Below are 56,936 nucleotides of genomic sequence, written 5' to 3' on the forward strand. Positions count from 1 at the left end.
CATAAACTCCCAGCCGCCTATCAGCAGACTCGGTTTAACCGAGGACAACCTCCTGAGGCTCCACAGCTAGCCACCGTTTGTAGGGTGGGCAAAGGCGCTGACGCGCTGTCTCGGCAAACGAGATAGCAATGGCGCCGTGCCCACCGTCTGGCCGCTCATGATGCCGCTCAATGGTGGGCACGCTGCCGCCCTTCGGGCGGCCGCTTTGCCCACCCTACGGGTGCCTCCACGACTCCTACTCCAACCGCTCCACCTTCCGCAGCGTCGGAAACAGCTTCATCCACAGAAGCGCGACCGCGATGGTGCCGACGCCGCCGAGGATGGCGGCGGGCATGGCGCCGAGCAGCGCGGCGGTGATGCCGCTCTCGAACTGGCCGAGCTGGTTGGAGGCGTTGATGAACAGGAAGTTCACCGCGCCGACGCGGCCGCGCATCTCGTTGGGCGTCGCGAGCTGCACCAACGAGAAGCGGATCACGACGCTGATGGTGTCGGCGGCACCGAGAATGGCGAGCGCAGCGACCGAGATCCACATCACATGCGAGACGGCGAACACGACCGTCGCCGCGCCGAACACGATCACCGCCTGGAACATGCGCAGGCCGACGCGCCGCCGGATGGTGTAGCGCGCCAGCACCGCCGTCATCGCCAGCGCGCCGACCGCGGGCGCTGCGCGCAGCACGCCGAGCCCGAACGGCCCGGCCTGAAGGACGTCGCGCGCATAGATCGGCAGCAAGGCCGTGACGCCGCCGAGCAGCACCGCGAACAGATCGAGCGAGATGGTGCCGAGAATCGCAGGATGGGCGCGGATGAAGCGGACGCCAGCGAACAGGTCGGCCTTGCTGCCGTCGATCCGCTCGAGCGGAACGTCCTCCGGTACCTGCATCAGGCCGGTCAGCCCCATGCCGGCAATCCAGAACAGCATCATGATGCCATAGGGTAGACCCGGCGCGACCGCATAGGCGAAGCCGCCGATGGCGGGACCGGCGATGGTCGCGAGTTGCGCGGCCCCGCTCGACAGCGCGCTCGCCCGCTGCAGCGTGCCTGCCGGGGCGATCAGCGGCAGCAGCGCCGCGGTCGCGGGGCTCTCGAACGCCCCGGCAATGCCGAGCACGAAGATCGCAGCAAACAGTTCGAATTCGCCGAGCTGACCGGCGTAGGCGCCCCAGCACAGATAGAGCGCCGTCAGCGCCTCGACGAGCTGACAGAGCTGCACGACGCGCTTGCGCTGGAATCGGTCGGCGGCGCTGCCGGCGACGAACACCAGCAGTGCCGTCGGCAGGAACTGGATCAGCCCGACCATGCCGAGATCGAAGGCGCGCCCGGTGAGATCGTAGATCTGCCAGCCGATCGCCACTGCGGCGATCTGGCTCGCAAAGCGCGACAGGCTGCGGGACGACAGGAAGAACAGGAACGCGCTTTGCTTCAAGAGATCGCGCGCGCCGATCGGGACGGTGGACGACATGATGGCGCCTGCGTGACGCAGCCCCCACTCCTTGTCAATCGCGGGCCCCGCATGGCCGCACGGCATTGCGCGCGGCTGTTCCCTGCGCTCATAATGAAACGGGGTTCGGGGGATCTGATGCTGCAGCTGCAATCGGGGTTCGGGATCGTCGCGCTGCTCGCGATCGCATGGGCGCTCGGCGAGAACCGGCGCGCGGTGTCGCTGAAGCAGGCCGCGCTTGGCCTCGTGGTCACGATCCTGACCGCGCTCGTCCTGCTCAAGGTCCCCGCGGTTGCCCGCGCCTTCGGCGCCATCAACGAGGTCGTCGGCGCCATCTCGTCGGCCTCGCGGGCCGGCACCTCCTTCGTCTTCGGCTATGTCGGCGGCGGCGCCCTGCCCTTCGACCTCAAGGCGCCCGGCGCCGATTTCGTGCTCGCCTTCCAGGCGTTGCCGATCGTGCTGGTCATGAGCGTGCTGACCACGCTGCTGTTCTACTGGCGGGTGCTGCCGCCCTTGGTGCGCGGCATGGCCTGGCTCTTGGAGCGCACGCTCGGCGTCGGCGGCGCCGTCGGCCTGTCGACCGCCGCGAATGTCTTCCTCGGCATGGTGGAAGCGCCGCTGTTCATCCGGCCGTATCTGGCGCAGATGACACGCAGCGAATTGTTTCTCGTCATGACCGGCGGCATGGCCGGAATCGCCGGCACCGTGCTGGTGCTCTACGCCACGCTGCTTGCGCCGCTGATCCCCGATGCCGCCGCGCATTTCGTCATCGCCTCGGTGCTCGGCGCGCCGGCGTCGATCCTGATCAGCCTGATCATGGTGCCGGAGACGTCGAAGCAACTCACCGGCGGCGCGCTCGGCGAGGAGACGCAGGCCACCTCGACGATGGACGCGATCGTCAAGGGCACCAGCGCCGGGCTCGAACTGCTGATGAACATCGTCGCGCTGCTGCTGGTGCTGGTCGCGCTGGTGCATCTCGCCAACGCGATCCTGTCGCTGTTGCCCGCCATCGGCGGCGCCGACATCTCGCTGCAGCGGCTGCTCGGCCTCGTCATGGCGCCGGTGTGCTGGCTGATGGGCCTGCCGTGGTCGGAGGCCGTCACGGCCGGCAGCCTGATGGGCACCAAGACGGTCCTCAACGAGCTGATCGCCTATGTCGAGCTGGCGAAGCTCGATGCGACGGCGCTCGATCCGCGCGCGCGGCTGATCATGCTGTACGCGATGTGCGGCTTCGCCAACTTCGCCAGCCTCGGCATCATGATCGGTGGACTCGGTACGATGGCCCCGACACGGCGCGACGAGATCAACGCGCTCGGCCTCAAATCAATCGTCTCCGGCACCCTCACCACCTGCCTGATGGGTGCGATCGTCGGGCTGCTGACGTGAGCTGAGCTCGGTCGTCATCGGCAGCAGTTGCGGCACGATCCTCGCCATCACGAGCTGGGAGCCCTCCGCCGTGAGATGCGCATGATCGAACGACAGCGGGACGTCGCCGACCGTGAGCGGACAGCGGCCGTTCTCGCAGACCGCCGACAGGATCGAGATGTAGGACAGGCCTTCGCTCGTCGACAGCGCCGCCTGCATCGCCTGATCCAGCGCAAAGATATCGGACCGGACGAACGCAACGGGATCCGGCGACATGCCGCGCAAGGTGGCGCGCGCCAGCATCGAGGGCAGCCGCGCCCGGAATTGCACGGAGGGACCGAGCAGCACCACCGCAATGCCGGCCTCGCTGAGACGCGCCAGCGTCAGCCTGAGATCGCGCACCATACCGGCAAAGCGCGGCGGGCGGGCGTTCTCGAGCCAGTCCGCCGACATCACCACGAGATCGGGCCGCGCCGTCACGAAATAGTCGCGCATCTGGCTTGCCAGGGCGCGGCAGGCCGCGATCCCCTGCGTCTCCGCGCTGAAGGTCGGCATGCAGGTCGGCTGGCTCGCCTGCATGACGTTGACGGCCTGCGGATCGATGCTCGCGGCGAGGCCGTGATAGTAGTGGGCCGCAAAGCTGTCGCCCCACAGCAGCACATTGATCTTGCCGCTCACCGGACGGAGACAATCCCCGGGCACGCGCCCGTCCGGCGTCGTGAAGCAGGTGCCGTAGCGATAGACCGGCTTCATGTCGTAGGCGTTGTAGGCGTCCAGCCGCTGCGCCGCGCGGTCGGCGTCCGACACGGCGCTAGCGCGTAGCAGGCCGACGCCGCTGCCGGCCAGCAGCAGCAGGCTCGCCAGCGCCGCAAGACCGAAGGCCGCGCGCGGGGTCGCTGCGAACTGGCGATTGCGGAACGGTTGCTCGATGAAGCGCCAGGACAGCGTGGCGACCGCGACCGTGAGGGCGAACAACGCCGCCCGCTCCCAGCCGTCGAGCGCCAGGCCGGGCTTGGCGAAGCGCGCGAAGGCGAACAGCGGCCAGTGCCACAGATACAGCGAATAGGAGATGCGGCCGACGAACGCCGCTACGCCGAGCGGTGACAGCCGGCTGCGCGGCACATTGGCCACGCCGACGCCGCTCCACAGGAACAGCGCCGCGCCAAGGCATGGCGCGAGCGCGTCGACGCCGGGGAAACCCGGTCCGGGGCGCAGCGCCAGAATCGGCACCGCCATCAGCAGCAGCGACAGCGCGCGGGCGCCGCGCTGGGCGAAACCCGGCCGCGGTGCGGGAAGTCCGGAAATCGCGACCAGGCCGCCGAGCAGGAATTCCCAGGCGCGCGGCGGGCTGAGGAAGAATGCGCTCGCGGACGCGCCGCCTCGCATCAGCAACAGACCGAGCGCGAACGAACCAACAGCCAGCAGCGCCAGCGTGACCGGCAGCGCCAGCCGTCGCCCGCGCGCTATCAGCAACACGGCCCAGACCACGACGGGGAGTACCAGATAGAACTGCTCCTCGACGGCGAGCGACCAGGTGTGCAGCAGCGGCTTCTCGACCGCGGCGTGGTCGAAATAGCCGGACTGCTGCCAGAAGAAGATGTTCGAGGTGAAGGTGACGACGGCGGTCGCGGAACGGAAGAACTCGGCGCGCTCGGAGCCCAGCATGTCCTGCGACGCCGGGATCGCCGCGAACGCCACCATGGCGTAGAGCGCCGGCAGCAGCCGCCGCACCCGCCGCTCGTAGAATTGCGCGAACGAAAAGCGGCCCGCCGCCATCTCCGCGGCAATGATGCCGGTGATCAGGTAGCCGGAGATGACGAAGAAGATGTCGACGCCGACGAAGCCGCCGAAGATCGCCGGCGCCTCGAAATGGAATGCGACAACGGAGAGCACCGCGATGGCGCGCAGCCAGTCGATGTCCTCGCGATGGGCGGCACCTGAAGCCGAACCGGCGCCCGCGTTGGCGATGCGAGGCTGCACCGATGCGCGCGTGCGAGGCGCGCGCGGGATCGTGGGAGCGAACTGGACGACGAAGCGCGGCAACGGGACGGGTACGCCTTTACGCAAGCCCGCGGCGAACACCTCTTACGGATTCGTCGCCGGCCCATCCGTCCCAGTGACGCGAGACCGGATGTCAACACACACGCGCGATGGGACCGCCGTCCATCGCACGCAAATGTTTCCATCCATTTCTGTCGGCTTTACGTCGACAGTTCGACGGTTTTGAAGTCGGCCGGCAGGATCACTTCCAGCAGCTCGACGTCGTCGGAATAGTCGAGGATCATGTGCCGGATCTTCGGCGGCTGGGTCCAGCAACTGCCCTCCTGCATCAGCGTCTCGCCGACGCCTTCGAGGTAGCTCTTCACCCAGCCCTTGAGCACATAGACCATCTGGAAGTCGACCGCATGGGTGTGCAGCTTGGAGACTTCCTGCGGATTGCACGGCGGCAGCATGCGGATGACATGCGCGCGCGCCAGCCCGTGCGTCGCGTCGGCGATGCCGAGGTCGCGGTAAACAGCATAGGCGCGCAGTCCGTCGGCCTTGAAGTCCTCCTCGCGGTGATGGCTGATGGCGACCTTCTGTTTGCGCCGGCGCGGCGCCGGCGCTGGTCGCCCCTTGCTCGCGAGCGCCTTGCGCGTCGAGGGTTTCGCCACCCTTCCCGGCTTGGCCGGCGCCGCGAAGGCGGTCTTCGCCGTCGGCTTTGTTTTTGCGGTTTTTCGCGGCGCGGCTTTCGCGGCGGCGCGTGATGCTGATTTGGCGGTGCGGCTCTTCTTGGCCATGGCGCTCTCCCTGCGTGTCCTCGCACGCGAGGATAGCACAACCTGCCGCTTTGCGGGTCGACCGATCGACGACCTCAACAGGGCCGAGGCAGCGCTTAACCCGGATGAGCGAAACGACATCCGGGGACTCACGCGCGTCCGCGTTGAACCCGGATATCGCTTCGCTCATCCGGGCTACGCGTCAGCCTCAATGCAGCCGGAAGATGCCGTCGACGGCGCGCAGCTCGGCCGGCTTGATCAGCTTGGAATGCGCCACCGTGACCGAGTACAAGGGGCCCTCGATCTTCTCCTGCCAGAACGCCAGGAAGTCCTGCAGCGCGGGGAATTTCGGAAACAGGTCGTAGTTCTGCCAGACATAGGTCTGCAGCAGCGAGCGGTGATCCGGCATCCGATACAGGATCTGCGCCGTCGTCAGCCCGTAACCCAGCACCTGTTTCCGAAAGTCCTCGGAAACCTCAACCTTCGACACCATGCCAACCTCCGTTTCTGGAGCGCATGTCCGTGTGGCCAACCGGGATGGAGCCACCCGGCAAAGATGCGCTCACTGCCAAGAAATGTGACGCATGTCCTCAACCCATCTCAAGCTTAAATGTTTAACGACATGTTGAAAAATGCTGCATTAGCAGCCACTTAGCCCAGGTGCTAATACGGGGTTTCATGGTTCGTTCCGCTCTTGTTAACGCTATCGGAACGCTTTGGCAGAGCCCGCAGTTGACTGCTAATTTTTCTGCTACAAGCCCTTGTCCGGCTGAATGCTCTCCCCTAAATCCAGCCCACGTGCTGGCACTCGCCGGCACCGACTGCCAAAATTCCAGAAACTGACAATCGCCTCAATAGCTTAGGAGGACTGTATGGCTTTCCGTCCGCTTCACGACCGCGTCGTGGTCAAGCGCATCGACGCCGAAGAGAAGACCGCTGGCGGCATCATCATCCCCGACTCGGCCAAGGAGAAGCCCTCGCAGGGCGAAGTGATCGCGGTGGGCCCGGGCGCCCGCGACGAGAGCGGCAAGCTGGTCCCGCTCGACGTCCAGGTCGGTGATCGCGTGCTGTTCGGCAAGTGGTCGGGCACCGAGGTCAAGATCGACGGCCAGGAGCTGCTGATCATGAAGGAGAGCGACATCATGGGCGTGCTCACCGACACCGCGTCGAAGAAGAAGGCCGCCTAAGCCCAACCCGCTCAACGCTCACCCTGAGGAGCGCCTGCGGGCGCCCTGCCCAGGGTGAGACGACCAATTCAACTCAGGGAAACCCAATATGTCAGCAAAAGACGTTAAGTTCGGCGTCGACGCCCGCGATCGCATGCTGCGCGGCGTGGACATCCTCGCCAATGCCGTCAAGGTCACGCTCGGCCCGAAGGGCCGCAACGTCGTCCTCGACAAGTCGTTCGGCGCTCCCCGCATCACCAAGGACGGCGTCACCGTCGCCAAGGAGATCGAGCTCGACGACAAGTTCGAGAACATGGGCGCACAGATGGTGCGCGAAGTCGCCTCCAAGTCCGCTGATGCGGCCGGCGACGGCACCACCACCGCGACCGTGCTGGCCCAGGCCATCGTGCGCGAAGGCGCCAAGGCGGTTGCCGCCGGCATGAACCCGATGGATCTGAAGCGCGGCATCGACCTCGCGGTCGAGGCGGTCGTCGCCGACCTCGTCAAGAACTCCAAGAAGGTCACGTCGAACGACGAGATCGCCCAGGTCGGCACCATCTCCGCCAACGGCGACGCCGAGATCGGCAAGTTCCTGGCCGACGCCATGAAGAAGGTCGGCAACGAGGGTGTCATCACCGTCGAGGAAGCCAAGTCGCTCGAGACCGAGCTCGACGTGGTCGAGGGCATGCAGTTCGACCGCGGCTACATCTCGCCCTACTTCGTCACCAACGCCGACAAGATGCGCGTCGAGATGGATGACGCCTACATCCTGATCAACGAGAAGAAGCTGTCGTCGCTGAACGAGCTGCTGCCGCTGCTCGAGGCCGTGGTGCAGACCGGCAAGCCGCTGGTGATCGTCGCCGAGGACGTCGAGGGCGAGGCGCTGGCCACCCTGGTCGTCAACCGCCTGCGTGGCGGCCTGAAGGTCGCGGCCGTCAAGGCGCCGGGCTTCGGCGATCGCCGCAAGGCCATGCTGCAGGACATCGCGATCCTGACCGGCGGCCAGGCGATCTCGGAAGACCTCGGCATCAAGCTCGAGAACGTCAACCTCTCCATGCTCGGCCGCGCCAAGAAGGTGATGATCGACAAGGAGAACACCACGATCGTCAACGGCGCCGGCAAGAAGGCCGACATCGAGGCGCGCGTGCAGCAGATCAAGGCGCAGATCGAGGAGACCACCTCGGACTACGACCGTGAGAAGCTGCAGGAGCGTCTGGCCAAGCTCGCGGGCGGCGTCGCGGTGATCCGCGTCGGCGGCGCGACCGAGGTCGAGGTCAAGGAGCGCAAGGATCGCGTGGATGACGCGATGCATGCGACCCGCGCGGCTGTCGAGGAAGGCATCCTGCCGGGCGGCGGCGTCGCCCTGCTGCGGGCTTCCGAGCAGCTCAAGGGCCTGCGCACCAAGAACGACGACCAGAAGACCGGCATCGAGATCGTCCGCAAGGCGCTCTCCGCCCCGGCCCGCCAGATCGCGATCAACGCGGGCGAGGACGGCTCGGTCATCGTCGGCAAGATCCTGGAGAAGGACCAGTACGCCTATGGCTTCGACAGCCAGACCGGCGAGTACGGCAACCTGGTCTCCAAGGGCATCATCGACCCGACCAAGGTGGTTCGCGCCGCGATCCAGAACGCCGCCTCCGTGGCTGCGCTGCTGATCACGACCGAAGCCATGGTCGCCGAGCTGCCGAAGAAGAACGCCGGCGGCCCCGCAATGCCTCCGGGCGGCGGCATGGGCGGCATGGACTTCTAAGGTCCAGCCTCCTCAAGAGATACGAAGGGCGCGGCGAAAGCCGCGCCCTTTTTGTTTCGCCGGGGCCCGAATGTCGCCGGGGCTCATGCGGGCTTCGTCGCTAAACTCCTGTCCGCCGTCATTCCGGGGCGTTCAAGCGCAAGATGGCGAAGCCATTTTGGAGCAGCGCGAATGAGCCCGGAATCCATAGCCCGAGCGGTGGTTGGTCGAAGACAGACGCCACAAGCACCTCGCACCACGCGACGGCCTGTGGCTATGGATTCCGGGCTCGCGCTACGCGCCCCCCGGAGTGACGAACGCAGAGCGCGCGCCTTGTGCGACGCGCCCCCTCACCTGCACCGCCGATACATCACGTCCGTCCGCAGCACGTATTTGCGCCCCTTCGTCACGGGATCGCCGCGATGCATGATCGGGTGATGAAACAGCAGCGCCATGCCTTTCTTCGGAATGATCCGGAACGGACCATCCGGCATCAGGCCGGTGTCATCGCAGAACGACGTCGTGCCACCTTCGAAATCATCGTTCAGATAGATCATGAAGGTGAACTGGCTCCGCTCGCCATCGTCACGCTCGAAATGGCCGTCGCGATGCCATTCGAACTTCTGTCCGACATCATAGCGATACAGCCGCAGCCGCTCGTTCAGCCCGACCGGCTGCCAGCGATGCTGGAACGACGGTGCGAGATGGCCGGCGAGCCGCTGATAGAGCCCTTGCGCGCGCTCGGTATCGTCGACGATGACGCGATCGTTGTTGCGATAGTCCTTGGCGCTGCGCGGCGCGAACAACGTCGCCTCCTCGAAGCCCATCTGCTCGCCCAAGCGGATGTAGTCCTCGCACTCGGCTGTGGAGAAGAAGTTCGCAATCGTCTCGATATTGTCGGCGTGCCAGGTCAGCTCGGTCATGATCGTGTCTCCGTCATCGTTGCGCAATCGCGTAGCCCGGATGAGCAAAGGCCGGCGCCTTGCGGGCGCAGGCCGGAGCGACATCCGGGGTCTCACGAACTGCACGTGCGGACTCGCATGTCGCTTGCGCTCATGCGAGCTACGAGGGCGCGCTCAATCCTTGAACGGATCGAACTCGCCCTCGCCCGCCATCACCACGGCGAACGGCCGCAGCGTATGCACCACCCTCACCGAGCCGGCGTGCTCGGCCAGCACCTCGGGCAAACGGCGATAGGCCATCGGGCTCTCGTCGAGATCGGCGCCGATCAGGGTGACGCCGCGGCCCTGCAGCCAGGCGTCCATCTCGTCGCGCGTGAAGCGCCGCTTGGCCTCCCTGCGCCCGAACAGCCGCCCGGCGCCGTGCACCGTGGAGTACAGCGAGGCCTTGGCCTCCTCCGACTCCACGCCCTCGATGATGACCGCGTCGTCGCCCATCGAGCCGCCGACAAAGCCGCGCTGACCCGGAAAGGCCGGCGTCGCGCCCTTGCGCACCACCCACAGGTCACGCCCGTCATGGGTCTCACGCCAGGCATAGTTGTGGTGGTTGTGCACGCTGTCGGTGACCGCGCCGCCGATGATCCGGCGCACGCGCTCGGTCACCCACTCGCGTCCCGCATAGGCGTAGCGCCCGGCGAGCTGCATCGCGGCGATGTAGCGCTGCCCAACCTCCGAGTCCTCGTCGACCACGGCGGGCGGCACGTTCATGCCGTCCTTGCCGCCGGCGGCCTTGAGGTAGCGCGTCGCCGAAGTATGGCCGAGACCACGGCTGCCGAAATGCACGCCGATCCAGACAAAGCCGGCCTCGTCGCGCATCAGGTCGACATAGTGGTTGCCCGACCCGACCGTGCCGAGCTGTCCAACGGCCTTCTGCCGGTACTCGCCCATGTCGGAGCAGCGCCACGCTTCGGTATCGTCGAACAGTTCATGGTCGACACGCTCTGCGTTCTTGCGGCCGACGCCGAACGAGATCACCCTGGCGACATCCTTGATGATGGTGCCGACCTTGTCCTCGATCGCGCTGAACTGCGTGTCGAGCCGGACCGCCATGTTGCCGCAGCCGATGTCGAAGCCGACGCCGGAGATGCTGATCTGCTTCTCATAGGCGATCACGCCGCCGACCGGCTGGGCATAGCCGAGATGGCCGTCGGCACAGATCACGCCGGCCACGGCATTGCCGACCGCCATGCAGCTCCTCATCTGCGCGATGGTCGCATCCTCGTGACGGCCAAACACTTTCAGCGGGCTGTTCTGATACTGCGCGGCCTGTGGCCGGCTCGCGACCGTGTCGCCCAGCGCCGTGGCCTCGCGCGCCAGCTGCTCCTGGCGCGCGGCGTCGCGGAACGTGCACCACAGCGGCATCGACCGCTGCCCGGGCCGCTCGACCCGCGCATCCGGATCAAGCCCGGCCTCGATCGCCAATTGTCTCGCGCGCTCCTGATAGGGATCGGCTCGCATGTGATCCTCCTCACTCGTTCATGCATGACCCTGCCGCGCCGGCGTGGCGCTGCAATGATCGGGGCTTGCACGGCGTGACGCCGCGCAAGTCCGGTGGTGCAAACAGAGAGACGGATCTGATCGGAGTGTCCCGGATGGGACATCACCCTGGCGGATCGTCTCTCTGGCGTTCAAGACAGAGGGACGATCCCGCTGCCTCGCTACGCTGCTAGTTGATTGTGACGGGACAGCGCACTCCCCGCGGAGACTGCCGGCACGCACAGGACGCAACCACGGCGCCGCAGTTGCGGCAGCGCGCTGTCCTCTATCTGACGTGGGGTCGAAATCGGCATGGCTCTCTCGCTGGCGGATGTCCGCCGGATAAGTTGGCGCGTGCTCTTACAGGATTTTACCCGTTTGTAAAGTAAGCCGTACGTAGCTGAAATAACTTCGTGGCGTTTTAGTACCGCCGACGCACGTCATGAATTGTCATGGTTATGGCTTCGGGCTCGCACTGCGCGCGCCCCGGAATGACGACAAGATCGTTGCAGCTCAGCATGATGAGTAGTCGTAGCCCACATGAGCGCAGCGACATGCGACTTCATACGAGTGGCACGCGAGACCCCGGATGTCGCCTCCGCCGAAGCCCGTTGGGCTTCGGCGTCCGCTCATCCGTGCTACGCGGCGCTCACCGCTCGAGCTCCACATCCCAGTACAAATAATCCTGCCAGGTCACGTGCAGGAATCTCGGCGGAAACAGGCGCTGCGCTGCCATCAGCTCGTGCCGTGCCGGCTCGAACGGCGGCCGCCGCGGCTTGAGATGGCGCCGGTCCTTGCGCGCGTTGCAGGGACTGCAGGCGGCGACGATGTTGGTCCACGACGTCTCGCCGCCGTCGACGCGCGGCACGACGTGATCGAAGGTCAGCTCGCCGTGGAGATAGCGGCCACCGCAGTACTGACATTCGAAGCGATCGCGCAGGAACACGTTGAAGCGCGTGAACGGGACGCGCGTCGCCGGCCTGACGTAATCGCGCAGCGCGATCACCGACGGCAGCCGCATGGTGACGCTCGGGCTGCGCACGACGCGGTCGTACTCTGCGACCACGACGTGCGACTCGCCGACAACGGCCCTGATCGCGTCCTCCCAGCAGACCACCGACAGCGGGAAATAGCTCAGCGGCTGGAAGTCGGCGTTGAGAACCAGCGCCGGGTTTGTTGCTGACATCGTCGACCTCCTCTCTTCGCTTCATCTGCCCGGTCGTGTTGGCGCCCATGACGGGAATCGAACCCGCCTTTCCGGATCGACAATCCGGTCCCTTCACCAGACGGGAACATAGGCCATGTCATCGCGCCCGGACTGCACCGGGCATGATCATCGTCAATCAGTCGAACGCGACCGGAGCGTGCTCCGGCTGAACGCCGTTGATGTAGTCGAGATAGATACGGCGAGCCCGTGCCTCGCTGACGCCGCGGCACGTCATGACGATGCGCACGAAGGCGAGCGCCACCGGCGAGCACAGCGCTCGGGCGTGGTCGACTGTCTCGGAATCTGGGCTCATCATGCGGGTCATCAGACCCTCCGCTATGTCTGCGGAGGGTGAGATCCCGCCGCCGGTTATGCTCTTGCTGGAATTTCGCGTCCCGATGTCGTCAGGGACAGCACGAGATCAAATGGACCCTGACAGGCGACGCCCATGCCCGACCCATCGCGCGACCAGTTAAGCGGTCGTTCGTTGGTGGCGGCGTTCGCGAGATGTGAGCGTAGGCTCAACACGATCGTGGTCCTCAAGAGCGCGCCGGCGAGCGGCGCGTCAATTTCGATGGGGCAGAGCTATGCGCAGAATTTTCCGAAGCCGTCAAGGCCGGAGGGGGAAGCGATGACGGCGCGCCTCCGGCGACGCGACAGATTTGCAACGACCAGACTGGTCGCCGGGCAAATCAGTTGCGCATTATCGCGAGCTACAAGGCCGCAATCGGCCATGCGAGAGGTCGAAAACGCGTGCGCGCGAAAATTCGTTTGTCGAGCCGGGTCAATGGGATCGCCCCGCTCACCGCCAACCCCGAACATTTTCCTATTTCCAAAAATCAGAAACCGTGCATTCTATGCCGGTCCCGTCCTCATGAGAGGGGCGCTTCGCGATCGTCATGAACGTGGAGGGCGGGATGCGGTGGGCGCGTCGGGTTGCAGCGTGATCTGATCACGCGGACGAACGATCCGGTGCGCACGGCGAAGTCGTGATGTCCTGGCACCCCGATGCTGGTGTCAAGGTCGGAGAGACGAATGCTCCGACCGATGGTGGCCAGAAAGCCCGGCGCACCAGGGAGACCACGTATAAGCCGTAAGGCCATCGCGCGGGGAATGCCGGATGATGCGGCTGAACCTGTGGTGACTGCCGCCTGCTTTTTCTTCTGCAGGCGGGCCATGGGTGAGGCCCTCACCCGGCATTCCCCGCGCCCTCTTCCGATTTCGGAGGGCCAGTTTACGAGCAGCACTCGGGCGCCAGGCGCCGCGAGAATGCGCAGTCATGGCCGTGCTTTTTGAAGCGTGAAACGGATCTCATTCCGGCCCCGGCTCAACGCCAGGCGACGGCGTTGTTTGTCGATGCAGGACCTGTGGGGTGGGCAAAGTGGCCGACGAAGGCGGCAGCGTGCCCACCGTCAATCAGCCCTCTCCTCGGCAAAACGGTGGGCACGGCGCCAACTACAAATATTCGTGTGGCACGCGCGGAATGGGCGCCTTTGCCCACCCTACTCCGTAACGGCTGCGCCTCAGTCGATGCGCGAGAGCACGGCGAGCTTGCGGATGCCCTTGTTCTTGTAGGCATCGAGGAACGCGTAGTAGTCGCGGAACGAAACGCAGCCGTTGGAGTCGCCGTTCGGCCCGAGCATGAAGGTGTGGGCCAGGAGGCCGTTGCGGCCGTGGATGGCATCCTCGCCGCCGATCGGGTTGAGCCGCAGCGCCGGCACGCCGTGGAACAGCGCCTCGCGCGGCTTCAGCTCGTAGATGTGCGGCGGCGTCACGCCGCGCATCTTGATCTTCTCCGAGCTCGGCTTGTCGAGGTTGTCGCCGAGGCCGGAATGCGCCTCGAGCTTGGTGCCGTCGGGCAGATACACCGCCTTGGCCGAGATGTCGTAGACTGCGGTGCTCAAATCATACGGCGGCCGGCCGCCGCGGGTCGGATCCTTGGCGATGCTGGCGGTGATGTTGGAATCAGCCGAGGCATAGGCCAGGAGGCCGCCATCCTGGTTCTCCGGCTTGCCCCAGAGCTTTTCCTGGATCGAATGTCGGTCGCCGGCGATCGACAGCACCGCCGCCTTGGCGCGCTCGGTCATCGCGCGCAGCGAGAAGCCACTACTCTTCGGCGGATTGGCCTCGGCGGCCTGCGCCGGCGTCGCGGGCTGCGCGGCCGGCTTGGCATTGGCGAGCGCCAACTGCATCGGCGGCCGGGCATCCTTCTTCGGCGCCTCGGCGACCTTCGCAGTCTCGGCCGGCTTGGCTTCGACCGACTTGGCCTCGATCTGCTTGGCCTCGATCTGCTTGGGCGCGGCTTCGGCGAGCCTGGGCAGCGGCGGCGCGCCGTTCGCGGCGTTGGAGGCGACGCCCTGCGGCACGGCCGCGCCGAAGCGGTCGTTGAACATCTGCGGCGTGATGGCGGCGACCGTGGTGACGGGCGGAGATTCCGGGAATGCCGAGAAGGCCTCACCCACCGCATCGGCGGCGCTGCGCGTCGCAAGCCGCGGCGCCGGGCGCACGACGGGCTCATCCTGCTCGATGCTGCCCAGGGTCGGATAGGCATCGGCCGCGATGATCTTGGTATAGACCGTCACAGCGCAGCCCCCGATCAGGCATGCGATTGCCGCGCCACCGATCAATTTGTGAGAGAACGCGATCAGGGAAGACTTCCTGCGATTTCGTGCGGCCAACGCAGCTCGACTGTTACTCATTCACTCACGCCCGAACGAATACTCGATAACTCTCGCTCGATGCGCCACGGACAACCGCTTTGCATCTCGCAGAAGCACAGAGCTTCATTAGGGCGACTTTTAGTTAAATGCTGATTAAGTTTTGGCAGATTAAGGGCGGGTTAACCATGGACGTCTGTTTTGCCGGCAAACAGGGCAAAAACAGGGCGAAATTCCAGCCAAAAGCAATATTGCCGCCCCAGGCCGTTCCTGAGGAGCAGCATTCGACGGCCGCCGGAATCCGTAAACCATCGCAGGCCGCGTTAACGATTGAGCTCTGCCAGAGGGGCGCTATCGATGACTCACGTTTAGGCGTGCTGACGAGGGAAAGGGCGTAGTTTTCACTTGTTCAAGGCCCCTGCTCGGACATGGTCTTGCCGATCTTCTCGACGCGGCTGAATGCATTGGTCACGTACAATCGCATGTCGCCCGGTCTCCGCGGCAATCGGATCAGGACGGTCGTGGTCCAAGGCGCAATGGCGACGGCAGCCGCAGGTGGACCGCATCCGTAACAAGCCGGGATTTTCCGCGCTGTGGACACCGGCGGCGGTATGGTAGGGAACGATTCTCGGCAACACTCCGCCGGCGAATCGTACCGCGTCCGCTCCCTGCCGAACACGACACGAGAGGACTCCATGCAGATCCCCGACCGGAAGCTGGCCTTCGTCTTGGCCGCGAGCAATCACGGGACGATGATCGTCAACCGGCTCGACTATCGCATGGTCGACGCCAACCGGGGCTACGGCGTCGGCTATCAGATCCTCGACACGGGGGCTTTCGATCCGGGCGAGGTGCAGCTCGCCGTCCGCCTGCTCGGCTTGCGCCGCCGGCACCATGGCGATGGCGCCGTCGCGATCGACTGCGGTGCCAATATCGGCGTCCACACCATCGAATGGGCGAAGGCGATGACCGGCTGGGGATCCGTGCTCTCGATCGAGGCGCAAGAACGAATCTACTACGCGCTCGCCGGCAACATCGCGATCAACAACTGCTTCAATGCGATCGCCATCCATGCCGCAGTCTCGTCGGAGCGCGGCGTGCTCAACATCCCAAGCCCGAACTACCTGACCCCATCGAGCTTCGGCAGCCTCGAGCTGCGCCAGCGTCCCAACACCGAGTTCATCGGCCAGGCCATCGACTATGCGGACAACACCGTCGAGGTGCGCAAGCTCCCGCTGGACGATTTCAATCTGCCGCGCTGCGACCTGATCAAGCTCGACGTCGAGGGCATGGAGATCGAGGCGCTCGAAGGCGCGGCGGCGACGATCGAACGCTGCACGCCGATCATGCTGATCGAGAAGATCAAGACCGATGCGGAGCAGCTGCGGCAATGGCTGGATTGCCGCGGCTACAAGACCATCGATGCCGGCATCAACATGGTCGCAATTCATGCGCGGGACAAGGCGCTGGCGGACATCATCCCGCAGCAGCCCTGAAGCGGGCGTCAGCGCTGCAGCTCCGGCGGCGGGGTGCGGTCGAGCACCTCCCGCTTGGGCTCGCTCAGCGCATAGAAGGCATAGGTCTCGATGGTCAAAGGTCCACGCCTGCGTTCGGCCTCGCCGATCTTCTCGACGCGGCCGAATGTATTGCTGACGTAGAACCGCGATGCGATCTGGACCTCGTCCACGAGCAGCTGCGTACCCGCGAGCTTGGCCGGATCCGGCTCCGGAAAATTGACCCAGCGGATGCGCTGGATCGGCTGCAGCACGCAGGTCCCGGGCGGAAGATAGAACGACAGCCAGGCGGTAGTGCCATAATCCATCGCCAGCACGCAGGAGGCGCCGGCGCGCACGCGCGCCGCCTCGATCTCGGCAGCCAGGGGGCGCCAGCCGACGCCGACGCTGCGGACGGTGGCATCGCGCCGATAACCGGACAGCAGGCCCGTGTTGGCTTGCACGATCAGCGCGACGAACATCACGACGCCGGCGGGCACGGCCCAGCGCAGGCAAAAGTCCGCCGTGCGCTGCTCGCGCGGGGACCAGGCGACAAGACGGGCCGCCGCAGCGGCAGCCACCACGAAGGCCGGATAGATCGGCGCGAACCAGTTGGCTTCGACGCGGGCATGCAGCGAATGCCACGCGAAATAGGCGACGATGACCCAGACCATGGCCTCAATCAGGACGCGGGCCGCCGCGTCCGCTGCCCTGCGCCGGGCCAACCCATAGAGGCCCATCACGCCGAGGATGAAGACCAGCGGCGTGGCGAAGGCGAACTGCGTCGGGATGATCTCGGCGATGTAGACGGGGCGGACCTCCTCGATCCTGGCGCGGCCGAGCTGCTTGATGAACGACACCCATTGGTGCTCGGCATTCCACAGGATCACCGGCGAGAACAGCGCGAATGCCACGAGGCCGCCGAGATAGGGCCAGGGCGAGGCCAGCCAATGGCGCAGCTTCGGCACGGCGACGAGCCAGATCAGGATCGCCGCGCCGAAGAACATCGCGGTGTATTTCGACAGCAGCGCCGCGCCGACGGCCGCGCCGACCGCGAGCCACCACATGCCCCTGCCCGTCTCCAGCAGCTTGGCACAGAAGAACAGCACGAAGCTCGAGGCCACCAGCAGCGGCGCGTCGGGCGTCACGATCAGGGTGCCGACCGCAGCCATCAAGGTGACGTTGAGCAGCAGCGCCGCAGTCGCCGCCACGCGCACGCTGCCGAACAGGATCTCGGCGGTGCGATAGACCGCATAGCTCATGGGCAGGCCGAGCAGGATCGAGACCAGGCGCACGCCGAGCACGCTGTCTCCGGCGATCAGCGTGCCCAGCCGGATCACGACCGCGACCATCGGCGGGTGGTCGTAGTAGCCGCCGGCGAGATGCTTCGACCACATCCAGTAATAGGCTTCGTCGAAGGTGATCGGCGTGACCGCAGCGGCGATCAGCCTGAGCACGACGAGGCCTGTGATGGTCAGCCAGACATTGCGGACCAGCCGGGCGTCGTCGGCGACGGCCGCAGTGGTCATCGCTTGCGCCAGACGAACAATCCGGAGATCGCGTAATTCCAGACCACGCCCATCAGCGCGCCGGCCGCGCCCGCCAGCCACCAGATCGGCTCCTGGTCATAGACCGAGAAGGCGACGCCGACATTGGCAAGCAGGCCGACCGAGCAGACCAGATAGAACGCGAGCAAGCCGCGCAGAATGGCAAAGCCCTTCAGCCGCTGGTCGCGATAGGTGAGGAAGTTGTTGAGGATGAAGTTCGAGGTCATCGCGATGAAGGCACCGAGCGCCTGCGCCTCCGCGAACGGCATGTCGAACGCATTGAGACCAAGAAAGAGCGTGGCCAGATGCACGACGAGGCCGGTGCCGCCGACCATGGCGAACAGCAGGAAGCGCAACGACACCACGTCGTTGGTCATCTTGGCCAGCACGAGGCCGAGGAAGTCGAGCGCGACCATCGAGTCGAGCTTGCTCTCGCCATGCAGGCGCGAGCCGAACGTATAGGGCACCTCGACGGTGCGCAGGCCGCCTTCCGCGCTCGCAATGATGTCGAGCAGGATCTTGAAGCCCTGCGTCGACAGCTTCGGCGCGATCTGTTCGAAGCGGTCGCGGCGGATCATGAAGAAGCCGCTCATGGGGTCGTTGACCCCGACCTTGAGCGCGCGGCGCGCGATCTCGGTGGCGAAGGCGCTGGCCCCGGCCCGCTTGCTGTCGAAGCTCGCGGCGCTGCCGCCCTCGATGTAGCGACTGCCGACGACGAGCTCGGCGGCGCCGCTCTGCAAGAGCGCCAGCATCTTCGGCAGCTGGGTCTCGTCGTGCTGCAGATCGGCGTCGATCACGGCGGCATAGGGCGCACTGGCGGCCAGGATGCCCTCGATGCAGGCACCGGACAGGCCGCGGCGGCCGATCCGGCGGATGCAGCGGACGCGTTTGTCGCTGCGCGACAATTCGCGCACCACCTGCCAGGTGCCGTCCGGAGAGTTGTCGTCGACGAATACGACCTCCCACGGCACGTCCCTGAACGCCGCCTCCAGCCGCCGGTACAGCGTGGTGACATTGTCGCGCTCGTTGAAGGTCGGGACGACCACCGAAACGATCGGAATATCAGCGGTTTGCGGCGGCGCGGGCATGGCCGGTCGGAGGACATCGTTCATGGTGCGGATGCGTATATCTGCCGCGTTCCACACTGCCAAGCGCAACGGCTGAAGGAGGGCCCAAAAAGGCCGGACTGTGGTGCCGGCTTGCATCGCTCCCAAGCGAGGGGCCCAAAATGCCAACGACCACAAACAAAGGGTGCGCGTACATCCGGCGCAACCGCTCTGCCGTGGTCGTCTCGGTGCCGGAGCCGTTACAGCTCGACGTCACCGTCCCGACCAAGATGGGGCGCCTCGGCTGGATTGCAAGGGCCCCGGCCGGCCTAGTTCGGAACCTCACGGACCACGGGTCCGCGCACGGCCGGAGCCACCGGAACCGTCTGCACCGGGGTTGGCGGCACCTCGACCTTGGCCGGCTGCATCTGACGGGCCATCGGCCCGACGGGAACATAGTAGAAGGCTGCCGCAAGCACGGCAGCGGCGACGATCGCCCCCAGCAGGCCGCCGACCGATTCCGCTCTCATTGCCATATCTCCCCTTCCCGGCCCGTGCCCTGGATACACGAGGCTCCGGAGCACGGGAAGAGTGACGGCGCAACAGCGCCGAACTGGTCAGAACCGGCCCGGTTGACTATCGTCTCCCTACCGCAACACCCTCACCAATCAGCATCGGAATCGATCCGTGAGCAAAGCCCCTGCACGCGCCTCGCAATCCAAGAGCCACATCTACATCGGCATCGGCGGCTGGACCTTCGCGCCCTGGCGCGGCGTGTTCTATCCGGACAAGCTGCCGCAATCGAAGGAGCTCGAATACGCCGCCTCCAAGCTGACCTCGATCGAGATCAACGGCACCTATTATGGCTCGCAGAAGCCGGAGAGCTTCCGCAAATGGGCGCGCGAGGTGCCGGACGGCTTCATCTTCTCGCTGAAGGGGCCGCGCTTCGCCACCAATCGCCGCGTGCTCGCCGAGGCCGGCGATTCCGTGAAGCGCTTCTACGACACCGGCGTGCTCGAGCTCGGCGACCGGCTCGGCCCGGTGCTGTGGCAGTTCGCGCCAACCAAGAAGTTCGACGAGGCCGATTTCGGCAAGTTCCTCGAGCTGTTGCCGCGCGAGCTCGACGGCCGCAGGCTGCGCCACGTCGTCGAGGTCCGCCATGATAGTTTCTGCGTACCCGGCTTCGTCGCACTGCTGCGCGAGTTTGCAACGCCGGTCGTGTTCGCCGAGCACGGCAAATATCCGGCGATTGCCGATGTCGTGGGTGACTTCGTCTACGCCCGACTGCAGAAGGGCAATGACGAGCTTGCGACCTGCTATCCGCCGAAGCAGCTCGACGCCTGGGCGAAGCGATTGCAACTGTGGGCCGGCGGTGGCGAACCGGACGACCTGCCACGGGTTGACGACAAGCCGGCGAAAAAGATGCCGCGCGACGTGTTCGCCTATGTCATCCACGAGGGCAAGGTGCGCGCGCCGGCTGGCGCGATGGAGCTCATCGAGCGCGTGAGCTGAGGCAGGAGGCGCATGATGGCCACGAGCAAGACCCTGTTCACCATCGGCTATGAGCACACGCCGGCCAAGGCCGTGCTCGATGAACTGCAGGCCGCCGGCGTCAAGCTGCTGGTCGACGTGCGCGCGGTGGCGGCCTCGCGCCGGCCGGGCTTCTCCAAGAGCCAGCTCGCGGCCGGGCTCGACGAGCGCGGCATCGGCTATGTGCATCTGCGCGGGCTCGGCACGCCGAAGGAGGGCCGCGAGGCCGCCCGCAGCGGTCATTACGACACGCTGCACAAGATCTACAGCGCCCATCTGAAGACGCCGCAGGCGAAGGAGCAGATGGACGAGCTGGCCTCACTGGTGAAGAGCGCCGGTCCCGTCTGCCTGCTCTGCTACGAGCGCGACCACGCCCATTGCCACCGGCAATGGATCGCCGAGATCATCGAGGACCGCGATCAGGTCAAGGTGAAGAACCTGGTCGCGCCGCAGGTCTGACGCCTCACTCCGCGGCGCAGGTGAAGGATGACGCCTGCTCGGTGTCGCCGCTGACATATTTGGCGAATTTCGGCCACGGGCACAGCGGCCGCGTTCGCTGCGGGCTCCATGTCGATGGGAGCTCTCTGTTGGCCGCATTGACCGAGGCCGTGATCGCCTCCGGCGTCTTGCCCTTCTCGACCCAGTCCATCAGCGCGCCCAGCGCATCGAACTTCTCCAAGGTGACGCCGCCGCCGCAATGGGTCTCGCCGGGCAGCGCAAACAGCCGCGCGAACGTGTCGGCCTTGCCCTGCACATTGGCATTGAGCTTCTCGTACCAGCGGACGGTGTCGTTGATCGAGAACACCGGATCGGCCTGGCCGTGATAGATCAGCATCTTGCGCGCGCCGCCCTGGAACGCCGGCAGGGTCGGGTTGTCCACCGCGGGCGGGGCCATGAAGTCCATCGCAGACTCGGTGAAGGAACCTTCCTTGGCGTAGATCTTCGGTGCGTCCTTGTCGAAATCATAAGTCTGCAGCTTCTCGACCAGCTTATCGGGCGAGCCTTCGATCTCGACCGGCGGCGTCGAGAAGATGTAGTTGAGCGAGGCGCCGCCCATGGTGGCAATGATCGGAAGGTTGTTCCACGGCGCCACCGGGCTCTCGACCTTCCAGGCGCGCCAGTTGCCGGTGCCGACGCCACCATCCACCGGCCAGTCGGAATACAGCGGCTCGCCCTTCGAATTGTGCGGGCCCGCGAAGACTTTCTTCAAAGCATCGACCTTGGCGGCCGGCAGGCAGGCCTCGGTCGCACCAGCGGCGCAGCGGAGGCTGTCGAAATTGAACGCTTTCTGGCACGCCTTCAGGTTCGCCGTCAGCCCATCCTTGGCGCCGTCGAGCTCGTCGCAGACCTCCGTGATCTTGGAAGCGATCAGCTTGGCATCCTCCCGCGTGATCGACTTGCGGATGTCGACGTCGGCCTTGGTCAGCGCCTGCACGTCCCAGGCGTGCTGCACGGCAGCGCGCGGCAGGTTGAAGCCGGGATTGCCGACCAGGAAGCCGTCATACTGCTCGGGCATGCGCTCGGCGGCCACCATGGTGTGGCGGCCGCCATTGGAACAGCCGGCGATGTAGGAATAGTCCGGCTTCCTGCCGTAATGCGCCGAGATGATCGCCTTCGCGATCGGCGCCAGCGTGATGTCGGCCGAATAGCCGTAGTCGCGGCGCGCCTGCGGATCGAGCCCGAAAGCTGAGCCGGACGCAAGCCCGCGCGGCTTGTTGGCGGGATCGTTACCGGAGTGGCCGCTGTCCGACGACAGCACGGCAAAGCCGCGGGCGAGCGGCGTCATACCGCCACCGACGAGACCGTCGGCCTTGTCGCCGAGCGCCGGCACCACGACGCCATCATTGCCGCCATTGACCTGATGCAGGAGGCGGCCGTTCCACGTCTCCGGCAGCCGCATCTCGAACTGGATCGCATACGCATGGCCGTCGACGCCGGTGCGCTCATTGACCTTGCCGGACAGAATGCAATGCCGCGGCAGCCCGTCGGCGGCCTCCTGCAGCTTCGATCCCGTCAAGGTCAGCCCGGGGACCTTCAGCACCTCGGCCGTCACCTTGCTGCAGGCAACATCCTCAGCCCGCACCGCCTCCAGGCCGGCTGCGCACACGATGCCTGCTGCGGCCAAAAACGACGCCCCGGTTCGGATCATGCGTTCCCCCTGATCATGCTTTTCGTTGAGGGCAGTTAAACGCGAAGACCATCCAATGTAAATCTCAGACGTCGGGCGACGGGTCGCCTGCGTCAGTGCAATTGCCAGATCTCGAACGGCCGGTCGTAGCCGCGCACCGACACCGCGCCGTGGAAGACGGCGTCGCGCGCCCCGTCGCCGGCCGCCTGCCGCACCTCGCTCGAGATCAGGAGCTGCGAATCGAACTCCTTGTTCAGCGCCTCGAGCCGCGAGGCGAAGTTCACGGTGTCACCGATGACGGTGTACTCTTTGCGCCGCGGCGAGCCGATGCTGCCGGCGACCACCTCGCCGAGATGAAGACCGATCCCGATCCGCAGCGGCCAAGACGACATCGCGTTGACACGCTCCATCGCGGCCACCATCTCGCGCGCAGCCACGACCGCCTGCACGGCGGCATCGCGCGACTCGAACGGCGCGCCGAACAGCGCCAGGAAGCCATCGCCGAGGAACTTGTTCACGATGCCGCCATGGCGCTCGAGTATCTCGACCAGCACCGCGAACGCGCCATCGAGGCGATCGACAACCTGCTGCGGCGTCTTCGACCGCGCCGCCGCGGTGAAGCCGCGGAAATCGACAAACATCACCGCGACCTCACGGATGTCGCGCGCCTCCGCCGTCCCCTCCTTCATGAGGCGCTCGACGACCTGGGGCGAGACGTGCTGGCCGAACAGATCGGTGACCCGGTCGCGCGCCGACGCGGCCTCGATGCTCGCCGCGAACTGGCGTCGCAGCTGCACGCTGACGGCACCGGCGAGCATCCCGCACAACAGGATGATGAAACTGCGCTCACCGTGATAGTAGATCTCCGGATTCTGGCTGAGATCGATCGAAGGCCGATCGATCAGTGCCACCGCCAACAACTCCACCGCGGCGACGAGGCCGGTGAAGCTCGACAGCCAGAAATCGAGACGAAGCGTCGAGAGAACGATGAAGATGAAATAGACCAGCGGCGCGCCGAAGCCCAGCGCCTTGTCGTGGCCGATGCCCTCGATCTGCAGGATGAGGACGAACGTTGGCAGCGAGGTCTCGACCAGGGCGCTGACATAGCGCCAGATCACCGGCACGTCCCGGCCGTGGCGGATATCGGCCTTGATCCTGAACAGGATGAGGGTCTCGAAGCTGATGAATGCGACGATGATCGCGTAGACGTAGAGGACCCCGGTCCGGCTCGGCCAGATCCACTCCGAGATCTTCGGCTCGAAGATTTCGACCAGCACCGACATCACGAGAAACAGCGCCGCAGTGGCGATCAGCGCCCTCACGCGCAGCAGCTCGGTGTTCAACGTCTGACGCATCAGCGCCTGATCGAACTCGGCCGGCGCTCCCGCCGGCGCTTCGTTCGCCTGTCCTCCTCCCACGATCTGCATCTTGCCTCAGCCGTTCCTGCTCCCGGCCGCCATTGTGCCTCAATCGAGGGTCCGGCGGAAGCGCAGGACGGCGACCGTCATGGCGAACAACATGAGGCCGAACAGGGCGATCGTATCATGCTGCAGGTTCTGGAGCGTCGAGCCCTTGAGCATGATAGCACGGACGATGCGCAGATAGTGCGTCAGCGGCAGGCATTCACCGAGCACTTGCGCCCATTGCGGCATGCCGAGAAAGGGAAACATGAATCCGGACAACAGGATGCTCGGCAGGAAGAACATCATCGACAGCTGCATCGCCTGCAGCTGATTCTGCGCCAGGGTCGAGAAGGTGTAGCCGATCGAGAGGTTGGTCGCGATGAATAGCGTCGACAGCAGCGCCAACAGCAGCAGGTTGCCCATGATCGGAACGCCGAACAGCAGGACGCCGATGCCGATGATGATCGTCGCCTGCAGGAAGCCGACCATCACATAGGGGATGATCTTGCCGAGCATGACCTCGACCGGCTTGATCGGCATCGACAGCAGGCTCTCCATCGTGCCGCGCTCGATCTCGCGCGTCACCGAGAGCGCGGTGAAGATCAGCATGGTCATGGTCAGGATGGTGCCGACGAGGCCCGGCACGATGTTGAGCCGCGACGAGGCCGCCGGGTTGTAGCGCGCGTGGGCCCTGATCTCGAACGGCGTCGTGACGGGATTGCCGGTGTAGAGATCGTGCGCGAGCGCGGTCTGCACGATCATGCCGAGCGAGGACAGTGCCGAGGATGCTGCGACCGGATCGGTCGCGTCGGCCGCAACGAGCAAGGCCGGCCGGTCGCCGCGGCGGACCGCGCGCTCGAAGCCGCGCGGGATCTCGACGCCGAACAGGACCTTGCCGGACAGCAAGAGATCGTCGAACTCGGCGACGCTCGTGACTTCCCGGGTGAAGCGGAAATAGGCGGTGTTCTCCATCGCCTTTAGGATCGAGCGTCCGAGATCGCTGTCCTCCTGCAGCAGCACCGCCGCCGGCAGATGATGCGGCGTGGTGTTGATGGCGTAGCCGAACAGCATCAGCTGCATCACCGGGATCATCACGATCATCGCGAACGAGACCCGGTCGCGCTTGAGCTGGATGAACTCCTTGACCAGCATCGCGTAGGTGCGCCGCCAGAAGCCGAAGCGGGACTCGGGAGATGCCTGGTGGACGGCCGCGTCGCTCATTGGAAGTTGTCCCGTGAGCGGTTCATCAGGTCGATGAAGACGTCCTCGAGCGAGGGCGCGGCGGGCTGCCAATGCAGATCAGCCTTGTCGCGCCAGGACGCGATCGCGGCGTCCAGCGCGTTGCGGTCGCGGCCGGACACGTGCAGGCTGGTGCCGAACGGGGCCACCATGTCGACACCCGGCTTGCCGGTGAGATCTGCCGCGAGTTCGCGCAGATCATCGCCGCTCACCGTGTATGTGGTGAGCGCCGATTGCGCGATCACCTCGGAGACCGTGCCGTGCGCCAGCAGATGACCATAGGCGATGTAGGCGATCTCGTGGCAGCGCTCGGCCTCGTCCATGTAGTGGGTCGAGACGAGCACGGTCAGCCCTTCGCCGGCGAGCGCGTGGATCTCGTTCCAGAAATCGCGCCGCGCCTTGGGATCGACGCCGGCGGTAGGCTCGTCGAGCAGCAGCAATTGCGGGTTCGGCAGGGTGCAGGCCCCGAGCGCCAGCCGCTGCTTCCAGCCGCCCGACAACTCGCCGGCGAGCTGCCGCTCGCGGCCGGCAAGCCCGAGCCGCTGCACCATGTCGCGCGCGGCCTGGCGCGGATCGGGCATGCCGTAGAGGCGCGCGACGAATTCGAGGTTCTCCCGCACCGACAGGTCCTGATAGAGGCTGAAGCGCTGCGTCATGTAGCCGACCAGGCGCTTGATCTTGTCGGCATCGCGGCGGATGTCGAAGCCGAGGCAGGTGCCCTCGCCTCCGTCGGGTGTCAGCAGGCCGCACAGCATCCGGATGGTCGTGGTCTTGCCCGAGCCGTTCGGGCCGAGAAAGCCGTAGATCGAGCCGCGCTTCACTTGCATCGACAGATCATGCACGACCTCGCGGCCGTCGAAGGATTTGGTCAATCCCTGGACGTCGATCGCGATCTCGGCGGGACCCGTTCCGTTCATTGCTTGTCCGCCACCGGGGTCTTCGGATCAGGCGTTTTGGAACGCGGATAGATGCTGACGGGTTGGCCGACGCGCAGTGCATCCGGCCGCGACGGCCGCGCCTGGATCAAATAGACGAGCTTGTTGCGCTCATCGAGGCTGTAGATCACCGGCGGCGTGTACTCCGCCGAGGTCGCGAGGAAATAGACGCGTGCCGTCAGGTCATCAGCGCAATTGTCGCAGGTGACGCGGACCTCGTCACCGATCGCGAGTTTCGGCAGATCAGGCTCGGGCACGTAGAAGCGCAGCTTCATGTTGCCCGGCGGCATGATCGACAGCACCGGCCGTTGCGCCGCGACCATCTCGCCCTCGCGGAAGTAGATCTGCTGGATGGTGCCCGCGACCGGCGCCACGCCCTTGCGCCGTGCCAGCCGCGTCTGCGAGGTCACGAGATGGGCCTCGGCGACGCGCAGCGCCGAAACGGCGGAGTCGAGCGTCGCCTGCGTCCCCGCGCCCGTCTTGCTCAGGGCCGCGGCGCGGTCATAGGTCTGCTGCGCATTGGCCAGCGTCGCCTTGGTCTGGTTGAGATCGGCCTGCTGCAGATCGTCGTCGACCGAATAGAGCGGATCGCCGACCTTGACCACGTCGCCCTCATGCACGTTCAGCTTCGTGATCCGACCCGCTTCGTCCGGGCTGACGAAGATCATGTCGGCCTCGACCCAGCCTTGATAGCCGGGATCGCGCGTCTCCTTGCAGCCGTTGAACGTGAAGGCCGTGACCAGCACGGCAAGGCAGTGCAGCAGGCTCATGTCGGCCTCCTCGCGCCAAAGATCAGATCGAGATGGGTCTGCAGCATCGCTTCGGCGTCGAGCGGCGCATGTCGTTCGAACAGGCTCTTCCAGAGCACCGCAACCATCATCGGCGCGATCATCAGTTGCGGATGTTGCACCAGCTTGGGCTCGCGGATCTCACCGCTGACGATCCCGATCTGGATCAGGGCGCGCATGGCCGCGAGACCACGGGAAACGACCTCGCGGTAGTAGAAGTCGGCAATCGCGGGAAAACGGGGCCCCTCTGAAATGATGAGCCGCACGAGATCACCGCGCCGCGTGCCGGCGACCTCCTGGAGGAACATCCGCGCCAACCCCTCGACCATGTCGCGCACCGAGCCGCCGGCCGGCGGCGGCGCGGCAAGACGGCCGACGAAGGGCACGATCGCGGTCCGGATCAATTCCTCGAACATCGATTCCTTGTCCTTGAAATGCAGATAGATCGTGCCCTTGGCCACGCCGGCCCGCTTGGCGATGTCGTCCAGACGGGTCGCCGCGAAACCGCGGGCAATGAACTCGTCCATCGCCGCTTGCACGATCGCCGCGCGGCGCTCGGCGGAGCGATCCGCCCGGCGCGACGTGGCAGCTCCCGCGTCCGCTGTCTTGACGGCCTGAACTCTGCGCTCGGACAATTTCGAAGGTTTCGACATCGAACAATTATGACTGACTGGTCAGTCAATGTAAAGAGGCCTCGCAGAGGCCGGTCTCGGCCCGCGTCAGGAGGTCGTACCCGACAGCGCGCGGCCCCCGTCAGACGACGCCGGCCGCGATCACGCGCAGGATCTGATGTAAGGCCGATTGATCTCCCAGAGCTCGTCCACGATCTGGCGCGCAGCGGCGGCCGAGTTGACCACGGGATCGATGAGCAGCGCCTGCAGCGCGAGATCCTTGGAGGCAGTCATGGCCGCCTGCACCGCCAGCTGCTGGACCTGAACCTGGACCGACATCAGCTTGGCGACGGCATCTGGAAGCGGGCCCAGCGACACCGGATGGATACCAACGCGATCCGCGACAACGGGCACTTCGACGGCGGCCTCGGCAGCCAGGTTGGGAATGACGTGACGGTTCAGAACGACGCCGGATTCGATGACCTGCTTCCGATCGTGCAGCACCGAGCCGATCACGGTGACCGCGCGCTCTCCGGACGGCATTCGCCACCAGTCCGGCATGCCGGCCCTGCCCGCCAGGACCTCGTCGATCTGCCGGATCAGCTTGGCCCGCTCCGCCTCGTCCCACGCGAAGTCGTACCCGCTCTCGCCCGCTTCCCAGCCATAGGCGAGATACTCGCCGACATGGCTGTCGCCGCAGCCCAGCCAGAAGCCGAAGTCGCGCAACAGCGCCCGCGTCAGCGGCGCGACCTTGGGGTCGTGGCTCCCAGCCTTTTCGCGGAGCAGTGGATAGAGATCGGCCCCGGTGTCGCGATCCCGGATCTGCATGAGACATTGGAAATGGTTGAGCCCGGCGCCCCACACCTCCACGCGCTCCTCGGCCAGTCCCAGAATGGAAGCCACCTGGCTGCGCGCGATGAAGATGCCGTGGCACAGGCCGATATGCGCGAGGCGGCTGTGAAGCCCCAGCGCGAGGATGATGCGGCTCTCGGGATTGGAGAAGTTGATGAATAGCGCGTCCGGACAGCGCCGCTCCATCTCGCGCACGAAGTCGAATACGACCGGCAAGGTGCGGAGCGTGAAGAACAATGCGCCCGGCCCGCCATTCTCGCCCAGCGTGTGACGGATGCCGTATTTGCGCGGCACCTCGAAATCGAGCTTCCACAGGCGGTTGCGGTCGATCGCGGTGGCATGGATCACGAAGCCGGCGCCGTCGAGCGCCGCGCGCCAATCCGTGGTCGCCTCGATCTTAAGGCCGGCGCCGGAGAGGTCGTTGAGCAGCCGGGCCAGTGCTTCCGACCGGGCCAGCCGGGTCGGGTCGCGGCCGACCAGCACGAGCGTAGAACCCGCGAGATCATGCGTCGAAAACAGGTCCCGGAACACGCTGAGTCCAAAGGACGCGCTGCTCGCGCCGAGGAAGACGATCTTGGTGACGGCTGCCATGAACAATTTGTGCCAGCGCCGCGCGTCCCCATTCCTGATCCAGATCAAACCGCCGCCCCAATGTTCGGCACGGCGGCGCGTCAATCGGTCTTGCTGATCAGCCGAAGTCGAGCACCACGCGACCGTCGATCTTGCCGGCCTTCATGCGGTCGAACACGGAGTTGATCTCCGACAGCGGCGCCGTGGTCACCTCGGCCGTCACCTTGCCGTCCGCGGCGAAGGCGATGGCCTCGTCGAGATCACGCCGGGTGCCGACGATCGAGCCTCGCACGGTGATACGCTTCAGCACGACATCGAAGATCGGCGTCGGGAATTCGCCCGGCGGCAAGCCGACCAGGCTGACCGTCCCCTTGCGGCGGACCATGTGCAGCGCTTGGGCGAAAGCCGACGTCGACACCGCGGTGACCAGCACGCCATGCGCGCCGCCGCCGGTGATTGCGATCACCCGCTCCACGGCATCCTTGTCGAGCGCGTTGACGGCGTGCTCGGCGCCGGCCTCCAGCGCGAGTTTCAGCTTGTCCTCGGCGATGTCGAGACCGATCGCCTTCAGCCCCATCGCCTTCGCATACTGGATTGCGACATGACCGAGGCCGCCGACGCCGGAGACCACCACCCACTCGCCCGGCCGCGTGTCGGTCTCCTTCAACCCCTTGTAGGTCGTGACGCCGGCGCAGAGGATCGGGGCGATCTTGGCGAAGTCCACATTGGCCGGCAGGCGCGCGGCGAACGCCGCGGATGCGATCACGTATTCCGCGAAGCCGCCGTTCACGCTGTAGCCGGTGTTGTGCTGGTGCTCGCACAAGGTCTCCCACCCGGTCTCGCAATATTCGCAGCGCAGGCAGGCATCGTGCAGCCACGCCACGCCGACGGCATCGCCGACCTTGAAGTCGGTGACGCCGGGCCCGAGCGCGGCGACGATGCCGGCCGCCTCGTGACCGGGGATGAACGGCGGCACCGGCTTCACCGGCCAATCGCCGGAGGCGGCATGAAGGTCGGTGTGGCAGACGCCGCACGCCTTCACCCTGACCAGAAGCTCGCCGGGTCCCGGCACAGGAATCGGAACGTCCTCGATGACCAGCGGCTTGCCAAAGGCTTTGACGACGGCGGCTTTCATGGTCTGCATCTGTCTGCTCCTCATGTCGCGGCGCAAACTAACGACGTCGGCGTATTCCGGTCTTGATCGGCATCAAGCCGCGCCGCTGCACGAAGTAACAGTTTGATGACAGCGCAATGTGCCCGTGGCTGTCAGGCGTGAAATTTGAGTCCGTCGACGACCTTGTCGACCAGCTTGCGCTCCGCGCGAAACGCCAATCCCACCAGATTGAGATCGGCGCGCGCCACCGCCTTCACGGCATCACGGTTGGCCTCGTCATGCGTGGTCTTGAACATGTCCTCGGTGTAGAGCGCCGGCTTCACGCTGCGCGACAGCGCGCGATCCAGAGCACGCGCCAACGCTGCACGATCCGGCGCGCCGTAGATCAGGATCGGCTGCCCGATCAACGCGTGATACAGGGTTGCCGAGCCGTCCTCATAAGGCGCGCCGATGCATTCGGGAAATGCCGCGGCGATGCCGCTGGAAAGAAACGCCGCGACGTTCAGCTTCTGCCAGGCTTCGAGATCGTTGCGGATGATCAGCGCGATCTTGGTGTCGAATTGCATGTCACTTCCAGGGTTCGATGTCATCGAACGCTCAGAATAGCCGAGCCGTTCTCGAGGTGAAGCATCGAATTGAAAGCGCGGACGAGCAACCCCGGCAGCCCATCCTCTGAGACATCAGGCTCAGATCAGCCCTTGGCGTCGCACACCCAGGCGCGGATGACGCATTCCTTGCCGCCATATTTGTAGCATTCCCGGGTCGCCTCGTTGAGCGTGGTCGAGATCGTCGGCCGAACAGCATAGCCGTGGGCGCCGCAGGGATTGGTGAGATCGACCGCGAACGCGGCGCAGGCCTTCTTCATCGTCACCGCGGTGCAGTCGCCCTTGCACTGCTTGAGCGCCGCAGCCTTGGCGAGATGCTCCGCCGGATAGTCGAACGCCTGGCCATAGGCGGCGCACCGGCCAATGGCGAACGCGCCGGCGGCATGCGCCGGGCTGATGGCGCCGTCGCTCGCGATGCGCGCAACGCCAACGAGAACGGTCAATCCAAATGCAAACAGCGCGACACGGCGCGCAGCAGTCGAAGCGATCACTTTTTCCTCCCCCGAGGCCCAATGTCGGCAAATCTAGCCGGGGGTCGTTGAAACTTGGTGAATGGGAGGTTGAGGGTTCGTCTCGTGACCATGGGGAGCGTGCATCGTGCGTAGCCGGGATGGGCGGACGCCGGCGCCCGAAAGGGCGCAAGGCGGGAGCGATATCCAGGTCTCACGAGCTGCGCGTGTGAACCCGGATGTCGCTGCGCTCATCCGGGCTACGGTCGTCAGCCGCGCCGCGCGGCTTCCAGCGCCTGCGGCGTGTCGATGTCGAGGAAGGCGCTGTTGCCGTCGACCGGCACCTCGGCGACGGCCTCGGTGTGCTTGGCGATCAGGTGCCGCGCGCCGACGTCACCGTCCAGCGTCATCAGCTCGGCGAAGAAGCGGCGTGACCACAGCACCGGGTTGCCGCGGCGTCCCTCGGACACGGGCACGACGATCAAATTGCCGCGATCGGGCGCGAACGCGCCGATCAGACGGTCGAGCAGATCCGAGGACACCATCGGCATGTCGCCCAGGCACACGACCGCGCCATCGACGCCCTCAGGCACCGCGGCAATGCCTGATTTCACCGAGCTGGCGAGGCCGCCGGCGAAATCCGGGTTGCGGACGAAGCGGACGTTGAGGTCTGACAGCGCCTGCTCGACCAGCTCGGCCTGATGACCGGTGACGACGATGACCTCACCGGCCTTGGAGGCCAGCGCCTGCTCGGTCACGATGCGCACCAGCTTCTTGCCGTCGAGCTCGGCCAGCAGCTTGTTCGGCCCTCCCATGCGGGTCGAGCGTCCCGCAGCCAGCACGACCGCGGCGACCTTGCGTTCGCCCTCGGCCTCCGGCTTGGCGCGCGGCTGCGGCCGTGTCACGATCTCCATGAGGAGTCCGCCCACGCCCATGGCCGTGAGCTCGGCGCGGGTGACCTTGATGCCGGCGAGCAGCCGCATCAGCACCCAGTCGAAACCGTTCTCCGCCGGCGAACGGGCGCAACCGGGGGCGCCGAGCACCGGCACACCGGCGGCGCTACCGATCAAGAGCAGATTGCCGGGATCCACCGGCATGCCGAAATGCTCGATCGCACCGCCGATGCCGGTGATCGCGGCGGGAATGACGTCGCGGCGGTCGGCGATCGCGGACGCGCCGAACACGATGACGAGCTCGGCGCCCAGCGCCAACAGCTCCTTGATCGCAGCGGCCAGCGCGGCCTGCTCGTGCGGCACGCGGCGCTCCGCGATGATGGTGGCGCCGGCCGGCGCGAGCCGCTCTGCGGTGACGCGCAGCGTCTTGTCGATGACTTTGGGTGCGAGCCCAGGAAGAAGCGTCGAGACGACGCCGACGCGCTTGATCACATAGGAGGCGATGCTGAGCGCGCCCCTGCCCGCCGCAGCGACGGCGGCATCGCGCAGACGGCCTTCGACGCCGAACGGGATCAGCTTGACGGTGCCGACCATCTCGCCTTCGACCACCGGCTTGAAGGCCGGCAAGGTCGCAAAGGTGATGGCCTCGTCGACTCCGTTGATGCGCTCGACGGCGGCGCGGTCGATCATCAGCACGCCGGCCTGCGCCGCGAACAGATTGGCGCGTCCGGTGAAGGCGCGATCGACGTGAATGCCTTTGCCTGCGACGACCTTCGCGACGTCGGCAGCCGCCTCGTCCTCGGAGACGTCGCCCGCCTCGAGCCGAACGACGACGATCTCATTGACGCCTTCCCGGACCAGCGCCTCGACTTCGGCGGGACCGATCAGCGTGCCCTTCTTCAGCACCAACGATCCCTTGCGCAGGGTGTGCACGGTCACCCCGCCGATCGCCTCGGCTGGACTGGCAGGACCGAACTTCATGCCGCCTGCTCTTTCTCCTTGGCCGGCAGCCGCAACGTTGCGGTGATCTGCGCCATGATGGAGACCGCGATCTCCGACGGCGACACAGCGCCGATGGCGAGCCCGATCGGCGCATGGATGCGGGCGATGTCGGCGTCGCTGGCGCCTTGGGCGCGCAGGCGGTCGCCGCGCTTGGCATGCGTCTTCCGTGAGCCAAGCGCGCCGATATAGAAGCAGTCGCGCGAGAACGCGTGCAGCAGCGCCGGATCGTCGATCTTCGGATCATGCGTCAGCGCGACAAAGGCCGTGTAGTGATCGACGTTGAGCGGCGGCAGCGCCACGTCGGGCCATTCGGCGATCAGCGGCACATCGGGAAAGCGCTCGGGACTGGCGAAGGCCGTGCGCGGATCGACGACGGTGACGTCGTAGCCGAGCGACTTGGCGATCGGTGCCAGCGCCTGGCTGATATGGACGGCGCCGATGATGACGAGCCGCGCCGTCGGCGCGTAGACGTTGAGGAACAACCGCTTGCCGCCCACCTCGACCATGCCGCTCTTGCCCATCCGCAGTTGCGTTGCGAGCTCGTTGCGCAAGGGATCGGCGGCGATGTCGGCGGCCTTGACCAGACGCTGCTCGCCGGTGGCGACGTCGGTGACGAGAATGGCCGGGCGGCGCGCGGCGCGCTCGGCATTGAGCTCGGCCAGTGTTCCCAATTGCATCGGTCAGCCCACCTTCTCGACGAACACGCGGATGGTGCCGCCGCACGACAGCCCGACGTTCCAGGCGGTCTCGTCGGCGACGCCGAACTCCAGCATCTTGGGCTGGCCGCTGGTGATCACGTCGAGCGCCTCGGTAACGACAGCGCCCTCCACGCAGCCGCCGGACACGGACCCTAAGAACGTGCCCTCGTCGTTGATCACGAGGTTGGACCCGACCGGGCGCGGCGCCGAGCCCCAGGTCTCGACCACGGTGGCGAGCGCCACGCCGTGACCGGATTTGTGCCAATCCTCGGCGGCCTTGAGGATGTCTTCGTCGCGGTTGAGCATGACTATCTCCTTCTCAGGCGGCGGGCCGGATCGCGCTGCGCTGATGCGGCGGCAGCGGCGACGACAGCGCCGAGATCAGCGTCCCGATCGAGGTCAAGTTATGTACCGGGCGGAATTCGTCAACGTGGGGCAGCATGGTTTTGATGCCCTGCGCCTTCGCCTCGAAGCCGGAATAGCGCAGCAGCGGATTGAGCCAGATCAGCCGCCGGCAGGAGCGGTGCAACCGGTCCATCTCGAAGGCGAGCTTGCTGTCGGCCTCGCGCTCCAGCCCGTCGGAGATCAAGAGCACGATCGCGCCCTGCCCGAGCACGCGGCGCGCCCACTGCTTGTTGAAGGTCTGCAGCGAGGTCGCGATCCGCGTGCCGCCGGCCCAGTCCTCGACATTGGCCGAGCAGCTCGCCAGCGCCTCGTCGGGATCGCGCTGGCGCAGCGCCCGTGTCACGTTGGTCAGCCTCGTGCCGAACAGGAACACCGAGACGCGCTTGCGCGCATCGGTGATGGCATGGAGGAAATGCAGGAACAGGCGGGTGTACTCGCTCATCGAGCCGGAGATGTCGAGCAGCGCCACGATCGGCGCCGGCTTCTCGATCCGCCCCAGGCGATGGAAGTTGATGATCTCGCCTTCGGTGCGCAGCGCCTGACGCAGCGTCTTGCGCATGTCGATTCGACGGCCGCGCGGGTCCGCGGTGTGGCGGCGCGTTTTCAGCTCGGCCTGCGGCAGCCGCATCTTGGCGATGGCGCGTGCGACCTCGGCGATCTCCGCCGCGCTCATCTGCGCAAAGTCCTTCTTCTGCAGCACCTCGCGGTCGGACACCGCGAGCCGCAGGTCCTGCTCCTGGTCCTTCGGCTCCTCGTGCATCTGCGGCTGCGACATCGCCTCCTGCACCCGGCGCGAGGCCGGCGGCGGCTTCTTCTTGGCGTGGTCCGGCAACGGCACCGAATCGAGCATCGACTTCCACTCCTCGGCGGGGCGGAAGAACAGGTCGAAGGCCTGGGAAAAGATCAGGGCATGCTCGTGGCGCTTGACGAAGATCGATTCGAGCGTGGTGAAGACGTCCGCGCGCTTGCCGATGTCGATCACTTCGAGCGCGGTCATGGCATCGATGACAGCACCCGGACCGACCGGAAGGCCGGCGGCGCGTAGCGCCCGCGCGAAGCCCGCGATGTTGTCGGCGATGCCGCCGGTCGGCGGCGCGAGGTGATTGATGGGCGTGGGCATCGGTCTATCCCCTCGTCATTCCGGGACGTGCCTCAAACTAAGTTCATCATTCCGGGGCAACCCAAAGGGCCGAGCCCGGAATCCATACTCACGGTCGTGGTTATGGATTCCGGCCTGCGTGCTGCGCACGCATCCCGGAATCACGACCTACGTTGTGACGCGACCGCGGCTCAAGTCTCGCTGGTCGCGTCCTTGATCGCCTTCTGCAACGCATCACCCTGCATACGGGCGATGTCGTCCTGATACTTCAACAGCGCGCCCAGCGTGTCGCCGACGACCTCGGCATTCAGCGAACGCGCATCGAGCTCGGTCAACGCCGTGGCCCAGTCCAAGGTCTCGGCGACCCCTGGCGACTTGTAGAAGTCCTGGTCGCGCAGCGCCTGCACGAAGCGCACGATCTGCTGCGACAGCCGCTGCGAGATGCCGGGCAGCCGGGTCTTGACGATGGCGAGCTCGCGCTCAGCGGAGGGATAATCGACCCAGTGATACAGGCAGCGCCGCTTCAGCGCGTCATGGATCTCGCGAGTCCTGTTCGAGGTGATGATGACGATCGGCGGATGCGGCGCCTTGACGGTGCCGAACTCCGGGATCGTGACCTGGAAGTCGGAGAGTATCTCCAGCAGATAGGCTTCGAACGCCTCGTCCGCGCGGTCGAGCTCGTCAATGAGAAGAACCGGCGCGCCTGCGACATCCGGCTCCAGCGCCTGCAGCAGCGGGCGCTTGATCAGATAGCGGTCGGCGAAGATGTCCGACGTCAACTGATCGCGGTCGACCTCGCCGCCCGCTTCCGCCATCCGGATCGCGATCATCTGCGCCGCTGAATTCCATTCGTAGACGGCGGAGGCGACGTCGAGACCCTCGTAGCACTGCAGCCGGATCAGCTTGCGGCCGAGCGCGGCCGACAAGACCTTGGCGATCTCGGTCTTGCCGACGCCGGCCTCGCCCTCGAGGAACAGCGGCCGGCCCATCCGCAGCGACAGATAGGTCACCGTCGCCAGCGATCGCTCGGCCAGATAGCCGCGCGAGGACAACAATTCGAGCATCGCGTCGACCGATGCTGGCAGGGCCGGAGCACTCATGGGCGAGACCGCTTCCTTCCTCACGCGTCCGTCACGAAGCCGGAGCCTCCGGTTCGGCGGCTCCCTCCGATGCGGTTGAGGCCTTGGCGCCGGCATTGGCCGCATCCACCGCGCGGCGCGCCAGCACACCGATCAGATGGGCGCGATATTCGGCGCTGCCGTGAATGTCGCTGTTGAGGCCTTCGGCCGAGACCGAAATTCCCTCCAGCGCCTTCGGCGAGAAACGCTTCTGCAGCGCTTCCTCGAAAGCAGTGACGCGAAACACGCCATTGCCGCCGGCGCCGGTCACGGCGACGCGCACGTCCGAGGGACGACGGGCGACGAACACGCCGACCAGCGCATAGCGCGAGGCCTGGTTGCGGAACTTCACGTAAGCGGCCTTCTTCGCCAGCGGAAAGCTCACCTTGGTGATGATCTCGTCCGGCTCCAGCGCGGTCGTGAACAGCCCGAGGAAGAACTCCTCGGCCTTCAGCTTGCGCTTGTTGGTGACGATGGTGGCGCCGAGCGCGAGGCATGCTGCCGGATAGTCCGCAGTCGGATCGTTGTTGGCAATCGAGCCGCCGATGGTGCCGCGATGGCGCACCGCGGGGTCGCCGATCAGGCTCGCCAGATGTGCGAGCGCCGGAATGGCTTCGCCGACCGTTGCGGAGTTGGCGACGTCGGCATGACGCGCCATCGCGCCGATCACCAGGTTGCGGCCTTTCACCTCGATCGTATCGAGCCCCTCGACATGGGAGAGATCCACCAGATGCGGCGGGCTCGCGAGCCGCTGCTTCATGACCGGCACCAGCGTGTGGCCGCCGGCGACCAGCTTGGCGTCTTCGTTCTTGGTGAGGAGATTGGCGGCCTGGCGCACGGTCGCCGGCCGATGATATTTGAATTCGTACATGGGGAAATGTCCTGTGCGCAGCGGGCCGACTGGGGCGAGGTCAGACGTTTAGGCGAGGTCCGATTTGGCCATCGCCTTGGCGCCGGCGGCGATCGATTGCACGATGTTCTGATAGCCGGTGCAGCGGCAAAGATTGCCTTCCAGCTCCTCGCGAATGGTCTCTTCGCTGAGCTCATGTCCCTTGCGATGGACGAGATCGACCGCGGTCATGATCATGCCGGGCGTGCAGAAGCCGCATTGCAGGCCATGGTGTTCGCGAAACGCTTCCTGCATCGGATGCAGCGGCGCGCCGTCGGCGGCGAGCCCCTCGATCGTCCTGACCTCATGACCATCGGCCATCACGGCCAATGTCGTGCAGGACTTGACCGCCTTGCCATCGAGATGGACGATGCAGGCGCCGCATTGCGACGTGTCGCAGCCGACATGGGTGCCGGTGAGGCGCAGATTCTCGCGCAGGAACTGCACCAGCAGCGTCCGCGGGTCGACGTTCGCCGTGACGGGATTACCGTTCACAATCATGGAAATCTTGGCCATTCAGGACTCTCTATTATCCGCGCGACAGCGTTGCACTGCAGCGCAGCCCAGCAAAATCAGTCGAAAACCATCATATGGGCGCTCCCGGCGGCGGGCAACCTCGCCCCCGGCCGCGCATGGGTCGGTTGCGGTCAGCCTTGAACGGCCTTGGCGAAGTTGGCGAAGAATTCGTCGGCGAGTTTCTTTGCGGTGCCGTTGATCAGCCGCTGGCCGAGCTGCGCCAGCTTGCCGCCGATCTGTGCCTCGACATTGTAGGTCAACAGCGTGCCGCCGTCCTTGTCCGCCAGCGCAACGATCGCACCGCCCTTGGCGAATCCTGCGACGCCGCCCTCACCTTCGCCGGAGATCTTGTAGCCGTTCGGCGGATCGAGATCACTCAAGGTGACCTTGCCCTTGAAGCGCGCGGAGACCGGTCCGACCTTCATCTTGGCGACGGCACGGAAGCCACCGTCCTCGGTCTTTTCCAGTTCCTCGCAGCCGGGAATGCAGGCCTTGAGCACCTCCGGATCGTTCAGCTTGGCCCAGACCTGCTCTCGCGGAGCGGCCAGCTGGACCTCGCCCGTCATCGTCATTGCCATGTGCATCTCCCCCGATTGGCGCGGTTAGAGGCATTCAAGTAAAGCACCGAACGTCCAAAAGGAAGGGCGAGCAGCGACCGGAAGCGTTGCAGAAAAGCCGGAGCACCGCAGCATTCCGGATCTCGCCGCCGTTGAGTTTTGATTGGCAGACGGCGGTGGGGGTGGTTAGTTCGCCATCGAATCTGCACGATTCCTCCGGCGGCGCGGCCGCCTGCGACAAGGATTCCGCTCATGCCGATGATCGATGCCGACGGCTGTCTGTTGAATGTCACCGTCGAGGGCCGCGACGGCGGACCGACCCTGATGCTCTCGAACTCGCTCGGCTCGACGCTGCAGATGTGGGAGCCGCAGATGCGCGCCTTCACGCAGGTGTTCCGCGTGATCCGCTATGACCGGCGCGGTCATGGCAAGTCGCAAGTGCCGCCCGGGCCCTACTCGATCGAGCGATTCGGCCGCGATGCGCTGGCGATTCTCGATGACCTCAACATCGAGAAGGTGCACTGGTGCGGCGTGTCGATGGGCGGCATGGTCGGGCAGTGGCTCGCGGCCCACGCTCCTGAACGTGTAGGCAAGCTCGTGCTCGCCAACACCACCTGCTACTACCCCGATCCGGCAATCTGGGACGCCCGCATCAAGGCGGTCGAGGACAGCGGACTCGCTGGAATCGCCGACACGGTCATCGCCGGCTGGCTGACTCAGGAGTTTCGTGATCACAATCCCGACGTTGCCGACCGGATGAAGGCAATGCTCGTGGCCACCCCGGTCGAGGGCTATCTCGCTTGCTGCAAAGCACTGCGGGCGCTGGACCTGCGCGAGGACCTGCCGGCCATCAAAAGCCCAACCCTCGTCGTGGCCGGCCGCTACGACAAGTCGACGCCGATCGCGATGGCGGAAGCGATCCGCAGCCGGATCCCCGGCGCCAGCATGACCATCGTCGATGCCGCGCACATCTCGAATGTCGAAGCGGCGGGCCAGTTCAACGATGCCGTGCTGGGCTTTCTGACCCAGCGCTGACGCACCGCGATGGATCAGGGCGTTACGCCTGCTGCGGCGCCGGCGTCGCCGTGGGCCCCATCTTCGGCGGAGCGGATGCGGAGGACGGCGAGGCTTGCGTCGACGGCTTCTCCACCAGCATGACGATGGCCGTGCCGAGCAGCATCAGGAGTTCCGTGGCATGCAAACGCAGTGCCTGGGGCTCCCCGAATTTGGCGGCCATGATCATGCTGAAGAAGGCGAGCATGCTGCCGAAAGCGAGCCCGATCGACAGCGCCTCGACATAGCCGGCCACCTTTCGCACCCGCGGAACCAGGATCAGGACCAGAAACATCGCGAAGAAGCCTGCGACCGTCAGTCGCGCCAGCGCAAGCAGCCAGGCGGCGCGGACGGTCTCGATGCCCGACAACTGCAGGTAGTCGCTGATGAACAAGGCCACCGCAATATTGGGCCGCGCGAACAGCCCCTGGATCGGCGACACCATGATCTGAAACGCGATGATGGTCCAGGCGGGCACGAAGTAGAGCGCCAGCAGCACACCGTTGACGCAACTGAGCCGCCAATTCCTGATCACGCAATCCTTGATCATGTCACGCCCACCTTTCCATCCCACAAACCGCCCGTCCGGCCGACTTCCAGACGAGCTAACGCGCGGCAAACGCGCCCGGCAATTTAAACCATTCGTTTACCTTAACAGGGTGGCGACGGGCGCGAGAGCCATCAACGGTCACCGTCCAAGAGACCCTGCCGGTGACCTCGCCGATCAGGCCTCGACTTCCCGCGTGACAACGGCCTTCCCGGCCATCAACGCCTCCACGAACATCTGCATCGCATCCGACATTGCGCGCCCGCTTCGTCTTCAGCACCGCGATGCGGCTGCTCCGCTGAATGATCGCCGTAACCGACGCCTGCATCGGGGTCACGATCGATGCGCCGGCAGTCCGATCGCGTCGATGGCCGCTGCACCGCAATTATGTGCGCCGCGCCATCATTGCTTTTGACTAGCGTCAAAGTAGCTAGACAATGTGATACTATCTTAAGACGAGCGCTGCTGCGTTTCGCACAGCTCGATCGTGATGCGGCAAGCAGCCGCCGAGCGGGAGTACTGCATGAGACTGGCTCGGATCTTCATCGGCATCCTCCTGCTGGCCGGCGGCCTCTACATCCTGGTCGGCGAGCATTTCGCCGGAACTTCAGGCGACGCGACCGTCAATGCCCGGCTTTACGTCGTGCGCGCGCCGATCGAAGGCCGCGTGACGCTGGGGGTGAGCCATATCGGCGTCAGGGTCAACGCCGGGGAACTCATGGCCGAGATCGTCGACGACCGGTTCGACACCACGCGCCTGCTCAATCTCGAGCGTGACCGTGACGAGCAGAAGATCGCGCTCAAGCGGGTTCCGGCGCAGCGTTCGGCGCTCGAGCAAGCGCGGGCCGCCTTCGCGGCCCAGTCGGCCAACTACAAGACCGGCCGCGTCCGCCAGATCGCGGCACGCATCGCCGAGGCCAAGGCGGCGGAGGATGCCGCGGCCGCCCGGCTGAAGCTCGCTGATCTCACCTTCACGCGGGCCAACGAGCTGAAGGAACGCGGGGTCCAGACGGTCGCCGGCCTCGACCAGGCCAGCGCCTCGCTCGATATCGCCAAGCAGGATTTGGAAAGCGCGAAACAGCGCACCAACTATGTCGAGACCGAGCTCGGCTCCGCGCAATCGGGGGTCTTCATCGGCGACTCCTACAACGACGTGCCGTTCTCGATGCAGCGCATTCACGAGCTCGACCTGCGCCTCGCCGAACTTGCCGTGGACGAGCAGCAGATCCAATCCCGCCTGGTCCAATACGAGCAGCAGATCAACGCCGAACGCGTCCGGATCAACCGACTGACCTCGGCGACGCTGAGGGCCCGCGTCCCGGGCATGGCCTGGGATTTCCTCGTCGACGACGGCGAATATGCCCGTCGCGGTCAGGATCTCGCCAAGCTGGTGGACTGCAACAGTCTCGTGGTGACCGCGAGCGTTCCCGAGAGTCTCTACGCCAGCCTGTCGATCGGCGCCCCGGTGCAGTTCCGTCTGTTCGGAGACGACCGGATATTCGATGGGACGGTGACACGTCTCGGCGGCTCGGGCGCCTCGCAACTCTACGCCAATCTCGCCGTCGGCCCGACGCCGCAGCACTTGCAGCGCTTCGACGTCACCGTTGCGGTGCCAGATCTCGCCAAGCAGCCGGATCTGTCCTGCGCCATCGGGCGCACCGGCCGGGTGATCTTCACCAGCGGACCGATCGCGGCATTGCGCGGCTTCGTCGCCCGGTACGGCTACTGATGCCGACGCTGTCACCATTCCTGTCCGCGTTCGCAGTCGTTGCGATCATCGTAGGGCTGCGCGTCCTGGTGTTGCCCCTCCTGGACCCGAAGATATGGTACTGGCGGACCCTGCTCCTCAGCGGCTCGATCCTGCTGGCCTGGCGCTATGTCGCCTGGCGCTTCACCGAGACCCTTGCTCCGCCTGGCCTCACGCCGGATGGGATCCTCAGCTGGGGCTTCGCCATTCTCGAAGCGCTCACCGTTGTTTCGTCGTCCTTCGCCTTCCTGATCCTGACCAGGACCAAGGAGCGGACGACGGAGGCTGATCGCCATGCCGGCTGGTGGCTTCCGAGGCCGCCGCCTCGGGTCGACATCTTCATCACCACCTACAACGAGCAGCTCGAGGTCCTGGAGCGAACCATTGTCGGCGCCAAGGCGATCACCTATGCGGCATTGCGCGTCTTCGTCCTCGACGACGGCAGCCGGGCCTGGCTCCGGGATTACTGCACCGAGCACGGCATCGGCTATGTCGCCCGTACCGACAAGTCGCACGCCAAGGCCGGCAACATCAACAATGCCTTGCGGCTGCGCGCGGCGGATGCGGACCGGCCGGATTTCGTCGCCGTTCTCGACGCCGACTTCGTGCCTCATCTTGACTTCGTCGAGCGGACGCTCGCGTTGTTCCACGATCCGGCTGTCGGCCTCGTACAGACACCCCAGCACTTCTTCAACCCGGACCCGATCCAGCACAATCTCGGCATCGGCGCGTCCTATCCCGACGAGCAGCGCCACTTCTTCGACAACGTCGAGCCGGCGCGCGACGCCTGGGGCATCGCAATGTGCTGCGGCACCTCCTCGATATTCCGCGTCTACGCCGTAGAGATGATCGGCGGCGTGCCGACCGAGAGCGTCACCGAGGATTTCCTGCTCACGCTGCGCCTGTCCGCGCACGGCTACCAGACCGTCTACCTGAACGAGGCGTTGTCGGAGGGATTGGCGCCGGAAGGCCTTGCGGAATACGTCACGCAGCGCGGCCGCTGGTGCCTCGGCATGATGCAGATCGTGCGCAACGTCTACAATCCATTCGGCTCCCATGGTCTGGGTTTCTTCCACCGGCTCAGCGTGCTCGACTCGCTGCTTTACTGGACGTCGACCTATCCGTTCCGCCTCGCCGCGCTGATCTGTCCACTGCTTTACTGGTGGGGCGGGGTGACCGTGGTGAACGCCTCGATCGCCGACATCATCCGGTATTACGGCCCCTATTATCTCTCGATCATGTACACGCTGAACTGGCTGTCCAAGGGACTGTTCATTCCGATCGTCAACGATGTCTCGCAGATCGTCGCCGCCTGGCCCGTGCTCCGCGCCGCCGCTCTCGGCCTGCTCTCCCCCGGTCCGCACAAATTCTCGGTGACCGCCAAGGGCGGCGATCGCGCCAAGATCATCGTGCAATGGCCGCTGATGCGGCCCTTCCTGATCCTGATGGCGCTGACCATCGGTGGCATGATTGTGTCGCTGACGTCCGATTTCGTCTTCAATACCACGGGGACCGCGGGAGACGGCGTCATCGTCGTGATGTTCTGGACGATCTACAACATTCTGGTCCTGTCGGTGGCGATCGCCGTGTGCATCGACCGTCCACGCTACAACCGGCCGCAACGCCAGATCGTCGAGCCGATAACCCTGACGGTCGACGGCGAGCCGCAACGCGGCTGGATCGTCAATCTCGGCCCCGGCGGCGCACGCGTCAGCGGTCCGGTCGGCCTTGCGACCGGCGCCATCGGCACGCTCACCTTGCCCCTGATCGGCGATATCCCGACCAAGGTCGCGGCTCCGACGAACGACGGCTACCGGCTCATATTTGCGGTGACGCCGCAGCAGCGCGCCCAGATCATCGAGCGGCTGCACACCGCGAGCGGAGTGCCCGGCGCCGACAGCGGCGATCTCGGCCGCATGCTGAAAGAACTCGCGCGAGCCGTGGCCGATTGAGGAGAAGACGATGACGAGGCGACGGTGGAGCTTACAGACAGCGGTGTTCCTCGGCGGCACGACACTGATCGTCGTGACGGCGCTGGCCGTTGCCATCCTCTATTCGGCGTCGCTGCAGCGGCGCGGCGAGGAGCTCGCGATCGAGCAGCTGAGGACGCGCGGTGAGCTCAGCGCAAACCTGCTGGCGCGACAGATGTACGGCACGTGGATCGACGTGTCGCGGCTCGCCGCGATCATCGACCCCGCCGACGTCGCCGAGGCGCGCCGACAGATCCAGTTCGTGAGCCAGTTCCAGCCGCGCTATGCCTGGCTCGGCATCGCCGACCCCGGCGGCAAGGTCATCGCGAGCAAGGACCGGATGCTGGAAGGACAAAGCGTCGCCGACCTGCGCTGGTTCCGGCATGGACTCGGGGTGCCGACGGCGGTCGATGATCGCGAACCAGAGACCCTGGGCCGGATGTTGCAGGCCGCTTCGGGACCGGACCGCTTGATCGCCATGTCGGCTCCGCTGATGCACGACGGCGCCCCCGCCGGTGTCATCGGGGCCCAAATCGATTGGAAATGGGTGATCGAATCCGTCGCGGCGCTGGCGTCGCGCGACATCGATCTGGTGTTGCTGTCGCGCGAGAGCATCGTGCTGTTCGGCCCGCCGGATCTCGTCGGCAAGCAACTGACGATCGGCTCGGCGCAGGCCGCAAGCCGCGGGGCCCCGGTCGCGCTCATCGAGCGATGGCCCGACGGCAAGGACTATTTCACCGTCACGTTCCCCACCGTGAAGTATGCCGATCTGCCGGGCTTCGGCTGGTCCCTTCTGATCCGGCAGGACGCCGTTGCCGCGATGCTGCCGACCCGCCAGCTTGTGCGCTCGTTTTGGTTCAACGTTGCCGGTGGCGTGTTCTCGATCCTGGTGCTGCTCAATTTCGCCGCGAAATGGGTGGCGACGCCGATGCGCCGTCTTGCCCAGGCCGCCGAGACCATGGTGAAAGATCCGTTTTCCGGCATGGTGGCTCGGGAAACCCGGTACGATGAGGCGACGCGGCTGCGCGACGCCTTGGTCAGGCTCCAGTCGAAGCTGATGGCAAAAGTGCCTGGTCCGACGGAAGACAGCGGTAGCGGCATATGAGCGGCGCCAGCGACACGATCAGCTCGATGCGCTCGACGCCGAAGGTCGCGGCCCTCGTCGCTCGCGCCTCCTTCGCCATCATTGGCCTCAGCGGCTAGCCCGAGCGGCGGCGAGGGAATCCGAGCTGAAAGCGAATCCTCCAGAGTCCACGCTAACGAGCGGTCCCGCAGACGCGGGTCCGGGTATTGCTGGCCGGGACGCGGGCTGCCCCTCCGTGTCCCTCATCTTGCCGGATCGGTCTCCCGGCCGGACTCTGGTGCCCCTGGTTCTTGTCCGCCAGCCTGCTCATGGGGTTCTCGCTTCGCTACCACGCGCAACCAGTGCGAGAGCACCTCCTTCGGCGGTAGGTGCTGTGTTCCGCGGTGGTCATTTGATGGCGATCGCCGGACCCGAGAAAGGCACGGGAACCGCGCCGTCAAAGGAGGCGGGATAAGCCCGCAATTGTGGCACTGCACGCTGTTGCGGCACCCGGTTCCTAGCTGTTAGTACTGGCCCACGCGTCGCCTTGGGCGCGGGTGCGATCTCCAGGCATACCAGCACCTGCTCTGCAAGGCCCCCGCCGCGTTGCGAACCGGTATCGGCAGTCTCACTCACGGCAGTTCATGGATTATTTCGCGCAACAGCTCATCAATGGCCTCGTCCTTGGCTCGATCTACGGCCTGATCGCCATCGGCTACACCATGGTCTATGGCATCGTCGGCATGATCAATTTCGCCCATGGCGATATCTTCATGATCGGCGGCTTCATCGCGCTGATCTCGTTCCTAGTCCTGGTGTCGCTGGGCCTGACTGCGGTTCCGGTCATTCTGCTGATCGTGCTGCTGGTCTCGATGGCCATCACGGCGCTCTATGGCTGGACCGTCGAACGCATCGCCTATCGCCCGCTGCGGCACTCGTTCCGCCTGGCGCCGATGCTGTCCGCCATCGGCATGTCGTTCGTGCTCACCAACTATTCGCAGGTGTCGCAGGGCGCGCGCGTCAAGCCGGTGCCGCCGATCATCACCGGCGGCTATACCCTGCACGAGGGTGCGGGCGGCTTCGTCGTCCAGCTCTCCAACATTCAGATCGTGGTGGTCATCACCACCATCGTTCTGCTCGCGCTGTTCACCTGGCTGGTATCCCGCACGCGGCTCGGGCGCGACATGCGCGCCTGCGAGCAGGACCAGACCATGGCGGCACTGCTCGGCGTCGACGTCGACCGCACCATCTCGATGACCTTCGTGATCGGCGCGGCGCTCGCTGCCGTCGCCGGCATGATGTACCTGCTGTATTACGGCCTGGTCGATTTCTTCATGGGCTTCGTCGCCGGCATCAAGGCGTTCACGGCGGCGGTACTCGGCGGCATCGGCTCGCTGCCGGGCGCGATGCTCGGCGGCCTCGCGATCGGACTGATCGAGACGTTCTGGTCGGCCTATTTCTCGGTGGAGTACAAGGACGTCGCGGCATTCTCGATCCTCATCGTGGTGCTGATTTTCCTGCCGACCGGCCTGCTCGGCCGGCCCGAAGTCGAAAAAGTCTGAAGATGGAGTCCGCGTGAGCGCGTCCCTTCCCGCCTCGTCGAAAGGCTCCGAACCGGTCGGAGCCGCCTTCATCCTCAAGAAGGCCTTTCTCAGTGCGCTGGTCGCTCTCGGTCTGTTCTCCCTGATGGTCGGCGTCCGCACCGAAGCGGGCCAGAGCGGCCAGCTCGTATACTGGACCCGCTTCGGCGACCTCACCAGCCTGGTTGCGGCGGTGTTCGTCGGCTCGATCGCGGTCGAGCTGCTGCGGCTGTGGCTCGGACCGCGCGGCGGCCTCGGCAGCTTCGTGCCGCCGTCCGTGCAGAGCGGCATGTCGGTAGCCGGCCGCTATCTCGCGCCGGCGCTGCTGATCTTCACTTTCCTGGTGCCGGTGATCTTCTACAATCAGCGCTATATTCTCGACCTCGGCATCCTGGTCCTCACCTACGTCATGCTGGGCTGGGGCCTCAACGTCGTGGTCGGTCTCGCCGGCCTGCTCGACCTCGGCTACGTCGCGTTCTACGCGGTCGGCGCCTATTCCTACGGCCTGCTCTCGACCACCTTCGGCCTGTCGTTCTGGATCTGCCTGCCGCTCGCCGGTATTCTCGCCGCATTCTGGGGCGTGCTGCTTGGCTTTCCGGTGCTGCGGCTGCGCGGTGACTACCTCGCCATCGTCACCCTGGCCTTTGGCGAGATCATCCGCCTCGTCCTCATCAACTGGCAGGACGTGACCGGCGGTCCCAACGGCGTCTCTGGGATTCCGCGACCGACGTTGTTCGGCATTCCGCTCACACCGGGCGAAGGCGGCCTTGCATCGATGCTCGGCATCCCGTTCTCGCCGACGCATCGCATCGTGTTTCTGTTCTATCTGATCCTGGCGCTGGCACTCTTGACCAACTGGGTCACCATCCGGCTGCGCCGGCTGCCGATCGGCCGGGCCTGGGAAGCGCTGCGCGAGGACGAGGTCGCCTGCCGCGCGCTCGGCATCAACATCACCACCACCAAGCTGACCGCATTTGCGACCGGCGCGATGTTCGGCGGTTTCGCCGGCGCCTTCTTCGCCACGCGCCAGGGCTTCATCAGCCCGGAATCCTTCACCTTCCAGGAATCGGCGCTGGTGCTCGCCATCGTCGTGCTCGGCGGCATGGGGTCGCAGCTCGGCGTGGCGCTGGCGGCGCTCGCCATGATCGGCGGCTTCGAGCTGTTCAGAAGCCTCGAGGGCTACCGCATGCTGGTGTTCGGTCTCGCCATGGTGCTCGTGATGATCTGGCGGCCGCGCGGCATTGTCGGCCATCGCGCGCCAACCGTATTCCTGGAAAAATCCAAGAGCATCTCTTCGGACCTCGTCAAGGAAGGCCACGGATGAGCTCCGCTCCCATTCTCGCACTTGAAAACCTCACCATGCGCTTCGGCGGCATCGTCGCCGTCAATGCGCTGTCGTTCACCGCGCAACGTACGCAGATCACGGCCCTGATCGGCCCCAACGGCGCCGGCAAGACCACCGTGTTCAACTGCATCACCGGCTTCTACAAGCCGACCTCCGGCGTCATCCGCCTGACCCATGATGACGGCGCGCAGTTCGAGATGCAGAAGCTGAAGGACTTCAACATCTCCAAGCAGGCCAAGGTGGCGCGGACGTTCCAGAACATCCGGCTGTTTCCGGGCATGACGGCGCTCGAGAACCTGATGGTCGCGCAGCACAACGCGCTGATGCGCGCGTCCGGCATGACGGTGCTCGGGCTGCTCGGCGTGCCCTCGTGGCGCGCGGCCGAGCAGAACGCGATCGATGCGGCCGTGTTCTGGCTGAAGCGCGTCGGGCTGATCGACCGCGCCGACGACGCGGCCGGCAATCTCGCCTATGGCGACCAGCGTCGGCTGGAGATCGCGCGCGCGATGTGCACCTCGCCGGCCCTGCTCTGCCTCGACGAACCGGCCGCCGGCCTCAACGCGCGCGAGAGTGCGGCCCTCAGCGAGCTGCTGCTGTCGATCCGAGCCGATCACGCCACGTCGATCCTGCTGATCGAGCACGACATGAGCGTCGTGATGGAAATCTCCGATCGGATCGTCGTGATGGACTACGGCGTCAAGATCGCGGAAGGCACGCCGCGCGAGATCAGGGATGATCCCAAGGTCATCGCGGCCTATCTCGGCACCGACGAGGAAGAGGCCGCAGCCGTGATGGAGGCCGAGGCGTGAGCGCGTCCCTCCTCGCAATCCGCAGCCTGCGTGCCTCCTACGGCAAGATCGAAGCGCTCAAGGGCGTCGATCTCGACATCAAGCCCGGCGAGATCGTCGCGCTGATCGGCGCCAACGGCGCCGGCAAGTCGACCCTGATGATGTCGATCTTCGGGCGGCCGCGCGCGAGCTCCGGCAACATCGTCTACGACGGCAACGACATCACACAGGTGCCGACGCATCAGATCGCGCAGCTGCGCATCGCGCAGTCGCCGGAGGGACGCCGCATCTTTCCGCGCATGAGCGTCGCGGAAAACCTGCAGATGGGCGCCGACGCCGGCGAGACGACCGACGCGGAACGGGCCAGCATGCTGGAGCGCGTCTTCGCGCTGTTCCCGCGCCTGAAGGAGCGCATCGACCAGCGCGGCGGCACGCTGTCCGGCGGCGAGCAGCAGATGCTGGCGATCGGGCGCGCGCTGATGAGCCGGCCGCGGCTGCTGCTGCTGGACGAACCCTCGCTCGGCCTGGCGCCGCTGATCGCACGCCAGATTTTCGACGCCATTCGGACACTCAACCGCCAAGACGGTCTGACCGTGCTGATCGTCGAGCAGAACGCCAATCACGCGCTGAAGCTCGCCCATCGCGGCTACGTGCTGGTCAACGGCCTGATTACGCTGTCGGGCACCGGCACCGAGCTGCTGCAGCGGCCGGAGATCCGCGCTGCCTATCTGGAGGGCGGCCGCCACTGAGGCGGAGCCCTCAAAATCCGGCCGAAATGACATTAGTCCTTCGTAGGTGTCGTCGAAAATTGCCGGTGACTTCGCCGTAAAATCAGCCACAATGCGCGCGGTCTGCGGCCCGCCGTTCGGGCCGTTCCGTGTCGACCTACCCCCCGCGAGGATTTCTCATGAAACCACTCAAACTCATCGGCTTGGCTCTCGGCGCATCGCTGGCGCTCTCGACCGCTGCTTTCGCCGAAGACATCAACATCGCCGTGGCCGGCCCCATGACCGGCAGTGAATCGGCCTTCGGCCGCCAAATGCAGAACGGCGCCGAGATGGCGGTAGCCGACCTCAATGCTGCCGGCGGCGTGCTCGGCAAAAAGCTCGCACTGCAGGTGGGTGACGATGCCTGCGATCCGAAGCAGGCGCGTTCGGTTGCCGAAAAGCTCGCCGGCTCCGGCATTCCCTTCGTCGCCGGCCATTTCTGCTCGTCGTCGTCGATCCCGGCCTCCGAGGCCTATGCCGACAGCAACGTCCTGCAGATCACGCCCGCGTCGACCAACCCGCTGTTCACCGAGCGCAAGCTGTGGAACGTGGCGCGCGTCTGCGGCCGCGACGACCAGCAGGGTCTCGTCGCCGCCAACTACATCGCGAAGAACTTCAAGGGCAAGAACATCGCGATCCTCAACGACAAGACCACCTACGGCAAGGGTCTCGCCGACGAGACCAAGAAGGCGCTCAACAAGGCCGGCGTCACCGAGAAGATGTTCGAGTCCTACAACAAGGGCGACAAGGACTTCAACGCGATCGTCTCCCGCCTGAAGCGTGACAACATCGATCTCGTCTATGTCGGCGGCTATCATCAGGAGGCCGGCCTCATCCTGCGCCAGATGCGCGACCAGGGTCTCAAGACCATCCTGATGGCGGGCGACGCGATGAACGACAAGGAGTTCGCCTCGATCACCGGCCCGGCCGCGGAAGGCACGCTGTTCACCTTCGGCCCCGAGCCGCGCAACAAGCCGACCGCGAAGGCGATCGTGGACAAGTTCAAGGCCAAGAACATCGATCCCGAGGGCTACACGCTCTACACCTACGCCGCGATCCAGGTCTGGTCGCAGGCGGTGAAGAAGGCCAACACCACTGACGCCAAGAAGGTGATGGACACCATCAAGGCCGGCGAGTGGGACACCGTTCTCGGCAAGCTCGGCTTCGACGCCAAGGGCGACATCAAGCAGATCGACTACGTCGTCTACAAGTGGGACGCCAAGGGCGGCTACGCCGAGCTCGGCGGCAAGGGCTCCTGATAGAACTCCTGATCCGCTTCGATCATCATCAGCAAAATGCAAACGCCCCGGTCCTGGACCGGGGCGTTCTGCTGAGAGCTTGGTTCGTCGTTGAAGCGCCTGCAGGACAGTCGTACGGAGAGTAAGTAACAGGCCGGCTCAGCCGGCACAGGCCGAAAGCGATGGGGCTCCCTTCGCCGCCACTGCCGCACGGGCCGTTTCGACGGCACGCATCAGTTCGGCCGGGCGGAACGGTTTCTGCAGGTAAACGACACGGGTCAGCTCGTCCGACATCGACGCGCCATCAAAGGCGGTCATGCCGGAGACTGCGACCACCGGCACGTCGGGAACCAGCGCGCGCATACTGCTGACCAGATCGAGCCCGTTGGAATCATCGAGATAGATGTCGACGATGACGGCATCGAACGCCTGGTCGCGGAACAACTGCAGTCCGGACGCAGCGGTTCCCGCTTCGACCACGTCGAACTGATTGACGCGCAGCACCATACAGATCATGGCGCGCACATCCTTCTGATCGTCGACCACCAGAATCCGTGGCATCAACTTCTCCAGAATTTTCCGTTGGACAACCTACAACCTATAAGGAAATCGAACACAACTACCGGTATATTTATCCCATTGGGGTAAAGGTGCAGTTACTTTAACTATCGACTCATTCTACAGAACGTCGCGATCTGGTACCATACAACCTTAATTAGAATATTGAAACTTTTCGCGCGCCAGTCACCGACTCCCTTTTTTGCATGTTGGCTCCCGTTGCGCAGGATTCCCGGAGATGCAGAGCATCGAGGATCACCGCGAAGTCCTGCTGTCGACGTCCACCGCGACGCGCCGAGACCAGATCGCAGCACTCGCTGCGGTTGCGATCTCGACCTTGCTGTTTGCCGCCGCCGCTCCCTTTGCCAAGGTGGAGTTGCCGGCGGTGCCTGCGTTCGTCGCGAGCTACCAGTCGGCGCTGGCGCTGAACGATCTCATCACCGCGTTCCTGCTGTTCTCGCAGTTCGTGCTGCTGCGTTCGCGACCGCTGCTGTGGTTGGCCTCGGGTTACCTGTTCACCGCGTCGGCCTCGCTACTGCACACGCTGGTGTTCCCAGGCCTGTATTCTCAGACCGGCCTGCTCGATGCAGGTCCGCAGACCGCAGTCTGGATCTACATGATCTGGCACGGCGCGTTCCCCCTGTTCGTTCTGGCCTATGCGCTGGACGACCGTCGCCGTCCGACGCCCGTTGGGTCGGTTGCGCTGTCGCTATCGGTCACCGTGCTCGGCGTGGCGATTGCACTTGCGGCGCTCACCTGGGCGGTGATCGCCCATGATACGGCGCTGCCCGCGCTCGTCCGCGATGACGCTGCCACGCCGGCTTTGAAAGTCGTGGTCGGCGCCATCTGGTGCGTGACATCGGCTGCCCTGCTCGTCCTGGCGCTGCGCAGGCCGCACAGCATTCTCGACCTCTGGGTCATGGTGGTGCTGTGCGCCTGGCTGTTCGACCTCTCGCTCTCCTCGTTGCTCAACGCCGCCCGGTTCGACCTCGGCTACTACGCGGGCCGCATCTATGGCTTGCTGTCCGCGAGCTTCGTACTCGGCGTCCTGCTCGCCGACAATGTCAGCCTGCAGGCGAGGCTCACGTGGCTGTTGCAGCAGCAGCGCCGGCAGAGCGAAAGCGAGCGGACACGCTTCATCGCGCGGGAGCGGCTGTTCAGCGCCGTCGTGGAATCCTCCAACGACGCCATCATCACGCTGACCCTGCAAGGCAAGATCACGTCCTGGAATCGCGCCGCCGAACACCTGTTCGGATACGGCGCAGACGAGGCGCTTGGCAACGACATCGGCCTGATCGTGCCCGCCGAACGGCGCAGCGAGGTCGATCGCATCCTGAGCCGGATCGGCGGCGGCGAGAAGATCGAGCATCACGAGACGATCCGCCGCCACAAGGACGGCCGCGAGATCGAAGTATCGCTCGGCGTGTCGCCGATCCTCGACGCGCATGGTGTGGTCATCGGCGCCTCGAAGGTGGCGCGCGACATCACCGAGAGCAAGCGCACCCGAACCGCCCTGACCCGTGAGACCGAGGAGCGCCGCCGCATCTTCGAGACCTCGCAGGACCTGATCCTGGTTGCCAACTCCTACGGACAATTGATGCAGGTCAGCCCGAGCGCGGTGGACGTGCTCGGCTACCGGCCGGAGGAGATGGTCGGCCGCAATGCCAGCGACTTCGTCTATCCGCCCGAGCTCGAGGCTGTCCGTAGCCAGATGCGCGCCTGCCGCCGCGGCCGCGACGTCCACAATTTCGAGGCGCAGCTCTTGCACAAGGAAGGCCGCGGCGTCGTTCTGAACTGGATGGCGAGCTGGTCGGACCCGGTGCAGCGCCACTTCTTCGTCGGCCGCGACCTCACCGAGAAGCGCGCCGCCGAGGCGCAATTCCGCCAGGCGCAGAAGATGGAGGCGGTCGGGCAGCTCACCGGCGGCGTCGCCCACGACTTCAACAACATCCTCACCGTCATCACCGGCAGCATCGGCATTCTTGCCGACGCCGTGTCCGACCGGCCGGAGCTCGCCTCCGTCGCCAAGCTGATCGACGACTCCGCCGACCGCGGCGCGCAGCTCACGCGGCAGTTGCTAGCCTTCGCCCGCAAGCAGCCGCTGCAGCCGACCGATCTCGACATCAACGCGCTGTTGAACGAGACCGCAGCCTTGCTGCGGCCGACGCTTGGCGCGCAGATCGAGATCGAGCGCATCCTCGGCGCCGATCCCTGCATCGCGCTCGCCGATCCGAACCAGCTCGCCACCGCGGTCATCAATCTCGCGCTCAATGCGCGTGATGCGATGCCGCAAGGCGGCAAGCTCACGCTGGAGACCGCGAACGTCACGCTCGACCAAGACTATGCCGACGCCCATAGCGAGGTGATCGTCGGTGACTACGTGATGATCGCCGTCAGCGACACCGGCTGTGGCATTCCGCCGGCCTATCTCGAGAAGGTGTTCGATCCGTTCTTCTCGACCAAGGGCACCGGCAAGGGCACGGGGCTCGGCCTCAGCATGGTATTCGGCTTCGTCAAGCAGTCGGGCGGCCACATCCAGATCTACAGCGAGGTCGGCCACGGCACCTCGATCAAGCTGTATCTGCCGCGCTCGGCGTCCGCTCCGGCGACCAGCGCGGGCTTGCAGGCGCCGGACGCGCGCGGCGGCAATGAGACGATCCTGGTCGTGGAGGATGATCTGCTGGTACGCCAGCACGTGATCGCCCAGGTCGGCAGCCTCGGCTACACCACGCTGGCTGCAGCCAATGCCGTCGAGGCGCTCGACGTGCTGGAGCGCCATCCAGAGATCGACCTGCTGTTCACCGACGTCATCATGCCCGGCGCCATGAACGGCCGCCAGCTCGCCGACGCCGCACGGGTGCGGCGGCCGGCGCTGCGGACGTTGTTCACCTCGGGCTACACCGAGAACGCGATCGTGCACCACGGCCGACTCGACGCCGGCGTGCTGCTGCTGCCCAAGCCTTACCGCAAGCCGGAACTGGCCCGCATGATCCGCATTGCGCTGGAGGCGTGAGGCCGTAGCCCGGGTGTTGCATTGAGCCCTCGCGCCAGCCGCGCTATCCATCCAGCATCATCACCTGCCGCGAGGGCGACCGTGCAAAACCTCCTCACCGACATCGCGGGCGTACGCGTGGGCCATGCCCAGGACGCAGCGCTCGCGTCCGGCGTGACCGCGATCCTGTTCGATCAGCCGGCGGTGGCCGCGATCGACATCCGGGGCGGCGGACCCGGCGTGCGCGAGGATGCGCTGCTCGATCCTGCGAATACGGTGGAGCGGGTCGACGGCATCGCCCTGTCCGGGGGCTCGGCGTTCGGGCTGGAGACCGCGAGCGGCATCCAGGCTTGGCTGGCGGAACAGGGCCGCGGCTTTGCCGTGCGCGACGCGCTGATCCCGATCGTCCCCGGCGCGATCGTGTTCGACCTCTTGAACGGTGGCAACAAGGCCTGGGGCCGCTACGCGCCCTATCGCGAGCTCGGCTATGCGGCCGCAGCGGCCGCCGATACCAGCTTCGCGCTCGGCAGCGTCGGTGCCGGGCTCGGGGCCACCACGGCCAACCTGCAGGGCGGGCTCGGCTCGGCGGCGGCGACGACGACAGGTGGAATCAAGGTCGCTGCCATCGCGGTGGTCAATGCCGTCGGCAGCGTCACGGTCGGCGACGGCCCGTGGTTCTGGGCGGCGCCGTACGAGGTCGACGGCGAGTTCGGCGGCCGCGGTCTGCCGGCCGCGTTCACGCCGGATATGCTGGCGATGCGCATCAAGGGCGGCCCGGCGGCGTCAGCCTCCGAGAACACGACCATCAGCCTCGTCGTGACCGACGCCGTCTTGACCAAGGCGCAGGCCAAGCGGCTCGCGATGATGGCGCAGACCGGCATGGCGCGCGCGATCTATCCGGTGCATCTGCCGCTCGACGGCGACATCGTGTTCGCGGCGGCGACTTGCGCCAAGCCGATCGAGCCGCTGGTCGAGCTGAGCGAGCTCGGCATGGTCGCGGCCAATGTGCTGGCCCGCGCGATCGCACGCGGTGTTTATCACGCGCGACCGCTGCCGTTCGCCGGCGCGCTGCCGTCCTGGCAAGGCCGCTTCGGCGGCTGAGCCTAGGCGCTCACCGCGGTCGTGGAGGACGTCGAGGCCGACAGCATCTTCGACTGCCGCTGGATCAGCTTCTCGATCAGATTGTAGGACGACGTGGCGGCGTTCGACGCGGTGGTAGCCGCCGGCGTCGTCAGCGTCACCTTGGAGCCGTCGGCATAGGTGATGGTGGTCGTCGTCGAGCCGTCGCTGTTGGTCGACGAGGAGCTCGACGCGCCCGACATTGCCTGCATCAGCGCGTCCGCCCCTGCCCCTGACGAATTGCCGGAGCTGCCAGCCTCCCCGGCTCCAGCACGATGATGATGACCACGGCGGCCGCGCGCGCCCTGCAGCGCCGATGTCAGTTCGTCCATGCTGACATTGCCGTCGCTGTTGCTGTCGAGCTTGCCGAACACCTTGTCGGCATTGGCGAGGTTGGTGCCGCCGGCGCCGAGCGCGGTCTCGAATTCGGACTTTGTGATCTTGCCGTCACCGTCGCCGTCGATCTGCGAGAACAGGTCCTGCAGCGGGCTGGTCGAGGCGTTCGCACCCGATGTGCCGGACTGGCTCTGCGCTGCGAGCAGCGCGTTCATCGTCTCCGGCGCGATCTGCCCCGAACTGCTGCTGCCGGAGCTCGACCACGGGGTGAAATTGCCGGAGCTGCTCGAGCTGCCGCCGTTCAGACTGAACACGCCGCCGCCGGCATTGCCCGATTTGCCGGAACCGGACTTCGTCGACCCAAGCGACTGCAGGGCTTCCAGGGCCGATGAGGCGGCCCCCAATGCAAACCACATGGCGAAACTCCGAGGTGGCCGCAATGCGCGGCGAAACAACGTCGGATCTCTCCGTCGCAATCCCCGTGCCAGCGCCAAACCGCTGATATGTCCGGATATTTCGCGATGTTGCGGATGCCCAAACCCGGCAGTTCATGCCGCGCTCGGCAGATTTTTCCCGCTCGCGTTGCCGCAACCGCGCCCGCATGATACGGCGACAATCCCGATCGCACTGGAACAGCCGCCCATGACACAGTCCTTCACGCCGCGCCCGCTCGTCATTGCGCCGTCGATCCTGGCGTCGGATTTCTCCAAGCTAGGCGAGGAGGTGCGCGCCGTCGATGCCGCCGGCGCCGACTGGATCCATCTCGACGTGATGGACGGCCACTTCGTGCCGAACATTTCCTACGGCCCCGACGTGATCAAGGCGCTGCGCCCGCATACGACCAAGATCTTCGACGCGCATCTGATGATCACGCCGTGCGATCCCTATCTCGAAGCCTTCGCCAAGGCTGGCTGCGACCACATCACGGTGCATGCGGAGGCCGGTCCGCACTTGCATCGCTCGCTGCAGGCGATCCGCGCGCTCGGCAAGAAGGCCGGCGTCTCGCTCAACCCCTCGACCCCGCTCAGCGTGATCGAATACGTGCTCGACCTCGTCGACCTCGTGCTGATCATGTCGGTCAATCCCGGCTTCGGCGGCCAAGCCTTCATTCCCTCGGCGATCGGCAAGATCCAGGATCTGCGCGCGATGACCGCGGGCCGGCCGATCGATATCGAGGTCGATGGCGGCGTCGGCCGCGACAATGCCGGCGCGCTGGCCGCGGCCGGCGCCAACGCCTTCGTCGCCGGCTCCGCCGTATTCAAGGGCGGCACGACGGAGGCCTACCGCAGCAACATCTCCGCGATCCGCAGCGCCGCCGCGTCGGCGCGCGGCGAAGCGATCTGAGGCACGCGGGGCGGGATGCACACGCTCACGCCGCAGCCGCTGACCAAGGCGGCCTTTGCTGATTTCGGCGACGTCGTCGAGACCGACGGCGCCCAACCCATCGAGATCAACCAGGGCTTCGCCCGCCGCTGCAACGGCCTCGCCGCGATCGACGTGACGTCGGGCGGCGCAGACGTGAACATCAGCCTGTTCGAGGCCAAGCCGCGGCCGCAGCCGATCGAGATCAAGCTGATGGAGCGGCAT

Annotated in this window: 52 protein-coding genes and 1 tRNA gene (1 of these 53 running past the window's edge); 19 read left to right on the plus strand and 34 right to left on the minus strand. The window is 65.8% G+C overall.

Annotation, left to right across the window (positions count from 1 at the left end; all coding sequences use genetic code 11):
* Window positions 1-235 precede the first annotated feature (235 nt).
* Window positions 236-1,462 carry an MFS transporter gene (locus QW868_RS27145; RefSeq protein ID WP_316231960.1) on the minus strand — a complete coding sequence of 409 codons (1,227 nt, stop codon included), beginning with the start codon at window positions 1,460-1,462 and terminating at the stop codon, window positions 236-238.
* 117 nt (window positions 1,463-1,579) lie between these two features.
* Between QW868_RS27145 and QW868_RS27150 the strand changes: the two genes are divergently transcribed.
* Window positions 1,580-2,827 (plus strand): NupC/NupG family nucleoside CNT transporter, encoded by a 1,248-nt coding sequence (locus QW868_RS27150; RefSeq protein WP_315759266.1) that lies wholly within the window; start codon window positions 1,580-1,582, stop codon window positions 2,825-2,827.
* Here QW868_RS27150 and QW868_RS27155 read toward each other — a convergent pair.
* The 3 genes from QW868_RS27155 to QW868_RS27165 form a co-directional block, all read right to left on the minus strand.
* Window positions 2,765-4,786, minus strand: coding sequence for an acyltransferase family protein (locus tag QW868_RS27155; RefSeq protein WP_316231961.1), 2,022 nt, complete (start codon window positions 4,784-4,786; stop codon window positions 2,765-2,767). The two genes, QW868_RS27150 and QW868_RS27155, sit on opposite strands and share 63 nt — an antisense overlap.
* A gap of 221 nt (window positions 4,787-5,007) precedes the next feature.
* On the minus strand, window positions 5,008-5,586 hold the full coding sequence (locus tag QW868_RS27160) for a cupin domain-containing protein (protein ID WP_315776726.1): 579 nt from the start codon (window positions 5,584-5,586) through the stop codon (window positions 5,008-5,010).
* A 187-nt stretch (window positions 5,587-5,773) separates the two neighbouring features.
* Window positions 5,774-6,058, minus strand: coding sequence for an usg protein (locus QW868_RS27165; RefSeq protein ID WP_315776727.1), 285 nt, complete (start codon window positions 6,056-6,058; stop codon window positions 5,774-5,776).
* Between the two features lie 379 nt (window positions 6,059-6,437).
* On the opposite strand from QW868_RS27165, the gene groES reads away from it, so the two are divergent.
* Together groES and groL are read left to right on the plus strand one after the other, a co-directional pair.
* Window positions 6,438-6,752 carry a co-chaperone GroES gene (gene groES / locus QW868_RS27170; RefSeq protein ID WP_008966485.1) on the plus strand — a complete coding sequence of 105 codons (315 nt, stop codon included), beginning with the start codon at window positions 6,438-6,440 and terminating at the stop codon, window positions 6,750-6,752.
* 88 nt (window positions 6,753-6,840) lie between these two features.
* Complete coding sequence (gene groL, locus QW868_RS27175; protein ID WP_315714737.1) at window positions 6,841-8,481, plus strand: chaperonin GroEL; 1,641 nt, start codon at window positions 6,841-6,843, stop codon at window positions 8,479-8,481.
* Window positions 8,482-8,810: 329 nt separating this feature from the next.
* Here the strand turns inward: groL and QW868_RS27180 are convergent, their stop codons facing one another.
* From QW868_RS27180 to QW868_RS27205, 6 genes are all read right to left on the minus strand, one after another.
* The gene (locus tag QW868_RS27180; RefSeq protein WP_316231962.1) at window positions 8,811-9,383 is read right to left on the minus strand and encodes a 2OG-Fe(II) oxygenase; all 573 of its coding nucleotides are present in this window, start codon (window positions 9,381-9,383) and stop codon (window positions 8,811-8,813) included.
* Window positions 9,384-9,536: 153 nt separating this feature from the next.
* Complete coding sequence (locus QW868_RS27185) at window positions 9,537-10,877, minus strand: RtcB family protein (RefSeq protein ID WP_316231963.1); 1,341 nt, start codon at window positions 10,875-10,877, stop codon at window positions 9,537-9,539.
* Window positions 10,878-11,544: 667 nt separating this feature from the next.
* Window positions 11,545-12,081 carry an HNH endonuclease gene (locus QW868_RS27190; protein ID WP_315759261.1) on the minus strand — a complete coding sequence of 179 codons (537 nt, stop codon included), beginning with the start codon at window positions 12,079-12,081 and terminating at the stop codon, window positions 11,545-11,547.
* 39 nt (window positions 12,082-12,120) lie between these two features.
* Window positions 12,121-12,195, minus strand: a tRNA-Asp gene (locus QW868_RS27195).
* Window positions 12,196-12,238: 43 nt separating this feature from the next.
* Complete coding sequence (locus tag QW868_RS27200; protein ID WP_316231964.1) at window positions 12,239-12,427, minus strand: hypothetical protein; 189 nt, start codon at window positions 12,425-12,427, stop codon at window positions 12,239-12,241.
* 1,198 nt (window positions 12,428-13,625) lie between these two features.
* A complete protein-coding gene (locus QW868_RS27205) occupies window positions 13,626-14,801 on the minus strand; it encodes a DUF2778 domain-containing protein (RefSeq protein ID WP_315798292.1) in 1,176 nt (391 codons plus the stop codon).
* Window positions 14,802-15,454: 653 nt separating this feature from the next.
* On the opposite strand from QW868_RS27205, the gene QW868_RS27210 reads away from it, so the two are divergent.
* Window positions 15,455-16,255, plus strand: a complete 801-nt coding sequence (locus tag QW868_RS27210; protein WP_315759258.1) for an FkbM family methyltransferase — start codon at window positions 15,455-15,457, stop codon at window positions 16,253-16,255.
* Window positions 16,256-16,263: 8 nt separating this feature from the next.
* On the opposite strand, the gene QW868_RS27215 is transcribed toward QW868_RS27210, so the two are convergent.
* The 3 genes from QW868_RS27215 to QW868_RS27225 all read right to left on the minus strand — a co-directional run bounded on the left by QW868_RS27215 (window position 16,264) and on the right by QW868_RS27225 (window position 19,375).
* The gene (locus QW868_RS27215; RefSeq protein WP_315798291.1) at window positions 16,264-17,781 is read right to left on the minus strand and encodes a glycosyltransferase family 39 protein; all 1,518 of its coding nucleotides are present in this window, start codon (window positions 17,779-17,781) and stop codon (window positions 16,264-16,266) included.
* Window positions 17,778-18,911, minus strand: coding sequence for a glycosyltransferase family 2 protein (locus QW868_RS27220; protein WP_316231965.1), 1,134 nt, complete (start codon window positions 18,909-18,911; stop codon window positions 17,778-17,780). Before QW868_RS27220 ends, QW868_RS27215 begins: the two co-directional genes overlap by 4 nt.
* 263 nt (window positions 18,912-19,174) lie before the next feature.
* Entirely contained in the window at window positions 19,175-19,375 is a 201-nt protein-coding gene (locus tag QW868_RS27225) for a hypothetical protein (protein ID WP_315737437.1), read from the minus strand.
* Between the two features lie 157 nt (window positions 19,376-19,532).
* Here QW868_RS27225 and QW868_RS27230 point away from each other — a divergent pair, with 157 nt between their 5' ends.
* Both QW868_RS27230 and QW868_RS27235 read left to right on the plus strand, forming a co-directional pair.
* Window positions 19,533-20,357, plus strand: a complete 825-nt coding sequence (locus QW868_RS27230; RefSeq protein WP_316231966.1) for a DUF72 domain-containing protein — start codon at window positions 19,533-19,535, stop codon at window positions 20,355-20,357.
* Between the two features lie 15 nt (window positions 20,358-20,372).
* Window positions 20,373-20,834 (plus strand): DUF488 domain-containing protein, encoded by a 462-nt coding sequence (locus QW868_RS27235; protein WP_315759253.1) that lies wholly within the window; start codon window positions 20,373-20,375, stop codon window positions 20,832-20,834.
* Window positions 20,835-20,838: 4 nt separating this feature from the next.
* Here the strand turns inward: QW868_RS27235 and QW868_RS27240 are convergent, their stop codons facing one another.
* The 18 genes from QW868_RS27240 to QW868_RS27325 form a co-directional block, all read right to left on the minus strand.
* Window positions 20,839-22,524 (minus strand): tannase/feruloyl esterase family alpha/beta hydrolase, encoded by a 1,686-nt coding sequence (locus QW868_RS27240; RefSeq protein ID WP_316231967.1) that lies wholly within the window; start codon window positions 22,522-22,524, stop codon window positions 20,839-20,841.
* Between the two features lie 92 nt (window positions 22,525-22,616).
* Entirely contained in the window at window positions 22,617-23,930 is a 1,314-nt protein-coding gene (locus QW868_RS27245) for an adenylate/guanylate cyclase domain-containing protein (protein ID WP_316231968.1), read from the minus strand.
* A gap of 39 nt (window positions 23,931-23,969) precedes the next feature.
* Window positions 23,970-25,127: an ABC transporter permease gene (locus QW868_RS27250; protein ID WP_316162993.1), complete on the minus strand. Its 1,158-nt coding sequence runs from the start codon at window positions 25,125-25,127 to the stop codon at window positions 23,970-23,972.
* Window positions 25,124-26,062, minus strand: a complete 939-nt coding sequence (locus QW868_RS27255; RefSeq protein WP_315811571.1) for an ABC transporter ATP-binding protein — start codon at window positions 26,060-26,062, stop codon at window positions 25,124-25,126. The genes QW868_RS27250 and QW868_RS27255 overlap by 4 nt, the downstream gene beginning before the upstream one ends.
* Entirely contained in the window at window positions 26,059-26,850 is a 792-nt protein-coding gene (locus QW868_RS27260; protein WP_315737430.1) for an efflux RND transporter periplasmic adaptor subunit, read from the minus strand. The genes QW868_RS27255 and QW868_RS27260 overlap by 4 nt, the downstream gene beginning before the upstream one ends.
* Window positions 26,847-27,521, minus strand: a complete 675-nt coding sequence (locus QW868_RS27265) for a TetR/AcrR family transcriptional regulator (protein ID WP_315776740.1) — start codon at window positions 27,519-27,521, stop codon at window positions 26,847-26,849. The genes QW868_RS27260 and QW868_RS27265 overlap by 4 nt, the downstream gene beginning before the upstream one ends.
* A gap of 120 nt (window positions 27,522-27,641) precedes the next feature.
* Window positions 27,642-28,922: an alpha-glucosidase/alpha-galactosidase gene (locus QW868_RS27270; protein WP_316231969.1), complete on the minus strand. Its 1,281-nt coding sequence runs from the start codon at window positions 28,920-28,922 to the stop codon at window positions 27,642-27,644.
* 97 nt (window positions 28,923-29,019) lie between these two features.
* Entirely contained in the window at window positions 29,020-30,045 is a 1,026-nt protein-coding gene (gene adhP / locus QW868_RS27275) for an alcohol dehydrogenase AdhP (RefSeq protein WP_316231970.1), read from the minus strand.
* Between the two features lie 122 nt (window positions 30,046-30,167).
* Entirely contained in the window at window positions 30,168-30,581 is a 414-nt protein-coding gene (locus tag QW868_RS27280; RefSeq protein WP_315737426.1) for a DUF2000 family protein, read from the minus strand.
* Between the two features lie 125 nt (window positions 30,582-30,706).
* Window positions 30,707-31,111: a DUF4189 domain-containing protein gene (locus tag QW868_RS27285; protein WP_316176571.1), complete on the minus strand. Its 405-nt coding sequence runs from the start codon at window positions 31,109-31,111 to the stop codon at window positions 30,707-30,709.
* 227 nt (window positions 31,112-31,338) lie between these two features.
* Window positions 31,339-32,943 carry a molybdopterin-binding/glycosyltransferase family 2 protein gene (locus QW868_RS27290; RefSeq protein WP_316231971.1) on the minus strand — a complete coding sequence of 535 codons (1,605 nt, stop codon included), beginning with the start codon at window positions 32,941-32,943 and terminating at the stop codon, window positions 31,339-31,341.
* Window positions 32,940-33,641 (minus strand): XdhC family protein, encoded by a 702-nt coding sequence (locus tag QW868_RS27295; protein ID WP_316231972.1) that lies wholly within the window; start codon window positions 33,639-33,641, stop codon window positions 32,940-32,942. Before QW868_RS27295 ends, QW868_RS27290 begins: the two co-directional genes overlap by 4 nt.
* 3 nt (window positions 33,642-33,644) lie before the next feature.
* The gene (locus QW868_RS27300) at window positions 33,645-33,968 is read right to left on the minus strand and encodes an XdhC family protein (RefSeq protein WP_315737422.1); all 324 of its coding nucleotides are present in this window, start codon (window positions 33,966-33,968) and stop codon (window positions 33,645-33,647) included.
* A gap of 13 nt (window positions 33,969-33,981) precedes the next feature.
* Entirely contained in the window at window positions 33,982-35,187 is a 1,206-nt protein-coding gene (locus QW868_RS27305; RefSeq protein ID WP_316231973.1) for a VWA domain-containing protein, read from the minus strand.
* 170 nt (window positions 35,188-35,357) lie between these two features.
* A complete protein-coding gene (locus QW868_RS27310) occupies window positions 35,358-36,266 on the minus strand; it encodes a MoxR family ATPase (RefSeq protein WP_316231974.1) in 909 nt (302 codons plus the stop codon).
* A 31-nt stretch (window positions 36,267-36,297) separates the two neighbouring features.
* Window positions 36,298-37,155, minus strand: coding sequence for a xanthine dehydrogenase family protein subunit M (locus QW868_RS27315; protein WP_315811574.1), 858 nt, complete (start codon window positions 37,153-37,155; stop codon window positions 36,298-36,300).
* 48 nt (window positions 37,156-37,203) lie between these two features.
* Window positions 37,204-37,689 (minus strand): (2Fe-2S)-binding protein, encoded by a 486-nt coding sequence (locus tag QW868_RS27320; protein WP_315737418.1) that lies wholly within the window; start codon window positions 37,687-37,689, stop codon window positions 37,204-37,206.
* Between the two features lie 131 nt (window positions 37,690-37,820).
* On the minus strand, window positions 37,821-38,267 hold the full coding sequence (locus tag QW868_RS27325; protein WP_315737417.1) for a carbon monoxide dehydrogenase subunit G: 447 nt from the start codon (window positions 38,265-38,267) through the stop codon (window positions 37,821-37,823).
* A gap of 231 nt (window positions 38,268-38,498) precedes the next feature.
* On the opposite strand from QW868_RS27325, the gene pcaD reads away from it, so the two are divergent.
* Window positions 38,499-39,281, plus strand: a complete 783-nt coding sequence (gene pcaD / locus QW868_RS27330; protein WP_315776747.1) for a 3-oxoadipate enol-lactonase — start codon at window positions 38,499-38,501, stop codon at window positions 39,279-39,281.
* Between the two features lie 22 nt (window positions 39,282-39,303).
* On the opposite strand, the gene QW868_RS27335 is transcribed toward pcaD, so the two are convergent.
* Window positions 39,304-39,849, minus strand: a complete 546-nt coding sequence (locus tag QW868_RS27335) for a hypothetical protein (RefSeq protein ID WP_315737415.1) — start codon at window positions 39,847-39,849, stop codon at window positions 39,304-39,306.
* A gap of 520 nt (window positions 39,850-40,369) precedes the next feature.
* Between QW868_RS27335 and QW868_RS27340 the strand changes: the two genes are divergently transcribed.
* The 8 genes from QW868_RS27340 (at window position 40,370) to QW868_RS27375 (ending at window position 50,365) form a co-directional block, all read left to right on the plus strand.
* Complete coding sequence (locus tag QW868_RS27340; RefSeq protein WP_315737414.1) at window positions 40,370-41,575, plus strand: HlyD family secretion protein; 1,206 nt, start codon at window positions 40,370-40,372, stop codon at window positions 41,573-41,575.
* Window positions 41,575-43,545 (plus strand): glycosyltransferase, encoded by a 1,971-nt coding sequence (locus QW868_RS27345; RefSeq protein WP_316231975.1) that lies wholly within the window; start codon window positions 41,575-41,577, stop codon window positions 43,543-43,545. The genes QW868_RS27340 and QW868_RS27345 overlap by 1 nt, the downstream gene beginning before the upstream one ends.
* Before the next feature lie 214 nt (window positions 43,546-43,759).
* Complete coding sequence (locus QW868_RS27350) at window positions 43,760-44,668, plus strand: hypothetical protein (RefSeq protein ID WP_316231976.1); 909 nt, start codon at window positions 43,760-43,762, stop codon at window positions 44,666-44,668.
* Window positions 44,669-45,270: 602 nt separating this feature from the next.
* Complete coding sequence (locus QW868_RS27355; protein WP_315737411.1) at window positions 45,271-46,188, plus strand: ABC transporter permease subunit; 918 nt, start codon at window positions 45,271-45,273, stop codon at window positions 46,186-46,188.
* 13 nt (window positions 46,189-46,201) lie between these two features.
* The gene (gene livM / locus QW868_RS27360; RefSeq protein WP_316231977.1) at window positions 46,202-47,530 is read left to right on the plus strand and encodes a high-affinity branched-chain amino acid ABC transporter permease LivM; all 1,329 of its coding nucleotides are present in this window, start codon (window positions 46,202-46,204) and stop codon (window positions 47,528-47,530) included.
* Complete coding sequence (locus QW868_RS27365) at window positions 47,527-48,360, plus strand: ABC transporter ATP-binding protein (protein WP_315759230.1); 834 nt, start codon at window positions 47,527-47,529, stop codon at window positions 48,358-48,360. Before livM ends, QW868_RS27365 begins: the two co-directional genes overlap by 4 nt.
* A complete protein-coding gene (locus QW868_RS27370) occupies window positions 48,357-49,088 on the plus strand; it encodes an ABC transporter ATP-binding protein (protein WP_315737408.1) in 732 nt (243 codons plus the stop codon). Before QW868_RS27365 ends, QW868_RS27370 begins: the two co-directional genes overlap by 4 nt.
* A gap of 158 nt (window positions 49,089-49,246) precedes the next feature.
* Entirely contained in the window at window positions 49,247-50,365 is a 1,119-nt protein-coding gene (locus tag QW868_RS27375; RefSeq protein ID WP_315737407.1) for a branched-chain amino acid ABC transporter substrate-binding protein, read from the plus strand.
* A 138-nt stretch (window positions 50,366-50,503) separates the two neighbouring features.
* Here QW868_RS27375 and QW868_RS27380 read toward each other — a convergent pair whose 3' ends face one another.
* Window positions 50,504-50,905, minus strand: coding sequence for a response regulator (locus QW868_RS27380; protein ID WP_315750016.1), 402 nt, complete (start codon window positions 50,903-50,905; stop codon window positions 50,504-50,506).
* A gap of 235 nt (window positions 50,906-51,140) precedes the next feature.
* On the opposite strand from QW868_RS27380, the gene QW868_RS27385 reads away from it, so the two are divergent.
* Together QW868_RS27385 and QW868_RS27390 are read left to right on the plus strand one after the other, a co-directional pair.
* Complete coding sequence (locus tag QW868_RS27385) at window positions 51,141-53,915, plus strand: PAS domain S-box protein (RefSeq protein ID WP_316231978.1); 2,775 nt, start codon at window positions 51,141-51,143, stop codon at window positions 53,913-53,915.
* Window positions 53,916-53,996: 81 nt separating this feature from the next.
* Complete coding sequence (locus tag QW868_RS27390) at window positions 53,997-54,995, plus strand: P1 family peptidase (RefSeq protein WP_316231979.1); 999 nt, start codon at window positions 53,997-53,999, stop codon at window positions 54,993-54,995.
* 2 nt (window positions 54,996-54,997) lie between these two features.
* On the opposite strand, the gene QW868_RS27395 is transcribed toward QW868_RS27390, so the two are convergent.
* Window positions 54,998-55,765 carry an EF-hand domain-containing protein gene (locus tag QW868_RS27395; protein ID WP_316231980.1) on the minus strand — a complete coding sequence of 256 codons (768 nt, stop codon included), beginning with the start codon at window positions 55,763-55,765 and terminating at the stop codon, window positions 54,998-55,000.
* A gap of 226 nt (window positions 55,766-55,991) precedes the next feature.
* On the opposite strand from QW868_RS27395, the gene rpe reads away from it, so the two are divergent.
* Together rpe and QW868_RS27405 are read left to right on the plus strand one after the other, a co-directional pair.
* Window positions 55,992-56,693 carry a ribulose-phosphate 3-epimerase gene (gene rpe / locus QW868_RS27400; RefSeq protein ID WP_315737402.1) on the plus strand — a complete coding sequence of 234 codons (702 nt, stop codon included), beginning with the start codon at window positions 55,992-55,994 and terminating at the stop codon, window positions 56,691-56,693.
* A gap of 15 nt (window positions 56,694-56,708) precedes the next feature.
* On the plus strand, window positions 56,709-56,936 hold the start of the coding sequence (locus QW868_RS27405) for an ureidoglycolate lyase (protein ID WP_316231981.1). It continues 258 nt past the right edge of the window; the window shows 228 of its 486 coding nt (coding positions 1-228); the start codon lies at window positions 56,709-56,711; its stop codon lies off the right edge, out of view.

The organism is Bradyrhizobium sp. SZCCHNR1051 (assembly GCF_032489615.1).
Classification (GTDB): Bacteria; Pseudomonadota; Alphaproteobacteria; order Rhizobiales; family Xanthobacteraceae; genus Bradyrhizobium.

What these genes read in the sequence shown, in the direction of transcription:
- QW868_RS27145 (WP_316231960.1), bottom strand. Translation starts at nt 1,462, where the DNA reads ATGTCGTCCACCGTCCCGATCGGCGCGCGCGATCTCTTGAAGCAAAGC.
- QW868_RS27150 (WP_315759266.1), top strand. Translation starts at nt 1,580, where the DNA reads ATGCTGCAGCTGCAATCGGGGTTCGGGATCGTCGCGCTGCTCGCGATC.
- QW868_RS27160 (WP_315776726.1), bottom strand. Translation starts at nt 5,586, where the DNA reads ATGGCCAAGAAGAGCCGCACCGCCAAATCAGCATCACGCGCCGCCGCG.
- QW868_RS27165 (WP_315776727.1), bottom strand. Translation starts at nt 6,058, where the DNA reads ATGGTGTCGAAGGTTGAGGTTTCCGAGGACTTTCGGAAACAGGTGCTG.
- groES (WP_008966485.1), top strand. Translation starts at nt 6,438, where the DNA reads ATGGCTTTCCGTCCGCTTCACGACCGCGTCGTGGTCAAGCGCATCGAC.
- groL (WP_315714737.1), top strand. Translation starts at nt 6,841, where the DNA reads ATGTCAGCAAAAGACGTTAAGTTCGGCGTCGACGCCCGCGATCGCATG.
- QW868_RS27180 (WP_316231962.1), bottom strand. Translation starts at nt 9,383, where the DNA reads ATGACCGAGCTGACCTGGCACGCCGACAATATCGAGACGATTGCGAAC.
- QW868_RS27185 (WP_316231963.1), bottom strand. Translation starts at nt 10,877, where the DNA reads ATGCGAGCCGATCCCTATCAGGAGCGCGCGAGACAATTGGCGATCGAG.
- QW868_RS27190 (WP_315759261.1), bottom strand. Translation starts at nt 12,081, where the DNA reads ATGTCAGCAACAAACCCGGCGCTGGTTCTCAACGCCGACTTCCAGCCG.
- QW868_RS27200 (WP_316231964.1), bottom strand. Translation starts at nt 12,427, where the DNA reads ATGACCCGCATGATGAGCCCAGATTCCGAGACAGTCGACCACGCCCGA.
- QW868_RS27205 (WP_315798292.1), bottom strand. Translation starts at nt 14,801, where the DNA reads ATGAGTAACAGTCGAGCTGCGTTGGCCGCACGAAATCGCAGGAAGTCT.
- QW868_RS27210 (WP_315759258.1), top strand. Translation starts at nt 15,455, where the DNA reads ATGCAGATCCCCGACCGGAAGCTGGCCTTCGTCTTGGCCGCGAGCAAT.
- QW868_RS27215 (WP_315798291.1), bottom strand. Translation starts at nt 17,781, where the DNA reads ATGACCACTGCGGCCGTCGCCGACGACGCCCGGCTGGTCCGCAATGTC.
- QW868_RS27220 (WP_316231965.1), bottom strand. Translation starts at nt 18,911, where the DNA reads ATGAACGATGTCCTCCGACCGGCCATGCCCGCGCCGCCGCAAACCGCT.
- QW868_RS27225 (WP_315737437.1), bottom strand. Translation starts at nt 19,375, where the DNA reads ATGAGAGCGGAATCGGTCGGCGGCCTGCTGGGGGCGATCGTCGCCGCT.
- QW868_RS27235 (WP_315759253.1), top strand. Translation starts at nt 20,373, where the DNA reads ATGGCCACGAGCAAGACCCTGTTCACCATCGGCTATGAGCACACGCCG.
- QW868_RS27240 (WP_316231967.1), bottom strand. Translation starts at nt 22,524, where the DNA reads ATGATCCGAACCGGGGCGTCGTTTTTGGCCGCAGCAGGCATCGTGTGC.
- QW868_RS27245 (WP_316231968.1), bottom strand. Translation starts at nt 23,930, where the DNA reads ATGCAGATCGTGGGAGGAGGACAGGCGAACGAAGCGCCGGCGGGAGCG.
- QW868_RS27250 (WP_316162993.1), bottom strand. Translation starts at nt 25,127, where the DNA reads ATGAGCGACGCGGCCGTCCACCAGGCATCTCCCGAGTCCCGCTTCGGC.
- QW868_RS27255 (WP_315811571.1), bottom strand. Translation starts at nt 26,062, where the DNA reads ATGAACGGAACGGGTCCCGCCGAGATCGCGATCGACGTCCAGGGATTG.
- QW868_RS27260 (WP_315737430.1), bottom strand. Translation starts at nt 26,850, where the DNA reads ATGAGCCTGCTGCACTGCCTTGCCGTGCTGGTCACGGCCTTCACGTTC.
- QW868_RS27265 (WP_315776740.1), bottom strand. Translation starts at nt 27,521, where the DNA reads ATGTCGAAACCTTCGAAATTGTCCGAGCGCAGAGTTCAGGCCGTCAAG.
- QW868_RS27270 (WP_316231969.1), bottom strand. Translation starts at nt 28,922, where the DNA reads ATGGCAGCCGTCACCAAGATCGTCTTCCTCGGCGCGAGCAGCGCGTCC.
- adhP (WP_316231970.1), bottom strand. Translation starts at nt 30,045, where the DNA reads ATGCAGACCATGAAAGCCGCCGTCGTCAAAGCCTTTGGCAAGCCGCTG.
- QW868_RS27280 (WP_315737426.1), bottom strand. Translation starts at nt 30,581, where the DNA reads ATGCAATTCGACACCAAGATCGCGCTGATCATCCGCAACGATCTCGAA.
- QW868_RS27290 (WP_316231971.1), bottom strand. Translation starts at nt 32,943, where the DNA reads ATGAAGTTCGGTCCTGCCAGTCCAGCCGAGGCGATCGGCGGGGTGACC.
- QW868_RS27295 (WP_316231972.1), bottom strand. Translation starts at nt 33,641, where the DNA reads ATGCAATTGGGAACACTGGCCGAGCTCAATGCCGAGCGCGCCGCGCGC.
- QW868_RS27300 (WP_315737422.1), bottom strand. Translation starts at nt 33,968, where the DNA reads ATGCTCAACCGCGACGAAGACATCCTCAAGGCCGCCGAGGATTGGCAC.
- QW868_RS27305 (WP_316231973.1), bottom strand. Translation starts at nt 35,187, where the DNA reads ATGCCCACGCCCATCAATCACCTCGCGCCGCCGACCGGCGGCATCGCC.
- QW868_RS27310 (WP_316231974.1), bottom strand. Translation starts at nt 36,266, where the DNA reads ATGAGTGCTCCGGCCCTGCCAGCATCGGTCGACGCGATGCTCGAATTG.
- QW868_RS27315 (WP_315811574.1), bottom strand. Translation starts at nt 37,155, where the DNA reads ATGTACGAATTCAAATATCATCGGCCGGCGACCGTGCGCCAGGCCGCC.
- QW868_RS27320 (WP_315737418.1), bottom strand. Translation starts at nt 37,689, where the DNA reads ATGGCCAAGATTTCCATGATTGTGAACGGTAATCCCGTCACGGCGAAC.
- QW868_RS27325 (WP_315737417.1), bottom strand. Translation starts at nt 38,267, where the DNA reads ATGGCAATGACGATGACGGGCGAGGTCCAGCTGGCCGCTCCGCGAGAG.
- pcaD (WP_315776747.1), top strand. Translation starts at nt 38,499, where the DNA reads ATGCCGATGATCGATGCCGACGGCTGTCTGTTGAATGTCACCGTCGAG.
- QW868_RS27335 (WP_315737415.1), bottom strand. Translation starts at nt 39,849, where the DNA reads ATGATCAAGGATTGCGTGATCAGGAATTGGCGGCTCAGTTGCGTCAAC.
- QW868_RS27340 (WP_315737414.1), top strand. Translation starts at nt 40,370, where the DNA reads ATGAGACTGGCTCGGATCTTCATCGGCATCCTCCTGCTGGCCGGCGGC.
- QW868_RS27345 (WP_316231975.1), top strand. Translation starts at nt 41,575, where the DNA reads ATGCCGACGCTGTCACCATTCCTGTCCGCGTTCGCAGTCGTTGCGATC.
- QW868_RS27355 (WP_315737411.1), top strand. Translation starts at nt 45,271, where the DNA reads ATGGATTATTTCGCGCAACAGCTCATCAATGGCCTCGTCCTTGGCTCG.
- QW868_RS27365 (WP_315759230.1), top strand. Translation starts at nt 47,527, where the DNA reads ATGAGCTCCGCTCCCATTCTCGCACTTGAAAACCTCACCATGCGCTTC.
- QW868_RS27375 (WP_315737407.1), top strand. Translation starts at nt 49,247, where the DNA reads ATGAAACCACTCAAACTCATCGGCTTGGCTCTCGGCGCATCGCTGGCG.
- QW868_RS27380 (WP_315750016.1), bottom strand. Translation starts at nt 50,905, where the DNA reads ATGCCACGGATTCTGGTGGTCGACGATCAGAAGGATGTGCGCGCCATG.
- QW868_RS27385 (WP_316231978.1), top strand. Translation starts at nt 51,141, where the DNA reads ATGCAGAGCATCGAGGATCACCGCGAAGTCCTGCTGTCGACGTCCACC.
- QW868_RS27395 (WP_316231980.1), bottom strand. Translation starts at nt 55,765, where the DNA reads ATGTGGTTTGCATTGGGGGCCGCCTCATCGGCCCTGGAAGCCCTGCAG.
- rpe (WP_315737402.1), top strand. Translation starts at nt 55,992, where the DNA reads ATGACACAGTCCTTCACGCCGCGCCCGCTCGTCATTGCGCCGTCGATC.